The sequence below is a fragment of the Flavobacterium sp. LC2016-12 genome, from assembly GCF_015351595.1.
GTDB lineage: Bacteria > Bacteroidota > Bacteroidia > Flavobacteriales > Flavobacteriaceae > Flavobacterium.
Genome location: NZ_JADKPT010000014.1, coordinates 1 through 57,671, shown reverse-complemented (window position 1 = coordinate 57,671; position 57,671 = coordinate 1). Strand labels below are relative to the sequence as shown.

Sequence of the window (57,671 nt, the reverse complement as noted above, 5' to 3'; positions counted from 1 at the left end):
CATTGTTCCATTTTATTTTGGGGATATGATATAAAGTAATGGCAGGTAAGCAAACGTAAATGACAATTTTATTAATGCTTTTATAGATATGAGTTGGAAATCGCTTTACATTTTGCAAAAGCAATCCTAAAAACAAAAAGAAGAATATCTGAATAAAGTTGTTCATATCACTGAGTAGTGACAAAAATAGACATTTATAAGTTGATCTATAAAACAAATTATAGTACTTCAAAAAGTTTTTTGTTACTTTTAATATGTAATTTAAAAAAATCAATGCAGTTAATTAGAGACAATTTTGAGCGAATGGTAAATCTTTCTGATGATGACTGGAATACTTTTTCGTCAAAGCTCATACGTCAGGAATTTTCAAAGAAAACGCCAATACTTGAAACAGGTCAGATCGAAAACTATCTTTCTTTTGTAGAGAAAGGATTAGTTCGATATTACATTCCGGATGAAGATAGCGACCTTACTTTTACATTTGTATTTGATGGAGAATTTGCAAGTGGCTATGATTCCTTTATTACTAGATTACCGGCAAATTACATTATTGAAACTCTTGCGGATACGGTACTTTGGCGCATATCTTATAGTGATCTTCAATATATTTATGCCGAAACAAAAATTGGCAATACTATTGGACGTCTTGCTAGTGAAGACTTGTTTCTAAAAAAAACCAAACGAGAACTTTCGCTACTTAACGATTCTGCTGAGCAACGGTATCGCAATCTCTTTATAGAACAGCCACAATTGATTCAAAAGATTCCTCAAAAATACCTCGCTTCTTATATTGGTATTACTCCACAAGCTTTGAGCAGAATAAGAAAACGTATTTATTAAGGACCAACGCTAAATATTGCGGAAAACATAAAATAATATTCACTAACTATTTTTTACCGAAGGGAACGCAAAGATTTTTATCTAAGAATGTCTTAGAAAGCACAGGGTTCGCAAAGCTTATTCAATGCAAAGCTTTACGAACTTTGCCTTTTATAAAAGCTAAGAGTAAAAAAATTAGCGTTCTCTGCGGTAGTTTTTTTCTCCATAGGAATTTATTAACCCAGGTTCATTGTTTTAAGTTTCTTTAGGATGCAACTTTGCATAAAAAAACATATGGAAACCTTAATTATTTTATTCGGAGTTTTTGCAAGTGCATTGCTTATTGTAAGACTAATAACTAAAAGATTTGAATTTTCACAGGCTGGCAGAATTGCTATGGCAGCCATGCTTGTCTTTACGGCGATTGCGCATTTTGCATATGCCAAAGGAATGGCAATGATGATCTCTTTTTTGCCTTGGACTACTGAAATTGTATACATTACCGGAATTATGGAACTGGCTGCCGCGGCAGGGCTCTTGATACCAAAAATGACATTGCTCACAGGCAAGCTGCTTATCGTATTTTTTATAGTGCTGCTTCCCGCTAATATCTATGCCGCATGTAACAATATAAATTTGCAAACTGCCGATTATAGCGGTAAAGGCATCTCGTATTTATGGTTTAGAATACCGCTACAACTTCTTTTTATACTTTGGGTTTATTACGCTACGATCAGGAATCAATCAAAAATCAAATAGCACTTCAAGGAAATGCACACTATTCAAACAAACGATATGCACAACTTACCGTTTTTATCTTAGCTTCTATTTAAATTAAATTTTAGTTAAAACATTTTTTTATTTGACAAAACGCATTACATTTGTAATATATTTTATTACAGTATGATTTCAGGTAAATTTGCCATAACGATTCACATTCTTACTTTGCTCACCAAATATCCAAATGATTATTTATCATCTGAATATATTGCGGGAAGTATTAACCTAAATCCTGTTTTGGTACGAAAAGAAATTGCCAATTTGAAAGCACATCATATTGTAGAAAGTAAGGAAGGGAAAAATGGCGGAACAAAATTAGCCGTAGATCCTACAAATCTTACTTTGAAAGAAATATTTGAAATGACTTTTGAAACCATTAATTTAGGGTATGCTAAAAATCAACCCAATCCGGATTGTCCGGTTGGAAAAAAAATCAATCAAAATTTAGCCGCTTTATATGCGGATATGAATCAGAAAGTTAGTTTACAATTAGAAGGAATTTCTTTAGAAGATTTTTCGAATCAGTTCTAAACTATTTTTTTACACAAAACTGTAATGTTTTTTATTACTAATTAAAATTATATATTATGAAAATCGCACTTATTGGAGCAACGGGATTTGTAGGCTCAGCCATTTTAAACGAATTGACAAGCAGAAATCATGATGTTACTGCTATTGCAAGAACACCAAAAGAAACTACAAATGTGAATTGGGTAGCCGCTGATATTTTTAACTCAGATGAATTAGCAGCAATTCTGAAAGGAAATGATTTAGTGATCAGCGCTTACAATTCAGGATGGAGTAACCCAAATATATATGACGATTTTATTGCGGGTTCAAAATCGGTTCAGGAAGCGGTAAAAAAATCAGGAGTAAAACGTTTCATTGTAATTGGAGGCGGCGGAAGTTTGTTTGTTGCACCAGGCTTACAAGCTGTAGATACACCAGATTTTCCAAAAGAATATTATGTTGCCGCAACTGCTGCACGTGATTACCTCAACATTATTAAGGAAGAAAAAGAACTGGATTGGGCATTTTTTAGTCCGGCTTTCGAAATGCACGCGGGAATTACAACAGGAAGAACCGGAAAATACCGCTTAGGATTAGAAAACCCAGTATTCAATGACGAGCAAAGAAGCATTTTATCTGTAGAAGATTTGGCTGTTGTAATTGCTGACGAAGCCGAAAACGCAAAACACCACCAAGTAAGATTTACTGCAGCTTATTAAACACGAATTTCACTAATTAGCACTAATTAATTTGTGGAATTCGTGAAATTCGTGTTGTACCTAAGAACAGTTTCAAGAATCCTTTTTTGAAACTGTTTTTGTTTTCTGTACTTTTACAATACCAAAAAATGTATTTTGTCAAGTCCAAAAAAACAATCTAGCAGTTTACAAGAAAAAGCAGGTATTTCACCTCCTGAAATTATCAATGTATCGGCTATCAGTCAAATTCAGAAAAACAGGCGAAAACAACCTTCTTCAGAAGAATTAATTGCCGGAATTCTGGATGGAAACAGAACTGCCTTAAGTCGTGCCATAACTTTGGCAGAAAGTACCAATCCAGAACATGCTGATAAAGCAAATGAAGTTATTAAAGGATGTTTACCTTATGCCAATAAATCCATCAGAATTGGAATTACAGGCGTTCCTGGCGTTGGAAAAAGTACTTTTATTGAAGCTTTCGGAACATTTCTTACACAGCTTGGCAAAAAAGTAGCCGTGTTGGCCGTTGACCCGAGTAGTTCGCTTTCGCATGGAAGTATTTTAGGAGATAAAACCCGTATGGAAGAATTGGTAAAAGATGAAAATGCTTTTATCAGACCAAGTGCTTCCGGAGATACTTTAGGTGGCGTGGCGAGAAAAACACGTGAATCGATTATTTTGTGCGAAGCTGCAGGTTATGACACTATCATTATCGAAACTGTTGGTGTCGGACAAAGTGAAACTGCTGTTCATAGTATGGTGGATTTTTTCTTATTACTAAAAATTTCCGGTGCCGGCGATGAACTTCAGGGCATTAAACGTGGTATCATGGAAATGGCAGATGCGATTGTCATCAACAAAGCCGATGGCGATAATATTAAAAAAGCGAATCAGGCGAAATTGGAATTCAACAGAGCTTTGCATTTATTTCCGCCCAAAAAATCAAACTGGCAGCCAAAAGTAACGACTTGCAGTGCCATTACCAAAGAAGGTATTCTGGACATTTGGAACACTATTTCGAGTTACATTGAAATGACCAATGAAACGGGTTTCTTCCAGGAAAAAAGAAAAGAACAAAACAATTTCTGGATGATGGAAACCATCAACGAACAATTGAAACTAAACTTCTATAATCAACCCGAAATTATTTCACAATTAGAACAAAACAAAAAAGCAGTGCAAAACGGTGAAATTTCACCTTTTGCAGCTGCTCAGAATTTGTTAAAACTTTATTTTAACAAAGGTTCAAAGTAGCAAAGGTTCAAAGCGACAAAGGTTTTTACACGCTGTCTCTTTGAACCTTTGTTCCTTTGTAACTATGATCCTATTTAGTTCCTCTCAACTTATATTTGTTTTCCTTGTACAAATTTCCTGCTGTAATTACATGTGCCAAAGCATCTTTAGCCAATTCTTCATTTAATTTAACTGGAATTAAAGTTGTATCATTTTTGATTTCAAACTGTAATGGTTTCAAATTAGGCTGCATAATCACAACTTGATTTTCGACTCTGAAGGCATTGATATCATTAAACTGCATAATTGATCTCCCTTGTGTTTTGGCATCTAACTTATTTAAGTTTCTACCCACCATTGGCGTTTCAAAAGGAATTCCCAAATAGCCTAACAAGGTTGGTGGAATATCAATCTGACTTGCCAAATTACTATAAACGGTACCTTTCTTCACTCCTGGCCCCATTATTAAAGCCGGAATATGGAATTTGTTAATTGGCACTAAGTTTTTACCGTATGTTCTTGTATTATGATCCGCAATAACGATGAAAATCGTATTTTTAAAATACGCTTCTTTTTTAGCCATTTCGAAGAATTTCCCAATGGAGAAATCGGCATATTTCATGGCATTATTAACCGTTGCAGGTTTCTTATCAAAAGGTTTAATTCTTCCTGCCGGATATTCGAAAGGTTCGTGATTTGAAGTCGAAAACATTAAAGAGAAGAAAGGTTTATCTCCTTTAGCTTTAAAGTAACTATTTGCTTTGGTAACCAAATCTTCATCTGAATAACCCCAGGTTCCTTTAAAAGCATATTTTTTTCCATCAGCATCAAAATCTTCCTGATCAACAATATCCTGAAAACCATTTCCGTTAAAAAACGAAGCCATATTATCAAAATTCGCCATTCCACCATAAATAAAACTAGTGTCATAGCCTTTTTGTTTCAAGGCATCCGCAAGCGTAAAAAATCCTTGCTGTGAGTTTCCTAATTTCACTACACTTTCTGAAGGTGAAGGTAAAAACCCGGTTACAACTGCTTCAATTCCACGAACGCTTCTTGTTCCTGTGCAATATAGATTGGTAAACAGTAAACCTTCTTTTGACAGTTTATCAAATTCTGGTGTTAATGGTTTGCCTCCTAAAATTCCAACATATTCTGCACCTAAGCTTTCTTGTAAAAAGATAACCAAATTATAAGGTTTCTTATTAATAGAATCTGGTTGTTGCACATGCAGAAACGGAATTTCAGCATCTGTAAAATCATTTGGACCGGCAATCATGTATTTTTTTACACGTGCAATAGCTTCGGCTTCATCCATTTTACCATACATCTTGGTGTTTCCTTCATTTTTGATAGAATATGCAGCAAAAGCAACGGTATAAAATGAATTCAATCCTAAAGTATTTGTCAATTGATCTGTAGAAAAAACAGCATTACTGGCATTGATTGGACGCTTTGAAACCAAACTTGAACGCGCTCCAAAAAACAATAAAAAAGCAACTAACGGAAAAACCATTAATTTGAATTTATAATCAGCAAGTGACGTATAGAAATATTTTTTTCCTTTTTTGAAAGCAAAATAGATTACAACTCCCAAAATCAGGAAAGTAACAATAATAGAAGTCAGGTAACTTTTTAAAAGCATCCCGACAACTTCCTTAGGGTAAATTAGATAATCTAAGAAAATTTTATTCGGACGAGTATCATATTGTTTTACAAAATCCGGTGTAGCTAATTCTACAAACAGAATAAGAAACAGGAACAGGAAACTATAAATTACCAGAAATTTATTAGTAAACTTCAACCACTTATTCGGTAAAAAAGTAATTAAAACAGCAGGCAGAAAAGATAAATAACACAGTAATATCAAATCCATTCGAAGACCGATTGGAAAAATATACCAGAAATTTGGTGTTTCGACAACCCTGTCTTTAAAAATAAAAAATAAAAATATTCGGCTTAAAGTACTAATTAGCAATCCGATTGCTATAAAATTGAAAATGGGTTTTAAAAAACTTAATTTTTTCATTAGAAAGATTTAGAACGTAAAAAATGACTTGAAAAATTAAGTAAAGACGCACTGCAGTGTGTCTCTACTCTTCGTAACGATTTATTTCTCTGTCGTAAAAATCATTTGCTTTTTCAATTAAGCCTTCCATTTCTGCATTTAATTCGGCTTCATCAAGATCTTCTGCTTCCTCTAAAAACTCGACCTCATCATCTTTTAAGTTAATTATAAATCTAGGATAATCAAGGTGAATGATGAAAATATCATCTGGAAAATCAGTATTATCTCCGAGTAAAAATTTAGGTAATTCCATTTTATTATTGTTTTATATGCTTCAAATTTAACTATTTGAAACTGAATTATTGATTAATTTTTTTGTTAAGTAATGGAAGCGAATGTATAAAAATATAGCCGCTGAAGTTAATCCTGCCAAAAGTCCAATCCAAACGCCGCTGGCTTTCCATGGCGTATATTCTGCCAAATAATAAGAAATCGGGAAACCAATAACCCAATAAGCAACAAAAGTAATATACATTGGCACTTTTACATCCTGCAGGCCGCGAAGTGCTCCAAGAACCACCACTTGTATTCCGTCAGAAATTTGAAAAATAGCCGCTATCAAAAGTAGTTTTGAAGCAATACTTATCACTTCATTATTATCCAGTAATTGTCCTCCATTTTCCATATTTAAAAACAGATACGGCAAATAATTATGGAAGGCAACGAATAGTATAGCAAAAAGGGTTTCGAGTATAATGGCTAATAAAAAAATAGAACGGGCAACAACTACCAATTTTTTAAAATCCTGCAAACCTCTCTGGTTGCTAACTCTAATCATCGAAGTCACACTTAATCCCATCGCAAACATAAAAGTCATCGATGCCAGACTCAGTGCAATTTGGTTGGCTGCCTGACTGGTTTTTCCAATATTTCCGCAAAGCCAGATGGAAGCTGTAAACAGCACCACTTCGAAAAGCATTTGCATGGCTGATGGAAAACCAATGCTTATTATTTTTTTTATAGTTTCTTTTTTAATTTCCTGAAAACTGAAATCCTGAAAAAAGCGTTTTAAATCGTTTCTTCTCGAAAGCATAATGTGCATGAACATTACCAAAAATATTCTTGAAATAACAGTACCAAGCGCTGCACCGATAATTCCCATTTTAGGAAAAATCCAAATACCATAAATCAAAACATAGTTTATCCCTACGTGTAGCACATTTGCCATGATCATAGCGTACATCGAATATTTTGTCATCGACATTCCGTCAGCAAATTGCTTGTATCCCTGGTATATAATTAGCGGAATTAATGAAAAAGCAACCCAATCCAAATAAGGTTTTGCAAGTTTAATAACATCAGCGGGTTGATGCAGTAATTCCATTAATGGCTTTGCCAGAACAATTACACCAAAAAGCATTAATCCTAAAATAGTACATAAAAACAAGCCATGATGAAAAGCAGAACGAACTTTAGTATCATTCTTCTCGGCATCACCTTCGGCCACAATTGGCGTAATGGCTGTTGAGAAACCTATCCCTAAAGACATGGCAATAAAAACCATACTGTTTCCAAGCGAAACTGCGGCAAGTTCAGTACTTCCCAACTTCCCTACCATTATATTATCGACAATACCTATTAAAGTATGGCCCACCATTCCTAAAATTACGGGATAAGCCAACTTAAAATTATACGAAAACTCTTTTGTATACTGTGCTAAGTTCAATTCTATTGTTTTTAAGTCGGCAAAGATAATCAGAAGCTTTGAATTCTGCAGTATTATTAAAAAGATAAGCTAATATTAAAAATTCCAAAAAAAATAATTCCAAGTTCCGAAAACTTAAAAGGAGAAAAGAAGGCCCGTTTAAAAATTATATAACAATTTCAGAAAATTATATAACGACTAAAAACGACCTCACTGCTACTTTTACATTATTAATAATTCAAAAAAAAAATGTCTTTATGATCTCAAGAAATCTGAAATTTATCTGCCTAGCTGCTATAGCTTTTTTATCTGCCAACACAACTTTCGCTCAAGACTCTGCAACTGCAAATACGGAAAGTGAAATTAAAAATTACGATCAGGGTTTTAGATTGGGATTTGGTTTAAACGGAGGTTTACCAACTGACAATGCTTACGATTGGTCTCTTGGGGGAGATGTTCGTTTACAATATGATTTGTCTAAAAGAACATCGTTGACATTGACCACAGGTTTTACAAACCTATTTATGGGAAAAGACGACAATGGAATTGATCAAAAAGATCTTGGATTTATTCCCGCAAAAGCTGGTTTTAAAGCCTTCATTTGGGAAGATCAATTCTATGTTTTAGGTGAAGTGGGTGCTGGTTTTGCCGTTACAAACGGATATGACGACACTACTTTTTTATGGGCGCCAGGAATTGGATACGCTAACAAATATATTGATATCAGTGTCCGCTACGAGGACTATAACAAATTCAAAACCAATCAGGTGGCTTTACGTCTTGCCTACGGATTTGATTTATAAAAATACGTTCATTTATTCTTTTGTTTTTGGTATGAACCCGACAGATCCTCATAGTCTGTCGGGTTTTGTAGTTTTAGAACAAATCGAATTTTTACAAAATAATAAACCCGACAAGTTTCAATAACCTGTCGGGTTTATTAGGTAAAAAAAGTATCTAATTTTCTAATTGACACATTTTCTAATTAGCTAATTAGCCTCCCAATTCCTTTTTATACATTTCGATATTAGCCTTAACCTTATCGTCTAATTCCGGTTCTTTAATATCAGTATGTTTTTGCATTTCTTCCCAGATAATTTTGGCAACAATATAACGTGCCATTTCTTTATCATCGGCAGGAACAATATACCAGGGCGCATAATCTTTCGAAGTTTTATTGATCGCTTCTTCATAATATTCCTGATATTCTTTCCAGTGTTCTCTTTCCTTCAAATCTCCGGGCGAAAATTTCCAATGGTGTTTTTCTTCTTCCAAACGGCGTAACAAACGTTCTCTTTGCTCCTCTTTGCTCAAGTGCAAATAAAACTTCATTACAATAGTTCCGTTTTGCGAAATATGCTTTTCAAAATTATTGATTTGCTCAATTCTGTTTTTCCAGAATTTCGGCGTAATATCTTTAACCGAATTTATACCCGGTAAATTCTCTGCCAAAATATATTCGGGATGCACACGTGTTACCAAAACATTCTCATAATGCGTACGGTTAAAAATCGCAAACTTTCCCTTTTCTGGCAAAGCAATATAATGTCGCCATAAATAATCATGCTCTAATTCGGTCGAATTTGGCGTTTTAAAACTGTGCACCACAACCCCACGCGGATTAAATTCCTTAAAAACCTCCCTGATCAAACTATCTTTACCGGAGGTATCCATTCCCTGCAGGCAAATCAAAACACCGTATTTATTATGCGAGTACATAACATCCTGCAAATCGCTCAGTTTCGCCTGAACTTTATCGAGTTTTTTTTCTTTGGTCTCTTCATCTGCATCAATATCGAGCAAAGTCGAAATCTTGGATAACTTTATTTTTTTTACAACTTTAAAATCATTTGGATCTATAGACTTCATATTTTTCGATTTTTATATCATAAATATACTAATTTTACGAATCCCCATAGCTATCGGGACTGCTCATTGCAATACTTTTTCAATAAGTTATTTTTTTTACAAGCCATACCAAAAGCTTATCCCGATCCTTCGGGAGTCGCTTTGTTCTGTCAGTAAAAAATACAATTTCTTTTCAAAGTATTTTCTCCCGAAGTTTCGGGACTATCAGGATTGGGCATTGGTTTTCAAAAGAACATTCATTTTTCATAATTTTAACCTGTAATGAAAAAAATATTTTTAGTACTTTTTCTCTTTAGTCTAAATCAAACTTTTTGTCAGGATATAAGTGACGAAAATTCAAAAAAAGCTTACAGTGAAGTTTATGGAAAAATATTTAAAGATTTAAAACCAATTGAAGGAACAAAAGATATACTTCCACCAAAAAAAAATGTTTCATTTTGTTCATTATATCAGTGTGTATCACGAATTGAATATACAGAAGGCAACAAAAATATTCAGGAAGCAATTTTTAAAAGGGCTATTGAAATAACAAATCTTCTTTACAAACAAGGAACTCCTATATATTTATTAAGCGGAATGGATAGTTCTGGTACGGAAATAGTAGAAAACAAAAACTTAACTGACGATAACAAGTTAGTCTATATTGCTATTGCCGAATGCCTCACTTCACAATCATTAGAAAAAATTAAAGATATTGTGAACGAACAAACAATGAAATTAATCAATAAAAAATAAGCCAAAACCTCTCAGTCTTTCAAAACAACATTCATGGAAAAATTCACATTAGAAATATTATTTCAAATCATCGGAATCGGATCAGCATCAGGATTATTCTTCAATAATAATTCACTTTATATCATTGGCGATAACAGCGGATTTTTATACGAATACAATATGCAGGATCAGCAATTGAGTCATCATCCCTTAATTGACAATCCGACGCAAAACATTCCAAAAAACATAAAACCCGATTTCGAATCGGTAACACATCATAATGATACTTTATATGTTTTTGGTTCGGGTTCTACAGACAAACGAAACAAAATGATTGCCTTCGATCTTAAGTCCAAAACCATTTTACAAAAAAATGATTTAGTTGATTTATATGCCTTAATGCAAAGTTTCGGCGAAATAAAACCAGAAGACTTCAATTTAGAAGGTGCTATTTTCGATGGCGAAAATTGGTATTTATTCAATCGTGGCAACGGAATATCCAACAAAAATACCATATTCACGATTCACGCAAAAAGTCTGGGCGAAGAATTTGCTTTGGTGGCAACCAATTATAAACTGCCAAAAATAAAAGGAGTTCGTTCCAGTTTTACAGATGCTATTTTGGTTGAAGATAAAATCTATTTCTTATCAACTGCTGAAGACACAAAATCAACTTACGACGATGGTGAAATTTTAGGAAGCTTCATTGGAAGAATAGATCTTAAAACCATGAAAATCGATTTTACTCAAAAAATAACATCAACTAATAAATTTGAAGGATTAACTTTCTACAAAAAATCAAGTGATAAAATTGAGTTTTTGCTTTGCGAGGATAATGATACGGAGTTATTGGAAACTAAGATTTTTAAGTTGAGTTTGCCGGTTAAATAAATAACACATTCACTTTGCGCAATTTTGCGTGCTCTTTGCGAATCTCTGTGTAATAGTTCTACCACAGAGATTCACAAAGGATTCGCAGAGAAACGCAAAGATTTAGAAGCAAACTAATTTAATTCTGCTCCTGGCAATTACAAGGTCGGTTTACATTAATAAATTTTAAACTATAAATGCACCAAAATTTGAATGTCATAAAAAAACCAGTCCTAATAATAGGCGTTTTAATTTCAATACTTTTTCTCTTTTTAGCGCTTTACTCAGGGCTTTTACTTAAATCGGCAATTCCAAACAAAGAGATATTATTTTTAATATCAAGATTCAGTATCTGGTTGGTTCTTGCTTTATTATTTTTTTATGTCTCTAAAGTTGAGAAATCACCATTCTTAATCTGGAAAGAAACGGAGTATTCACTAAAATTTTCAGCTCCCGCCCTTTTAAAAACAATGCTAAAATTGTTTTTAGTAGTTTATCTGGTCGGAATATTGTCTTTGCTTTTTCATCTAAAAACAAAAAGTGCACACTTAACCGAAACGCTTACTCTATTTCATAAAAACTTTTTTCTCTTGTTTTTCACCTGTGTTACTGCAGGAGTTACAGAAGAATTAATTTTTAGAGGTTACCTTTTGCCAAGGTTTGAAATTCTACTAAAAAACACAAAATTAGCAATAGGACTTTCCAGTATACTTTTTGGAATACTGCATTATGGTTATGGTACTTTAATTCATGTTATTGGACCTGTGCTTATGGGAATTGTATTTGCAATGCAATATCAAAAATATAGAAATATCAAAATTGTCATAATAGCGCATTTCCTGTGGGATTTAATTGTATTAGTACTAAACACATGACACTTAACACTCTGTACTCCAATAAAATTGTACATTTATAATATTTAAAAAAATAAAAGCGCTTTTCTAAACTTTTTTTCATCGCCTTCCCAACCTTTTTATCTTTTAAGCTCTCTTTAGTATAAAGACAACAATTGTGATAAACGAAACCATTATTTCCAACTGCAAAAAAATGCACCGTGATGCACAGCGTCAGGTGTATGAGCATATGGCTCCAAAATTGTATCGCGTTTGCAAACGATACTTAAAAAAGGAAGAAGAAATCGAGGAAGCTATGGCCGACGCTTTCTATACTATTTTCACGAAACTGGATCAGTTAAAAGAAATTTTGGCTTTTGAGGCCTGGGCGCGAAAAATAACCGTCAATCACTGTTTGGCAACTATCAAGAAGAACACCAATTTCAATATGTATCTTGATGATGTCAAATTGCTGTCACAACCTTTTACAGAAGAAATCAATTCTCTGGAAGAAGAAGATTTACTCAATTTACTAAACCATATTCCGGACGGCTGTAAGACTGTTTTTAACCTTTTTGTTATTGAAGGTTTTGGGCACAAAGAAATTGCAGCAATGCTGAACATTTCTGAAGGTACCTCAAAATCACAGTTGAATGCAGCTAAAACCAAGCTGAAGGAATTAGTAAACAAATTGTATTATCAAAAAGCAAAGTAGTCATGGACAATCAAGATAAAATATTCGATAAATTTAAAGAAGCCGCCCAAAACTCGGAACAAAAAGACTTTCCGGGAATGGATAAAGTCTGGGCGCGCGTTGAAGAGAAACTGGACAAAAAAGAAGATAAAAAAGCGATCTCATTATGGAAAAAAATTGCCATTGCTGCTTCTCTTTTATTATTAATTTCTTTAGGGACACAATTTTTTAAATCAGATCAAAACACTACGATTCCAGCTTCAGAAGTGGTAGTAAATGAAACAGAAAAAGAAGTAATTCAGAATTCAGAAATTAAAAAGGATGGGGTTGCTGTCGAGGATTCAAAACTAGTTCCGAAAGCGGAAGCGGTCAAAATTTTAGACAAACAAATAAAAGAACAGCAAACTACAGTAGCCAACAACGAGGCTATTATAGTGGCAGAAGCTGTTGGTACAGGAACTGTTTCTGCACCAGTTTACGAAGAAGCAAACGCACCAATTTCGGAATCTGTGTCTTCTTCAGGTTTTATTAATGATGAAGAAGATTCAGTTGCAAAAGAAAAAGTTGCTGATTTTGGCTACTCAAAAAAAGTAGAAAGAGAAGCTTTTGCAGCAAAAGCTGCCGGGCAACAAGCTGAACGAGCAAAAAAAACCACTCCTTTGGTTATCTTAAATGGTAAAGCAATGTCTCATAGCAATGATGCAAAAAGAGATGAAATGATGCAGGCTGAATTACCAAACCTACAACCTGAAAACGTAGAGTCTTTAGTTGTATTAGACGAACCTTTATACATTATCGATGGTGTTTATTATTCAGAAAATGATTTATTCGGAAATAATCCTACGAGTCCATACGCTCCATTAAACAAACAGGAAATCAAAACTATAACGATTCTACAAGATACAGAAGCCATTGCGAAATATGGTGAAAAAGGAAAAAAAGGAGTTGTTATTATTACAACCAAAAACGGAAAACCTGCTCCTAAAAATTAATTTAAAAAAATCTAATTGACTCCTAAAATCTTTGTCAAAGTTTAAAACTTTGACAAAGATAAATCTCAACATTTATCTACAAAATCACTTTCATGAAAAACGTAAAACTTCTTTCATTAGGCATTGCTATGTTTGTATCTTTTGCCAGTAGAGCACAAGAAAAATCAATTCCTGAAAGCAATTCATTACAAACAGAAATAAAGGCTAATTCTTTTACCAAATCAAAAGATACAATTGCTGATGTAAAAGTTTCATCGAATTTTCTTCAGCCTGCAACTTCTCCAACCCGACTCGTAATATGTGCGCCGTCACGATCACTTCTCAATGAACCTTTATATATTTTGGATGGAGATGTAATAAATGCTAAGCAATTTTCTAAAGTCAATCCAAATGACATTCAGAAAATAAATATTCTAAAAGATGCTGCTGCAGTGGCTCTTTATGGAAGTAAAGCCAAAAACGGGGTTATTATTATTACATTAAAAGAAGAAGATTGACATCATACAAAATTTCAAATTCATTTAGCGTGTTGTTTCACTAACAAAATCATTAAAATTCAAATTCACAAAATTTAAAATTATGAAAAAACTACTTTTTACACTTCTCGTCCTCATCACAATTAGCTCTTTCTCTCAAAATAAAAATTTATTAGATAGACCTTATATTGAAGTTTCAGGTCAAGCAGATACATTAGTGTTGCCAAATAAAATTTGGATTAATGTTCTATTAATGGAAAAAGATACCCGAGGAAAAAAAACTATTGAAGATTTGGAAGAAGAAATGATTAAAAAATTGCAGGAAGTTGGTATTGATATTCAAAAAAATCTTACTGTAAGAGATATGTCAAGTAATTATAAATATTATCTTTTAAAACAAAATGACATTTTCAAATCAAAATCATACACTGTAATAGTTTCGGATGCCGTAGCTGCTTCAAAAGTTTTTATCGGATTAGAGAACATTGGCATTTCAAATGTTCGAATCGAAAAAGTTGAAAACGATCAACAAAAAAAGATTAAACTTTCAATAAATGCAAAAGCCATTCTCAATGCAAAACAAACTGCAGAAAGTTTAACAAAGCCTTTAAATCAAAAAATTGGAAATGCTATTCAAATAAGTAACTTTGATCACATTTCTAATCAATTCTCAGGAAATCTTGAAGAAATAGTTATAACAGGATATGCTAAGAAGAGATATAGTGCTGAAAGCAAAAACGAAGAACCTGGTATTGAATTTGAAAAAATAAAAATATCAAGCAATGTTCAAGCTCGATTTTCTTTAGAATAAATTAAATATGATCATTCATTGGCATAATTCTAAAAGCATCAAAAAGTTGTTAAACTTAGATTAAGAAAACATTTAAAGCATTATTTTAGGAAGCAAAAACTGTATTTTTGTGTTACTAAAATGATGCTTTCTGCATTTCTAAAAATACTACCATGACAGACTTAAAGAATAAAAATGCCCTAATTACAGGAGCCGGAAAAGGAATTGGAAAAGCTATTGCACTTGCTTTGGCTAAAGAAGGCGTAAATGTAATTTTAGTTTCAAGAACCCAAACCGACATCGATCAATTGGCAGACGAAGCATCTAATTTAGGAGTAAAATCATTGGCTTTAGCAGCAGACGTTTCAGATATAAATTCTATAAACAGTGCAGTTGAAAAAGCATTATCAAAATTTAAAACGATAGATATTTTAATAAACAGTGCCGGAATTGCTTCTTTTGGAAAATTTATGGAATTGGAGCCCGCAGCCTGGGAAAAAATCATTCAGGTGAATTTGATGGGAACCTATTACACAACCCGCGCCGTTATTCCAAATATGATCGAAAGACAGACTGGAGATATTATTAATATTTCATCAACTGCAGGACTTGCAGGAAATGCATTAACGAGTGCTTATAGCGCCTCAAAATTTGCAGTTTTAGGTTTGACAGATTCTTTAATGCAGGAAATGAGAAAACACAATATTCGTGTTTCAGCCTTAACTCCAAGTACAGTAGCTACTGACATGGCAAAAGATTTAAACTTAACAGACGGTAATCCTGAAAAAGTAATGCAGTCTGAAGATATTGCAGAATTACTAATCGCTCAACTTAAATTAAACCGAAGAGTTTTTATCAAAAACAGTAGTATTTGGTCTACAAATCCGTAACTTACTTTAATCTTTTACAAAGATCTAAACGCCTAATTTAAAACATCAAATGGAACAATATTTAAGACAATTAATTGCAATAGAATTCACAGATAAAAAGGAAATTTTTACTGGATTCCTTATTGATTATTCTGATGATTGGATTCTTTTGAGAAACAATCCCGTTGATTATATACTTGACGGTTTTGTAATTCTGAAAAACAAAAACATAGAAGCCATCCACAGAGATCAGGATCTTGCCTTTACGGAAAAAGTGATCCGTTTAAAAGGTTTAAAAACAAGTGCCGAAGATATTATCCCGATTAGAGATTTAGCTACGATTGTAAATTTCTTAACCAATAAATATGGCATTTTTCAGATTGCAAAAAAATCTGCCAAATCGGCCTATTTAGGCAAATTACTTGAATTGAATGATGAGGAATTAACTATTGATTTCCTGGATACAAGAGGTCAGTTTGGAGGAGAATTAAGTTTTAATCCGGAAAAAATAAGAGTTATTGAATTTGATACAGATTATATTAATTCTTTGAAATTAGTACTGGAGCAAGAAATAAAGTAAGCATGAATAAAATTATCTGTTTTACGATTGTTTCTTTTCTAGCATTTTCCTGTAATACAAAAAACAATAATGAAATCGCGACATCGTCTACTGTAAAAATTGATACTGCAAAAAGCGAAACAAAATCTATACAACCGGAAAAAACGAACCGAATTTTAATTGGCCATAAAATAGAAGGCGATTTTGATGGGAATGGTAAAGATGAATTCGCAATTATTACTCAGACAAAACAAGGTGAAGGAAATCCTGTTGAAGATGGAACTCCTGATGAATACACAATCTCTTTTAGTAATAAAAAATTAAAGCCAATCATTATTGGATGTTGTGAAGCTCAATTAATAAACGAAGGCGATTTAAATCAGGATGGCAAAGATGATTTTTCAGTTTATCAGGCTCCAATGAATGGGACTGTTTATGAAATGACAACCTATTCACTTCAAAATTCAAATTGGAAACAAATCGTAGAAACCTTTTTGATACCAACTGCACATAAAGAATTGAATAATGAAGAGCTACAAAAGAGAGTCTTTCTTGAAAACAATACATTGTATATCTTTAAAGAAGATCCCAATGATGAAAATTATAAATTGATTAAGAAAAAGATTGAATTAAATTAAAAACAGCAAAGCCCTTTAAAAAGGGCTTTGCTGTTTTTATAAACTTTAGAAATATAAACCATTTTACATTTCAAAAATATCATTTTACACTTCTGCTAATTTGTTTACAAACTCTAAACGGACACTTCCGTCTTCATCGATTTTTGTCAAATTAATATCTTGCAGCGTATTAATCAATTCAGGATTCCATGGTGTTTTTACTTTTACGTAGTTTTCAGTAAAACCATGAATATATCCTTCTTTATTTTCACTTTCAAAAAGAACCGTTCTGTTGGTTCCTAATTGGCTTTCGTAAAAAGCACGGCGCTTTTTAACAGATAAACCACGAAGCATTTTACTTCGTTTTGCACGCACATTTGCAGGAACTACTCCTGGCATATTAGCAGCTTCAGTATTATCTCGTTCAGAATACGTAAATACGTGTAAATACGAAATGTCCATTTCATTTAAGAAATGATACGTTTCTAAAAAGTGCTCATCTGTTTCTCCTGGAAAACCAACAATAACATCAACACCTATACAAGCATGCGGCATTACTTCGCGAATCTTGTTTACACGTTCTGTATAAACTTCACGCAAATAACGACGCTTCATCAGCTTCAAAATATCATTGCTTCCGGATTGTAACGGAATATGAAAATGCGGTACAAAAGTGCGGCTTTTAGAAACGAATTCAATTGTTTCGTTTTTCAATAAATTAGGTTCGATTGACGAAATTCGCAAACGCTCAATTCCTTCAACTTTATCCAGAGCCTGAACTAAATCAAGAAAAGTATGTTCGTGTTTTTTATTCCCGAATTCTCCTTTTCCGTAATCTCCTATATTTACTCCAGTCAAAACAATTTCTTTAATGTTTTGAGCTGAGATTTCTTTAGCATTTTGCAAAACATTTTCAAGAGCATCACTTCGTGAAATTCCTCTTGCTAACGGAATTGTACAATAAGTACATTTATAGTCACAACCATCCTGAACTTTTAGGAATGCACGGGTTCTGTCTCCAATAGAATAACTCCCAACATAAAAATCAGCTTCGGCAATTTCGCAGGAGTGCACTTCACCCATATCGTTTTTGCTTAAGTCATGAATGTAATCGGTAATTTTAAATTTCTCTGTAGCTCCCAAAACCAAATCAACACCATCAACAGCCGCTAACTCTTCTGGTTTTAATTGCGCATAACAACCAACAGCTGCTACAAAAGCCTTTTCATTAAGCTTCATTGCTTTTTTTACAACCTGCTTAAATTGCTTATCTGCATTCTCTGTAACCGAACAGGTATTGATAACATAAATGTCTGCAACTTCTTCAAAATCGACACGATCAAAACCTTCATCATTGAAGTTTCTGGCGATTGTAGAAGTCTCTGAAAAGTTCAGTTTGCAACCAAGCGTATAAAAAGCAACTTTTTTTCTGTTTTCCATAGGAATAGACTACGTTTTAAGTAGTAAGATATTATATTTACATCTCTTTTGAAGAGTTTGCAAATTTACGTACAATATTCTTTAAAATAAAATCAATAATACACTATATATCAACATTTTGCACAGAACCTGTATTTTGAATAGACCTGAAAAACAGTTGTCCAGATAAAGTTTATTTTAAAAAGAAGATAATTTCACAAGTACAAAAAAAAAATTTAGATAAGAATAAGTTGACAAAATATCGATTAAATGCATATATTATCGATTAAATGCATTTTTTTAAGATTTAAATTGAAATTTTCTTACATTTAATTTTGTTTAGATTTTTTTTAGAAGTATTTTCACTTCGCCAAAAACAACTAAATTATTTTATAAACAAATTACGCATAACAATTTTGTTTTTTACTCGTTATGTTGTTGTTTTGTTATAATAAAAAATGGGCAGGCCGAAAACCAGAAAGAGTAGGCAACAATTATAAATTAAATTCTATATGAAAGCATTTTTACCCACAATCTGCTTGATGTTCTTAACCATTTTTAGTTCGCAAGCGCAAACTAATGCTACGGCTGCTGCTAATCCATTTCCATCGATTAGTACTTTAACAAATTGGGCGAGTTTAAACTCACAATCACAATTTGATATTGCTATTCGTGCAGTTGGTTTTAAATTCGAAGTAAAAGAGCCCGGTGCAGAATCTACATCTTATACTTATATTCGTAAAGTGACTGTAAATGAAGTAAATTATACTGATAGAATTGTTTATAGAATTACAAACAATAATTCAGCAAGTATTATTTCGTTGGTTACTGCTTCAACAGATTTAGTAAGTTTATACACCCCACAATTAGCAACTTTCAAAAACAACAACTGTAAAACAGAAATGTCTAAAGACAAAAACACAACTTGCAGCTGTTATGAAAGTGTAAATTTTGCAATCGATCTTTGTGACGAGCGTGTAAAATTAACTATGGGTGATGGAAATAAATATTTTGTTTCTGTAGCTAAAAAATAATACCAAATAAACAGAGAATAAAAATTACGAGTTGTTTTCCAAATCTTTGCAAACCTTTATGAGGCAAGTTTACAAAGATTTGGGACGCATTTCTCTGGTTTAAACCAAATTCGGATTCTTTAATTCATACCAAACTTCGGATTCTCCTTCATATTCAAAAGAATTGATGTATTTCAGACCAAGTTTTTCGAGAATTTTTCTTGAATTCTCATTTCCTGCATCTGCGTAAGCATAAACTGCCGCAACTTTCATTTCATTAAAAGCATAATCTATAAAAGCTTTTCCTGCTTCCGTAGCATATCCTTTTCCCCAATGCTTTTCTATAAAACGATATCCAATTTCATAAAAATCTTTATGATTATTGATTTCATTAGTAATGAATTTTATTCCAGACCATCCTAAAAATTCATCAGTCTCTTTTAGAATGACAGCCCAACGGCCTGTTCCAAAATCTTTGTATTGTTGTTGAACATTTTCAATATAACCAATACTTTCCTCAATACTTTTTACTGGCTTCTTACCAACAAAGAGGTGCACATTTGGATTAGAATCCAATTCAAACATACCATCAACATCTGTTATTTGTAATTCCCTTAGAAGCAAACGTTCTGTTTCAATTGACTTCTTCATAAACATAATTATTTAAGATATATCGCTGAACAACTTCGGCAACTCCATTATCATTATTTGATGCTACAATCACATTAGCCCTGTCACGCAATTCAGGTGTCACATTATCCACCCACACTCCTAAACCGGCATATTCGATCATGGTTAAATCGTTTCCTGCGTTTCCGACAGCAATAATTTCACTTTGATGAATATTGAGTTTCTCTGCTAAGATTTTTATACTTGCTGCTTTATCGATTCCGTTTTGAGCGGCTTCAAGGAAAAATGGCTTTGACATTGCAATACTTAAATGAGGCATTGCCAATTTCAAATCTTGCTCTAGTCCTTTTAGATAAGAAGGTTCTGCCAATAAAATACATTTTACAGCAGGTTTAGAAACGGCATCTTTAAAGCTTGGAACTTTAATATGAGCCAGTCCCGTTATTTCTTTTTCGATTTCAATGTACTCAGAATCTGTTTCACTGATAATTTCATCATCCAGATACGTTATAATATGTGTTTTCATTTTCACACTATAATCGTATAATTCATGGATTTGTTCTACTGTTAATTTCTGTTCGAATAAAACAAGATCGTCTTTTACTGTACTAATTATAGCACCGTTAAAGGAAATGATATAAGAATCATTCAAATCTAATTCGAGTTCTTTAGCATAGGCTGTCATGGCAGATGTTGGACGACCAGAAGCCAAAACCACATATACACCTTTTGCCTGAGCTTCAAGAAGTACTTTTTTATTTAATTCCGAAATTTTATGATCGTCTGTCAACAAGGTATCATCCATGTCGAGCACTAACATTTTATATTGCATATTTTTTGAGTTTTCAATTTACAATCAAATTACACTTAGATTGTAAACTGTGAATGAAGATTTATTTAAATACTCATTCTGAATTCTTCAATCACCGGATTCGCCTTTGCAAAATCAGTTTCCTGAATAAAAACTTCAACAGCCAAATCTGTTCCGCCAAAACCTCCCAAACGAGCTGATTGAATATTATCTTTTTTTACGGTTTCTACTCCCGCTTCTTCTAATCTTTCCTGTAAAGCAATTGCTAAAACTTCACTTCCTGAAAACACCTTCATTAATCCCATGACATTTTATTTTTTATAATTATTTATTCTAATATTATTCTTAACTGATTCTGGAAATCACTATTCTCATTCATACCAATATGACCTTGGTCATTTAAAGGATAAAAATGTGCGTTTGATTTTATTATTTTACTCAATCTAACTGAATTTTCATAAGGAATTAATTGATCTTCTTTTCCATGAAATATATAAATTGGAGCTTTAATTTTAGGAAGATATTCATAAGTTTCCAATTGAAATTTCTTCATAAAATCAGGAAAAAACGGAACTCTGCCAGCAGATAATTCTGTAAAACTATAATAGGGTGACTGCAGTATCAATGCTTTTGGTTTATTTTCAGAAGCCAAAATTGCAGCAAATCCCGAACCAATCGAATAACCCGCAATTATGATTTTATTCTCCGAATATCGTTTAGTAAATGTTTCATAAACTATAGAAATATCCTTATTTAGTTGCTCTTCATTTTCAATTTCACCGTCGCTTTTTCCAAAACTTCTGTAATCTAAAATAAAAATATCATAACCCAAATTAGTATATGTCTTTGCTATTTTACCCCAGGTTTCCAATGTTCCTGCATTTCCATGCAGATAAAAAATGAGTCCTTTTGATTTATCAGCTTTAAACAAAAGTCCGTTTAGGTTTGCTCCTCAAAAGATTTAATATTGAACTCTTCAAACTTAGACTGATAATCAAATTTATATTCTTTTGGAAGAGACGCACTTTGAAAAACCATCCCAACCTGATTGAAATACACATAAGAAACAACCACCAAATAAATAACAACAAAAAATGCTAAAAGTATAATAGTTAAAAATTTAAGTGTTTTGATTATTTCCATAAAAAATTTAATCAGTCTTATTCCTCCTCTTCAATTCCGTCCTCTTCTTCGTCCAATTCTTCTTCTCCTTCTTCATCCATATCAAAGAAATAAGGTTCTAACAGGAATTTATCTGCCAGAATTTCGATTCGTTCTGTCAATATTTCAGCAAAGATGATACGTTGTGTTTTGGCAATACTGTTCGAAATACGCATGATTTTAGTTTCATTACGCAATCTCAAAATTGGATCTGCATCATCTAAAATCAGCATTTTTAAGCGGTTTACGTTATAACCAGCGGTAGTAAACATATCACTCAGTTTGTTTGGCGTTCCAATTAAAACATCAATTCCTGTTGAAATATAGTTTTTATCGTAGTCCATATCGCCTTTGTCATGAACTCCGTAAACTTCAAGATTGGTATATTTCCCGTATTTCTCAAAAAGCGCTTCCATTGCCAAAACCTTTTCCTTGTCTTCCACAATAATCAAAGCACGAGGAGATTCCTCGGTATGTCCCGCCAACTGCTGAATCACATTCAACACAATCGTCGTCGATTTCCCTGTTCCTTTTGGAGAAATAATCATACAATCTGCACCACTTTTAATAGTAGAAAAAGTTTCCATCTGCAAGATATTTGCTTCCGTTAAACCATTTTCAATTAAGGCATCTTGTAACTTCTCGTTTATTTTTTTTAGTTTCATGTTTTTGAATGCATTAGGCTTTAGGCTGTAAGCCATAAGCTAAAATTTATTTGTATTCTTTAAAAAGCTTAAAGCCTAAAGCTTATAGCCTATTGCGCGAAGCTTATTTGCTTGCAAACATTTTTACATCAGTTTCAGAAATTTCTGTTCCTCCTAAAATAATCAATCTTTCGACTACATTTCGAAGTTCACGGATATTTCCTGTCCAATCGTATTCCTGTAATAATTTTATGGCTGGCTGCGAAAATACTTTTACTACATTCCCTTGCTCCGAAGCAATTTTCTCAGCAAAGTGTCTTATCAAAGCTGGAATATCATCACGTCTTTCATTTAATGGCGGAACTTTAATCAAAATTACAGCCAAACGATGGTACAAATCTTCACGGAAACGACCTTCTGCAATTTCTGTTTTTAAATCTTTATTGGTCGCTGCAACTACACGAACGTCAACTTTAATATCTTTTTCAGCACCTACTCTTGTAATCATACTTTCCTGTAAAGCACGTAACACTTTCGCTTGCGCCGAAAGACTCATATCTCCAATTTCATCTAAGAAAATAGTTCCTTTATCTGCTGCTTCAAACTTTCCGGCGCGATCTTTCACCGCCGATGTAAAAGCACCTTTTACGTGACCAAACAATTCGCTTTCGATCAATTCACTCGGAATCGCAGCACAATTCACTTCGATTAACGGAAAATTAGCACGCTCGCTTTTTTCATGTAATTGATGTGCTACTAATTCTTTTCCTGTTCCGTTTGGACCCGTTATCAAAACTCTGGCTTCTGTTTGCGCTACTTTATCAATCATTAATTTAATATGACTGATGGCTTCGCTCTCCCCTACCATTTCGTAGTTTTTGCTGACTTTTTTCTTTAAGATTTTATTTTCAACTACCAGTTGTTTTTTATCTAAAGCATTGCGAACCGTATTTAATAAACGATTTAAATCTGGCGGTTTTGAAATATAATCAAAAGCCCCCAAACGCATCGTATGAATCGCAGTTTCCATGTCGCCATGACCCGAAATCATGACCATCGGAATTTCCGGTTTTATCTTTTTTACTTCTTCTAAAACCTCAACACCGTCCATCTTTGGCATTTTGATATCACACAAAACCAAATCGTAATCGCTGTTCTTTATTTTGTCAAGTCCCACAGCACCATCTTCCGCCTCATCAACCTGATACGTATCATTTTCTTCTGATAAAATCTTTACCAAAACGCGTCTGATCGCTGCTTCGTCTTCAATAATTAGTATTTTACTCATTTTTTTTGAGGTTCAAAGTTGCAAAGGTTCAGAGGTACAAAGGTCAAAATCTTTGTCATTCTATACTCTTGAAACTACGTTATTTATTATTTTTTGAGGTTCAAAGTTGCAAAGGTTCAAAGGCACAAAGTTTAAATCTTTGTCGCTATATACTTTTAAAACTACGTCTCTTTATTAGTTTATGCTAAATTTTTTGTTCTAAAATACGAAAGTGAGTGTTCAAAAAAACCTTTGTACCTTTGAACCTCTGAAACTTTGTACCTATACAAACTAATACTTCAGCCATCTGTACAATTCCTTCCAAGTTGGCTTTTTACCATACATTAAAATACCAACTCGGTAAATTTTTGCAGCAAACCATACTACAAGGAAAAACGTAGCAAACAATAATGATACCGAAATCGCAATTTGCCACCACGGCACGCCAAACGGAATACGCATTAACATGACAATTGGCGATGTTAACGGAATCATTGAAAATACTACCGCAACGGTTCCGTGTGGATCATTTACGACTGTAAAGAATCCTATGTAAACGCTTAAAATAAGCGGCATAATAATAGGCAATAGAAATTGTTGCGAATCAGTTTGATTGTCGACTGCTGCTCCAATGGCAGCATAGAATGAACTGTACAAAAAGTAACCGCCGATGAAATAAACCACAAAACCAATTATAATACTGGCAATTGGCAAATTCCATAATTCGCTAATATACATTTGTGCTTTTCCTCCCATTTCGTGTTGTGCCGTTTGCATTAATTCAGGAGAAATTCTGGCTGTTGGCCCCACATTCACTCCAAAAAATGCCGACGCTGCAAACATTAATCCAAGTCCAATGATCGCCCAAATCATAAATTGTAATATTCCCGCAAGCGAAGTTCCAACAATTTTACCAATCATTAATTGAAATGGTTTTACTGATGAAATTATGATTTCGATAATTCGGTTTGTCTTTTCTTCGATTACACTTCGCATCACCATATTTCCATAAATGATAATAAACATCATAATCAAATATCCAAATGCACCACCAATACCAATTTTAATTTCATTTAAACCTTTCAAACTTTCTTCTCCGGAAGCTTTTGCTAAATGAATATTGACTTCAGCCTGAGCTTTCTGAATTGCAAGCGTATCTAATTTGGCTTTTTCCAGATTTAATTTTGTAATCTTTCCGGCAATAATATCCTGTGTATTTTCAATAAAAGCAATACTCGGGCTGTTATTCGAAATAAATTCTATTTTACTTTCCAGATCTTTTAAATTGTTTGTTTTAGGAATCACAATCAGACCACTAAAATCTTCTTTAGCAATACTGTCTTTCAAAGATTCTGTATCAATTTCAGACAGATTCAGATATTTGTATTCTGCCTCTTTTTTATTCTGTTTTACAAAATCATCTGCAAATAAACCCGTTTCGTCGTGAATAGCAATCCGTTTCGTATCTGCTTTCATCGAACTCAAATACCCAATAAAAACAGCAATTGCTACAAACAAAAGCGGACTCAAAAAAGTCATGACAACAAAAGACTTATTGCGGACTTTTGCAATAAATTCTCTTTTTATAATTAATGAAATTATACTCATTCTTTAATTTTAGATTTTAGATTGTTGACTTTAGATTTTTAGATTCCAGGTTTTCACTCTAAAATCTAAAATCTGAACTCTAAACTTTGTTTTCAGTTACTGTTTGAATAAAAATATCGTTTACACTTGGAATTTTTTCTACAAAATGTGTTACTTGTCCGCGTTGCGTTAAAATATGCAATAACTCATTTGGCGCAGCATCTCCAATTTGGATATTTAATTTTAAATCATCATTTAATGATTTAAAATTTGCCGGCGAAACGGTAAACTTCTGTGTGATGTCATACATTAAACCTTCAACATTGCTTGTCAGGATTCCAACTTCAAAACTATTGGTCTTAAACTGACGTTTTACATCACTTAATTTCCCTTCAATTAATTTATTCGATTTATGAATTAAAGCAATATGATCGCAAAGTTCTTCAACACTTTCCATTCGGTGAGTCGAAAAAATAATCGTTGCTCCCTGTTCTTTTAATGCCAAAATTTCATCTTTAATGATATTTGCATTAACAGGGTCAAAACCAGAAAAGGGTTCATCAAAAATCAGCAATTTCGGTTTATGTAAAACACAAACCACAAACTGAATTTTCTGCGCCATTCCTTTTGAAAGTTCCTGAATCTTTTTGTTCCACCAACCCTGAATTCCTAAACGATCGAACCAATATTCCAGTTGCACTTTTGCCTCCGCTTTAGAAAGTCCTTTCATCTGCGCCAGATACAAACATTGTTCCCCTACTTTCATAGAAGTGTACAAACCTCTTTCTTCAGGCAAATAACCAATAGTCTGCACGTGTTTTGGCTGCAATTTTTCTCCATCTAAAATTATTTCTCCACTATCTGGCAAAGTAATTTGATTGATGATTCGGATAAGGGAAGTTTTTCCAGCTCCATTCGGACCTAATAATCCGTAAATACTGCCTTTTGGCACATTTAATGAAACTTCGTTAAGCGCTACATAATCACCGTATTGTTTTACGACTTTATGTACTTCGAGTAAGTTGCTCATGCGATTTTTAAGATTTTCTTCGGTCAATTTGACCATTGTGGCTTTGCGCCTGTAAAAGTAAATAATTCGCAGCGAATCTGAGTACTAATACGCAAAAAACCCATCCTAAATTTATGTTAGAATGGGTTTTATATTTATTTAAACATTTCTAAAAAAGTTTAGCTTATGAAAACATATCTTTTACTTTTTCAAAAAATGATTTTTCTGATTTTTCAGGACTCGGAACAAAGTGTTCGTCGTTTAAAGCATTTTCAAAAAATTGTTTTTGCTCTTTATTCAACGTTTTTGGCGTCCAAACGTTTACGTGAACTAATAAATCACCACTTCCGTAACCGTTGATACTTGGAATACCTTTTCCTTTTAATCTTAATATTTTTCCTGATTGAATTCCTTCTTCCAGTTTAATACGAACTTTTCCGTTAATTGCTTCGATATCTTTAGAAACACCTAAAACAGCCTCTGGAAAACTAATATATAAATCAAAGTGAATATTTTCACCTTCACGTTTCAAAAATTCGTGTTCTAGTTCTTCAATTGCAACAATCAAATCACCTGGCACACTATTTCCTGGAGCATCATTTCCTTTATTAGAAACTTTCAATTGCATTCCGTCAACAACTCCGGCTGGAATTTTGATAGAAACAGTTTCATCTTCCAGAATCATTCCTTGTGCATCTGCTTCAGAAGGTCTTTTATCCAAAATTTGTCCGGAACCACCACAAGTAGGACAAGTTGATGCAGATTGCATTCTTCCTAAAATAGTGTTGGTTACACGCATTACCTGTCCTTGACCATTACAAGTCGAACACGTTTTGTACGTAACACCTTTTGCCTGAACTTTACGTTTTACTTTTACTTTTTTCTCAACTCCATTTGCAATTTCTTCTAAAGTTAATTTAACTTTAATTCGAAGATTACTTCCTTTAGCGCGACGAGGTCCGCCTCCGCCTCCTCCGAAACCACCAAATCCTCCACCAAAAATGTCACCAAACTGGCTGAAAATGTCATCCATATTCATACCACCGTGGCCACCACCAAATCCGCCAGAACCATCAAATGCCTGATGTCCGTATTGATCGTATTTCGCTTTTTTGCTCGGATCACTTAAAACTTCATAAGCTTCTGCCGCAAGTTTAAAGTTTTCTTCTGCCTCTTTGTCGCCTGGATTTTTATCCGGGTGATATTTTAGGGCACTTTTTCGGTAAGCTTTTTTTATTTCAGCAGCGTCAGCATTTTTTGAAATGCCTAGTATTTCGTAAAAATCTTTTTTCATAATTAGGTTTAAATTCCAAACTACAAATTCCAAATTCCAATACTTAAGAAATTGGCATTTAGAATTTTATTTGCATTTTTTAGTTTCCAATAACCACTTTAGGGAAACGAATAATTTTGTCTCCTAATTTGTATCCTTTTTCAATAACATCAACAATTTTACCTTTCAATTTGTCAGAAGGTGCAGGAATTTGAGTAATTGCTTCAGCAAAGTCAGCATTAAAAGCATCACCAGCTCTAACTTCAACTTGCTCTAAACCTTTAGCTACCAAAGTGCTTTTTAGTTTCTCGTGAATCAACTCAACTCCTTTTTTCAAATTTTCATCGTCAGATTTGTTGATCTCTACAGTTGCTCTGTCAAAATCGTCCAAAACAGGAAGCATTGCTAACAAAACTTCTTGATTTGCTGTTTTAAACAGATCCATTCGCTCTTTTGAAGTTCTTTTTTTGTAATTTTCAAATTCGGCAAATAATCTCAAAAACTTATCTTTTTCTTTTGCCAAGTCTTGAGCCAATTGCTCTTCAACACTTAATTCTTCAACAATCAATTGCTCTCCGTTGGCATTGTTCTCTAACGTTACTTCATCTAATTCCTGATCGAATTCTGTATTTTCCGTAGTCATATTACTTTTATTTTTAAAAATATTCTTAAACTTCATTTTTTATTCTTTCTGTTGGATTGCAAAAGTACTGCCAAATCTCTTAAAATGTCAAATTGTCACTTTATTAAAAATGAGAACTTTAAAAAACTAAAACCGCAGTTTAAAATTTAGTATAATTTTAAGACTATTACGTTATAGTTTATACTATATTTGATATCCAAAATGAAAAACTAAATTATTACCTATCAAAATTGAATTTAAGGGTTGGCTTAGGCCTCATAAATAATTATTAATTCAAGTTTACCTTATATTAAAAAAAAGCTTCGCCTTATGAGACGAAGCTTTTTTTATGCTTTTTCAGTCTTTGCCAGATCAATATTAAAAACCTGAAGAACGAAAAAATTAACCGCAAAGAACGCAAAGTTATTTTTTACTCTTAAGCTTTATAAAAAAAGAAAAGTTCGCAAAGCTCTGTATTGATATAGCTTTGCGAACTTTATGTTTTTTGAAAGACTCTTAGAAAAAATTCTTTGCGCTCTTTGCGGTAAAAAATTGCACGGGCGGAGGGATTCGAACCCCCATCAACGGTTTTGGAGACCGCTATTCTACCCTTGAACTACGCCCGTAACTTAAGGTTGGCAAATTAAAAGTTTTTTTTCTTCTCCAGCAACTATTTCAAGAAGATATTTAAGAAGAAATCCCTTTAAATCTAGGCAATCTACTACAAAATATTACATTTCAAACAGTTAACCTAACAAAGCATTTTTCAATCCTTCGAAATCAACTGAAACCTGTTCTCCTGTCACTAAATTTTTAAGTGAATATGAATTTGAAGCAATCTCCTGTTCCCCAGCAATTACTGCAAACGGGATCAATCTTTTATCAGCATACTGAAACTGTTTCCCAACTTTTACATTATCTGGATACAATTCCACTTTTATATTTTCTTTTCTCAATTTCTGAATCGCCTGCGAAGCGTACAAAGCCTCAGCATCTCCATAATTTACAAACAATGCTTTTGATGTTGCCGCTACTGTTTCAGGAAATAATTGTAATTCTTCCAGAACTAAATAAATTCTATCTAAACCAAAAGAAATTCCAACACCGCTCATATTTTTCAAACCAAAAATACCCGTCAAATCGTCATATCTTCCACCACCACCAATAGACCCCATCGAAACGGTTTTTGGTGCTCCTACTTCAAAAATAGCTCCGGTATAATAATTCAATCCACGCGCTAATGTCACATCAAGATCTAATGTCGCAGTCGATAATCCTAAAGTAGCCACATTGTCACAAATAAATTTCAGTTCCTGCACTCCTTTCATTCCTTCTTCTGATGAAGTTAATAAATCTGAAAGCTGGTTTATTTTATCTGAAAAAGTTCCCGTAAAACTAAAAAGCGGCTGTACTTTAACCAATGCTTCTTCAGAAATTCCTTTTTCAATCATTTCTTTTTTAACTCCGTCTTCACCAATTTTATCCAGTTTATCAAGAGCAACAGTAAAATCAATCAATTTGTCTGAAGCACCAATTACTTCAGCAATTCCAGATAATATTTTTCTGTTATTGATTTTAATGGTAACACCTTCTAAACCTAAAGAGGTAAAAACAGTATCATACAACTGAACCAATTCTACTTCCTGCCACAATGATTTTGAACCTACAACATCGGCATCACATTGATAAAATTCTCTGTAACGCCCTCTCTGTGGTCTGTCAGCTCGCCAAACCGGTTGAATTTGATATCTCTTAAACGGAAATTCAATTTCGTTCTGGTGCTGCACAACGTATCTTGCAAACGGAACAGTTAAATCGTAACGTAATGCTTTCTCTGAAATTTTACCAGTGAACTTATTCAGTTCAATTCTTTGATTCAAATCAATTGTTTCTGCCGAATTAACTTGCAATGATTCAATAGATTCTGGCAGTTCAATTTTATTTTTATTGAAAAAGAAATTACCTGAGTTTAATATTTTAAAAATCAAACGATCACCTTCTTCCCCATATTTTCCCATTAAGGTATCTGAATTTTCAAACGAAGGCGTTTCAATCGGTTGAAAACCAAATTTTTCAAAATTATTTTTTATCGTCTGAATAATATATTGACGTTTTGACACCTCTGCAGGCGAAAAATCCCTTGTTCCTTGTGGTATGCTTGGTTTTGAAGCCATCTTTTTTATTTTAGATTTTAGATCTTAGATTTTAGATTCCTTTTGGAACTCCAAAACTTAAGCTCTTTAATATTAATTTCATTAAATTTAGATTTCTCAAAATCTTAAATCGACTGCAAATATCTTATTTTTTAAAATAAATATTGGCAGTTAGAAAACAAACTTGTAACAAAAAACGTATTTTCGTGACAAATTGGTCATGATGCTAAAATTATTTAAAGAAAATATCCGAATTGCTTTTGGTTCCATCAAAACACAATTGCTGCGAACTATTCTTACCGTATTAATCATCGCGATTGGTATAACAGCACTTGTTGGAATCCTGACAGTTGTAACGGCTCTTGAAAATACCGTTTCTACCAATTTTGCTTCAATGGGAGCCAACACCTTCAACATCAACCAGTACGAAAACAACGTTAAAAATCGTGGCGGAAATGAACGCGAAATTATAAATCCAATTATTTCTTACCCTGAAGCCGTAGCTTTCAAAAACAAATACAAATATCCTTTTACCGAAACTTCTCTTTCTTTTACTGCAACGTCAACTGCAGAAGTAAAATATTTGGACCAAAAAACAGATCCGGAAATTAAAGTTTTAGGCGTCGACGAACATTTCATTGGCAATTCAGGTTTAGAAATAAGTTCAGGTCGTTCTTTCAATCAATTTGACATAGACAATAATACCTATTCCTGCGTTGTAGGTTCTGATTTCGAAAAAGGTTTACTAAAAGATGTTAATCCAATTGATAAAATAATTTCGATTCGTGGTGCCCGTTTTAAAGTAATTGGAGTGTTAAAAGAAAAAGGATCAACGTTTGGAAACAGTCAGGATTTACGTGTTTTGATTCCAATTCAGGTAGCGCGTTCTTTATTTACTGCACCAAACATTAATTACACAATGAGTGTAATGGTTTCAAAAAAAGAACTTCTAGACGAAGCTGTTGACAACGCCACAAGCACCATGCGAAGAGTGCGCAAATTGAGCCCGGTTCGTGACAATAATTTTGGCATTGGCCGAAGCGACGATTTAATCAACCGAATTCTCGGAATCACTAAATATTTAGGCTGGGCCTCCTGGATTATAAGCATAATCACAATTCTGGGATCCTCTATCGCATTAATGAACATTATGATTGTATCGGTTACAGAACGTACCCGCGAAATTGGTGTTCGTAAAGCTTTAGGTGCTACAAAAGTCACCATTTCTGTTCAGTTTTTTATCGAAACTTTATTGATTGGACAAATTGGAGGGATGGTTGGTATCGTATTAGGAATCTTAATTGGTTTTGCTTTTGCGGCTGCAATGAGCTTTGCATTTGTCATTCCGTGGATGGCCATTTTTGCCGCTTTTGCCACTAGTTTTATGGTTGCCATTGTTTCGGGATTATATCCGGCTATAAAAGCTTCGCAGCTAGATCCTATTGAGGCTTTGCGTTATGAGTAGATCTTAGTTTTCAGTCGCAGTTTTCAGTTATTGCACTGTAAAAATCTGATGAGTTTTTAGAAGCAGATTTATTGTTTTCAAAAGGCCACCTGTCCCGCTATCCCTTTCAATCTTTTGCACCGAACCCCGGCACAAAAGGATTTTCAGTTCTATCGGGGCTAGATTAGAAGTATCAAACTTTCAAGAACCCTTTGCAAGCTTTCAAAAGTTAATCAATTTAAATAAATTAAGGAGATAAATTAAAGCCCTGTGGGACTTAATATAAATCGACACTGAGACTGAAAACTAAATATTTCCTTTCATCATACGATCATTATCGTAAATGTCTTTTTTCAATTCGATCTTTTTAAAATCCATTCTTTCCAACAAATCCGTCATTTCTTTTCCTAAATACTGATTGATTTCAAAAAACAACTGACCGTTTTCTAAAAGACTATTTTTCGCCAAAGCAGCTATTTTTCTGTAAAAAATCAAAGCATCGTTATCATCTACAAAAAGAGCCAAATGTGGTTCATAATCGAGAACATTTTTTTTGATTTCTTGTTTTTCTAAATTTCGAACATAAGGGGGATTTGAAACAATAATATCAAAATGGCATGTCAGCACATCTGTTTCTAAGATATCTAAAAAGACAAAAGTCACGTCAACATTATTATTTATCGCATTTCTTTTAGCTGTTTCTATAGCTTTTTTTGAAACATCAATTCCAAAGACTTCAGCATTCGGTAGATTTTTTGCCAAAGAAATAGCAATGCAACCACTTCCTGTTCCGATATCTAAAATCCTTATTTTTTTAGTTTTATCCGTTATTGAGTTTTCATTTATAATCCATTCGACCAATTCTTCTGTCTCCGGTCTCGGAATCAAAACATTCTCATTCACTTCAAAATCTAAACCATAAAAACTTGTTTTCCCTAGTAAATACTGAATAGGGACTTCTTTCTTTAATTGACCCAACAATGAATTCCAAACCACAAAATCACTTTCTGAAAAATTCAATTCATGATTTAAGGCCAGGTCAATTTGCCTTAATTTATGCTTGTCTTCTAAAATTAAATAGAAAAAACTTTCCGCTTCATACGCATCGTAAAAAGGCGATAGTTCTTTTATAAATTGAGTGCGATATTGTTTAATTTTCATTTCGGGTCTTTGAGTATTATCTTTCGGCGAAAACCAATTTTCTTTAAAATAAGTATTGTAAAACCTAATTTGTTACAATTGAGTTTATAAATCTTTCAACATCCAAACTGGACAAGAACTATGCCCGGTACATCCCATCGGTGCGTCTAAATATTCAAAACCTGATTTTTTATATAATTTTTGAGCTGCATGCATAAATGGCATTGTCTCAATATAACATTTTTCAAAACCAAAAACTTTAGCCTGCTCCAAACATTTCTCCATCATTTCACTTCCAATTCCTAAACCACGTGTTTCAGGCAAAAAATACATTTTTTGCAGTTCACAAATCAAAGGATCTCCATTTTCTAAAGGCGCAATTCCGCAACATCCTACTATTTCACCTTCTTTTTCAACCACAAAATAAACAGATTGAGGCTTATTATACTCTTCAAACATCAAATCTAAATATGGATCTGCATAAGCTGTACCCACTTTTGGGATTTCCATTTCATCAAAAACAGATCTTATTAATTTTGCAACTGACTGATTATCTTCTTTTTTAATCTCTCTAATAAACCAATTTTCCATATTTCTTTTAATCTTGTAATATCTACAAAAGTAAAAATACTTTTTCGATAGTTTCTTAACTATATGTAAACTATCGGGATTAAACTCAAAAATAATTACTTTTGTGTCGTGAATACACATGAGAAATACATAAAACGCTGTATCGAACTTGCTAAAAATGGTTTTGGAACAACTTACCCAAACCCAATGGTAGGAAGCGTAATCGTTTACAACGACCAAATTATAGGTGAAGGCTGGCATAAAAAAGCCGGAGAACCACATGCAGAAGTCAATGCAGTTCGATCTGTAAAAGACAAATCGCTACTAAAAAAGGCTACTATTTATGTAAGTTTAGAACCTTGCAGTCATTTTGGAAAAACGCCGCCTTGTTGTGATTTGATTATTGCCAATGAAATTCCAAACGTTGTTGTTGGAACCGTAGATCCGAACGAAAAAGTGGCCGGAAACGGAATCAAAAAGCTAATTGAAGCCGGTGCAAATGTTACTGTAGGCATTTTAGAAGAAGAATGTTATGAGCTTAACAAACGCTTTTTCACCTATCATAATATGAAGAGACCTTATATTATATTAAAATGGGCCGAGAGTCAGGATGGTTTTCTGGCACCTGAAAAACAAATTGATCAGGAACGAAAACCAGTTTGGATTACCAATACATATTCAAGACAATTGGTTCATAAATGGCGAAGTGAAGAACAGGCTATTTTAGTTGGAACCCAAACTGTAATTGATGATAATCCGAAATTAAATGTTAGAGACTGGTCAGGAAATAATCCGGTAAGAGTTGTCTTAGATCAAAATAATCGCATTTCAAAAGAGAGTTTTATTTTTGATGATAGTGTAAAAACGATCATATTTACGAAATCTGAAATTAACTTTTCAGCAGAAAACACTACCTTTGAAGTAATCGATTTTAATCAAAATATAATACCGCAGATTTTAGCTGTTTTGCATCAAAACCAAATTCAGTCTATTATTATTGAAGGCGGTCTCAAAACACTACAAGCTTTTATCGATCAGAACATTTGGGATGAAGCTCGTATTTTTATTGGGAAAACCTTTTTTGACAAAGGAACAAAAGCTCCAATTATCCAAAAGAAAACCATAGCCAAAACCTACATTCAAAACGACGAATTAATACACGTTAGAAATCATGATTGATACTATAATTTTTGACTTTGGAGATATTTTTATCAATTTAGACAAACAGGCAACTATTTCAGGATTGCAAAAATTAGGCATGACCGAATGGAATTCTGAATTGGATCGCTTGAATCTTTTGTTTGAAACCGGAGATATTTCTCATGATGATTTTCTGGCAGGTTTTCAAAAACAACTTCCAAATGCTTCAGTCGAAGAAATCCTGGAAGCATGGAATGCAATTTTAGCAGACTTTCCATTATATCGATTAGAATTTCTTCAAATGCTTTCAAAAAAATACCGTTTGTTTTTATTGAGCAATACCGATTCGATTCATATTGAAACTTTCGAAACCAAAAGTGGTATTTCATTTTATAGTGATTTCTACCAATGTTTTGAAAAAGTATATTTTTCTTTTGAAATTGGAAAACGAAAACCCAATCCTGATGCATATCAATACATCATTAACAAACACGAGCTATCGCCAAAACGCACTTTATTTATAGATGATAAAAAAGAAAATACAGATGCTGCCGCTGCTTTAGGCCTTCATGTTTGGAATTTACAAGTGGGCCAGGAAGATGTTGTGGATTTATTTGAAAAAAAAATACTTTAGCCGCTTAACCGCAAAGTTCGCAATCCCGAAGTCTCGTGATACACAAAGGTCGCTACAACTAGCTTTGCGAACTTAATAAAGCCAATTAGAAACACACCAAAAAAATATACTTTGCGCACTTTGCGGTAAAATTTAACTCTGTAGCTAAAAAATCAACAATAATTTAGAAATTTACTTTTGGAATATAACGATACGTATCAAACCATTGCTTTTGAATCAGAAGAAGTGCTTTTTAAAGAAAAAGGAAGTAAATTCTTTGGTTATGCATTTCCTATTATAAGTGAAGAAGAAGTAAAACCTATTATTGAGAACTTAAAAAAACAGCATCCTCACGCGGTTCATTACTGTTATGCTTATCAATTGGGTACTGCTCCAAAAATATCTTATCGTGCCAATGACGATGGAGAACCAAGTAATACAGCAGGTGCACCAATTTACGGACAAATTCAGTCTTTTGGATTAACAAATGTTTTGGTTGTTGTAGTTAGAATTTTTGGCGGAGTTAAATTAGGTGTTGGCGGATTAATCGCAGCTTACAAAACAACTGCACAAATGACACTTGAAATTTGTGAAATTGTCGAAAAAACGATCGACGTTCATTTTTTAATCTCTTTTGATTATAAAAATATGAATAAAGTAATGCGTGTGATTAAAGAAAAAAAACTGGAAATTACTTCTCAGGAAATGGAAATTGATGAAGATTCAGGACTTCCTATTGGCAAAATAATCACAAAAACACGCAAAAAAAATGCCGAATCTGTATTCGACATTTTTGATTTAATGTTTGAAATCGATATCAAAATTATATAAATTAATATAAAAACCTACCTCGTTTTAACAATTATACAAGTGTTTTAAACAATTCTAAAATATAATTCGGAGGGGCAGTTGGACGACCTGATTTTAACGAAATAAATACTAAAATAAACACCGCAGTTGTTAATAACTCATTCGCTTCGTTAAAGATCGCACAGTCAAATTCAATCTTAACAGAAGATTGACTTTTGAAAGTAGTATGAATCGTAAGAAGCTCATCATAACGCGCCGATTTTTTATAATTTATTTGCATGGAAACGATTGGCAATCCGATTCCGCTTTCTTCCATGCTTTTATACGAAATCCCTTTGTCTCTAAGCCATTCCACACGTCCGATCTCAAAATATGGCACATAATTTCCGTGATAAACGACCCCCATTTGGTCTGTTTCAGAGTAACGAACACGCACTTGCGTTTGATGATTTTTCATTTGTTATTGATTAAAAAAAATTAACTTCCTAAAGTTCACTTACAACATTTTTTTATAAAATTAGACCCCAAAATATTTTTTTTTACAGAAATTTGTTCACATATTTGTTATCCTGAAATACGGAAAAATTTTGCTCCTTTTTTATTAGGAGAATCTTTATCAATAATAAAAAAATTTATCTGAATCTATGACTAAAACTGCTCAATCGGTATGGGAAAACTGTTTGTCTTTTATAAAGGACAATATTCAAGATCAAGCATATAAAACTTGGTTCGAACCAATCAAATCAGTTGAGCTAACCGACAACGCATTATATATTCAGGTACCAAGTAAATTTTTCTACGAATGGCTCGAAGAGCATTACGTTAAATTATTGAAAGTTGCGCTTACCAAAGAACTAGGAAAAAACGCGAAGTTACTCTATAAAATTAAAATGGAGAACACTTATGGCAATAAACAACCGTTTACCGAACAGTTGCCAAGTGCTAACAGAGTTCCAATGAAACCGCAAGAGGTTGACGCTCCGTTTAAAAACTTAAATCCTGAACTTAAAAATCCTTTCGTAATTCCTGGAATTAGAAATTTAAAAATTGAGTCGCAATTAAATGCAAACTACAGTTTTGATAATTTCTTAGAAGGAGATTCTAACCGTCTGGCTCGTTCTGCTGGTATGGCAGTTGCCAACAAACCTGGAGGGACGTCATTTAATCCATTATTGATTTTTGGTGGAGTTGGTTTAGGAAAAACACACTTAGCACATGCTATTGGTGTTGAAGTAAAAGATAAATATCCTGAAAAAACGGTTTTATATATTTCTGCCGAAATTTTCACACAACAATATATTGACTCGGTAAAAAAGAATAATCGTAATGATTTCATTCACTTTTACCAATTAATTGACGTTTTAATTATTGATGACGTTCAGTTTTTATCTGGGAAATCAGGAACTCAGGACGTATTTTTCCATATTTTCAATTACCTGCACCAAAACGGAAAACAGGTTATTTTAACTTCGGACAAAGCTCCTGTTGATATGCAGGATATCGAACAACGTTTATTATCTCGTTTCAAATGGGGATTATCTGCTGAATTACATCAGCCAGATTACGAAACTCGTATTTCAATCTTAAAAAACATTTTATACCGCGATGGTGTTGAAATGCCTGAAGATATTATTGAATATGTTGCCCGTAATATAAAAACTAATGTTCGTGAACTTGAAGGTGCCATTATTTCATTAATTGCTCAATCTTCTTTTAACAAAAAGGAAGTTACAATTGACTTAGCTAAAAGTGTAGTAGAGAAATTTGTTAAAAACGTGAAGAGAGAAATCTCTATCGATTATATTCAAAAAATTGTATCTGATTATTTCCAGTTGGATATTGAAACACTTCAATCGAAGACCAGAAAAAGGCACGTTGTTCAGGCGAGACAATTAGCAATGTTTTTCGCAAAGAAATTCACTAAAGCTTCCTTGGCAAACATTGGTTCACAAATTGGAGATCGTGATCACGCTACCGTATTACACGCTTGTAAAACAGTTGACAATTTAGTTTCTACTGACAAACAATTCAAAAAATTTGTCGAAGATATCAACAAAAAACTAACGCTATAAACGCGAATCATGCCAGTAAAAATTTTAATGGTTTGTTTGGGAAATATTTGCAGATCACCTTTAGCAGAAGGAATTCTGGCTTCTAAATTACCAAAAGATAATTTCATAGTTGATTCCGCTGGAACAGGATCCTGGCATATAGGGCATGCACCTGACAAACGTTCGATTGCAGTTGCCCAAAAAAACGGTCTATGTATTGACAATCAAAAAGGAAGACAATTTAAAACTTCAGATTTTGAAGAATTCGATTATATCTACGTTATGGACAATTCGAATTATCGCGACATCATTCATCTTGCCAAAACAACAGAACATAAAGACAAAGTTCGCCTTATTTTAAACGAATTATTTCCCGGCGAAAATGTAGATGTTCCAGACCCTTATTTTGGAGCTGTAAATGGTTTTGACAACGTTTACCAAATGTTAGACGAAGTAGCTGACATAATTTCTAAAAAACTCATCGAAAAACATTCTTAACTTATCTATTTTCAATTATTTAATTACTAAATAATTGAAAATTATCATTTTATAATCTATAAAATAAATCACATGAAACTTCCAGGAAAACTATATTTAATTCCAACAACAATGGGCGAAAGCGATCCGATGGATGTTTTGCCACAAACGGTAAAGAGAAGTATCGATTTTATAGATCATTATATTGTTGAAAACGAAAAAACGGCCCGAAAATCGATAAAAGCAGTTTCTCCAGAAAAAAAACAATCAGAATTAATTCTTTTCACGCTTAACAAACGTACAGAACCAAGTGAACATTTAGAATTCATCAAACCTTTATTAGAAGGGAAAAATGTTGGATTAATGAGTGAAGCTGGCTGCCCTGGTGTAGCTGATCCAGGTGCCGTAATTGTAAAATTAGCACATGAAAAAGGAATTCAGGTTGTACCATTGGTTGGACCTTCTTCTATTTTATTAGCCATGATGGCTTCAGGAATGAACGGACAAAGTTTTACTTTCAATGGCTATTTACCAATTGACAAAGACGAGAAAAAATCTGCATTAAAACATTTTGAGAAATTATCGCAGGATAAAAATCAATCTCAAATTTTTATTGAAACACCATACAGAAACAACAAATTAGTCGAAGATCTTTTGCAAATTCTAAATCCTTCAACTCATCTTTGTATTGCTACAGATATTACGTTGCCAACAGAATTCATTAAAACAATGCGAGTTTCTGATTGGAAAAAATTGAAAGTTGATTTACACAATCGACCTACGATTTTTATTATTCATAAAATGTAGTTGTATAAATTACGTTATATTGTACTCACAAGTTTTTCTTAATCAAACTTTTCCATGAGTAAACTCCCAAACATAACCACAAGCATCTTTACGGTAATGTCTAAAATGGCAGCCGAACACAATGCTATTAATCTTTCTCAAGGATTTCCAAATTTCCCTGTTGATGAAAGATTAACCGATATTCTGGCAAAATTATCTAAAGAGAATGTGCACCAATATACACCAATGGCAGGTTATCCGCCTTTGATGAATCAGATTGCTAAATTAATTCAGAGTTCATATAACAGAACTATTAATCCTGATTTAGAACTTTTGGTTACAGCCGGCGCAACGCAGGGAATTTTCACCACAATCTTAGCTTTAGTTAAAACTGGTGATGAAGTTGTTATTTTGGATCCGAGTTATGATTCTTATGAATCTCCCGTTTTACTTTGTAATGCAAATCCCGTTCGTGTAGCTTTAAATGACGACTATACGCCAAATTGGACTACCATTGAAAAAGCATGTTCGTCTAAAACCAAAATGATAATCATTAATAATCCGCATAATCCGACGGGTAAGATTTTAACGGAAAATGATTTTTTAGAACTTGAAAAATTACTTTCAAAATTCCCGGAGATTATAGTCTTATCTGACGAAGTTTATGAATATATCACTTTTGAAGAAAAACATATTTCCGCACATACTAAAGATTTTCTTCTAAATCGATGTGTCATGGTTTCTTCGTTCGGAAAATCTTTTCACATTACAGGCTGGAAAATTGGTTATACCGTCGCACCGGAATATTTGATGAAAGAAATCAAAAAAGTACATCAATTTTTGGTTTTCAGTGTAAACAGTATTTCACAATTTGCCATTAGCGAATATTTAGATGTTGTAGATGTCAATTTACTTGGGAAATTTTATCAGGAAAAACGCGATTATTTTCAAAAACTTCTGCAAAACAGCCGATTCGATTTAAAACCGTGTGAAGGAACTTATTTTCAAGTGGCCTCCTATGCTAATATTTCAGACGAAGACGATGTGACTTTTTGTAAAAAACTAATCACAGATCATGGCGTTGCTGCAATTCCAATTTCAACTTTCTATTCAGATCATAAAGATCAAAAATTAATACGTTTTTGCTTTGCCAAAGACAACTTCACTCTTGAATCAGCAGCAAAAAAATTGTGCGATATATAAAATTTATCAAAATTTTATAACATTATTATGCATGCATCCTATTATTTTAATTAATATTGTAAAAAAAGAAAAGTATGAGCTATACAGATAAAATGTTACGTGACGATGCTTTAAAAGGCAAAGTCATAGTAGTTACAGGTGGTGGAAGTGGTTTAGGAAAAGCGATGACTAAATATTTCTTAGAATTAGGTGCTCAGGTAGCAATTACTTCAAGAGATTTAGAAAAGCTAAAAAATACTGCAACAGAACTTGAAACTGAAACTGGTGGAAAATGTTTACCACTTCAATGTGACGTTCGTCATTATGAAGAAGTAGAAAATATGCTTCAGGCAGTTTTAAAAGAATTCGGAAAAGTCGATGTTCTTTTGAACAATGCTGCCGGAAACTTCATTTCCCCAACAGAACGTTTGTCTGCAAATGCATTTGATACTGTAATTGATATTGTACTGAAAGGTTCTAAAAACTGTACACTTGCCTTTGGAAAACACTGGATTGACAGCAAACAAACATCCGCAACAATTTTAAATATTGTTACGACTTATGCCTGGACAGGTTCTGCTTATGTGGTACCAAGCGCTACTGCGAAAGCGGGAGTTTTAGCCATGACAAGAAGTTTGGCTGTAGAGTGGGCAAAATACGGAATTCGTTCTAATGCCATCGCGCCGGGACCATTCCCTACAAAAGGTGCTTGGGACAGATTATTGCCTGGAGATCTTGCAGAAAAGTTTGATATGGCTAAAAAAGTGCCATTGAAACGTGTTGGTGATCACCAGGAATTAGCCAATTTAGCGGCTTATCTAGTTTCTGATTTTTCAGCGTACATAAATGGAGATGTTATTACAATTGACGGTGGTGAATGGTTAAAAGGAGCCGGACAGTTCAATTTACTGGAAGCAATTCCGGAAGAACTTTGGGATCAGCTTGAAATGATGATAAAAGCAAAAAAGAATAAATAATTTTACGTGCTTACTAAATTCAGAATATTTTATTAAAACTATACTGATTGCACTAAATCCCGATAGCTTGCTGTCGGGATTTTTTTTATTGTTTTTACGATATAACTGATATAAATTCAGTTAAATAATAATTTGTTTAAACATCTGTTTGCTTAAATTTACTTACATTACTTATATGGTTTAAATAAATAATATGCCTAGACAATTCACTTAAATTATTATTTTTGCCAAACAAATATATAATATCAAATTTATGCTCATTATTGGACTTGCAGGAGGAACAGGAAGTGGAAAAACAACAGTAGTACACCAGATCATGACTGAATTACCCGACACTGAAGTTGGTGTGATTTCACAGGATTCGTACTATAAAGAAACAACCAATTTGTCATTTGACGAAAGAGCATTAATTAATTTTGATCACCCAAGATCTATTGACTTTGAACTACTGGTAAAGCATCTTAAAGCTTTAAAAGCAGGCGAAACAATTGATCAGCCGGTTTATTCTTTTATACAGCATAACAGAACTGACGATACCGTATCGACACATCCTAGAAAAGTAATGATTGTTGAAGGGATTTTAATCTTAACCAATCCGGAATTACGTGAACTTTTTGATATTAAAATTTTCGTTCATGCAGATTCTGACGAAAGATTAGTTCGTCGTTTAAAAAGAGATATTTCAGAACGCGGACGTGATATCGACGAGGTTTTAAACCGTTATCAAAACACTTTAAAACCTATGCACGAGCAATTTATCGAGCCATCAAAAGCTTTTGCTGATATCATTATTCCAAATGACAAATACAACACAGTAGCAATTGATGTGGTTCGTGCCGTAATTAATCAGCGAATTTTATAATTTTTATTGTAAATTTAGTCCATAATAATTAGGAGCTGTTTCCCGCTCTCGCCTTTATCTTTTTATGGCAGAAAAAACCATAAAAAGGATATCGGCTCCATCGGGGCTAGAAAGACGGCTCAAATCTCTAAGATACAATCGATTAATTAAAAATGAAAATAAAGAATCCATATAAAGACAAATCATGGTTTAAATTCCTGGGCAATAAATATGTTTGGGTATTGCTCTTTTTTGTTATCTGGATGTTATTTTTAGACAATTACTCCTATTTTGATCATCGTTTCTTAGATGGACAAATCAATGAATTACAAGACAATAAAAAATACTATCAAGAAGAAATAAAGAAAGATCAGGAACAGATCAAACAACTCAAAAATCCTGAACAAATAGAAAAATATGCTCGTGAAAAGTACTTTATGAAAAAAGACAGCGAAGATATTTACATCATCCAATTTGAAGGAGATACCATTCAAGACAAAGAATAATTACAAAAAACACCCAATGGCCACTACCCTGTTCGACGATTTTAATCCGATTTCATCCAAACAATGGAAACAAAAAATTCAGTTTGAATTAGATGGAGCCGAATACAATCAAACCGTAATTTGGAATTCTCCGGAAGATATTCAGGTAAAGCCTTTTTATCACAGAGATGAATTTTCAAAAGCAGCAGCCGTAAAAACGGAGGCTTCCAATTTTAAAATCTGTCAAAATATTTTTGTTTACGACATCGAGAAATCGATTCAAAGAGCTATTAATACGATTGAAAGAGGTGCTGAAAGTTTGCGTTTTACAATTGAAAACGAAAAAATAGACATTGAAAAATTATTGGAATCACTTCCTTTAGAAAACAGAATCGTTTACTTTAATTTGAATTTTATTTCAATCGATTTCGTAAAAAAATTAGACGCTGTTTCTTTACAAAAAAAAGCTTTTTTTTATTGCAACATTGATCCAATCGGTCATTTTGCAAGAGAAGGGAATTGGTTTCCAACATCAGATAAAAATAATTTTGAAACGATTGAAAATATTGCAAAAGCAACGACAAACCTTTCTTTACTAAGTATTGATCTGGGTTTATATCAAAATGCTGGAGCCAACATTACACAGCAAATAGCTTACAGTTTGGCACACGCAAACGAATATTTAAATCGTTTGCCCAATATTACCAAGCCATTTGTATTTCAGGTTTCTGTTGGAACTAATTATTTTTTTGAAATTGCAAAACTTCGTGCCTTGCGAATGCTTTTTAAATTAATTGCCGAAGAATATAATCCTGACATCGAATGTCATTTATTGGTGACGCCAACCAAACGAAATAAAACGATTTATGATTACAATGTCAACATGCTTCGTACTACAACCGAATGTATGTCGGCTATTTTAGGCGGCGCTGATGCTGTTGCTAATTTACCTTATGATGCTTTATATCATAAAGACAATGAATTCGGAGACCGAATTGCCAGAAATCAATTGTTGGTTTTAAAACATGAAAGTTACTTTGACAAAGTAGATAATCCTGCCGATGGAAGTTATTATATTGAAAGTTTAACTACGCAATTGGCAGAAAAAATTTTGAAATTATTTAAAGAGATTGAAGCTGATGGCGGGTTTCTTAAATTATTAAATGACGGCACTATCAAAAAGAAAATTCAGGAAAGTGCAGCTAAAGAACAAGAGTTATTCGATTCAAAAAAAGAAGTTTTACTAGGAACGAATAAATATCCAAACAAAGAAGACAAAATGAAACACGATCTAGAATTGTTTCCTTTTGTAAAAATAAAACCACGAAAAACATTAATTACACCCATAATAGAAAAAAGATTAGCTGAGAAACTGGAACAAGAACGATTAGAACTTGAATAAATCTTTTTCAAAGTAATTAACAACCCAACAAAACGAAGTGTCTCCATGATAAGAAAAGACCTTAAACATATTAGTCTGGACAGTCAAAAGTTAAAAGTCGAAAGTCAAAAGTCCGACATTTTAGCTGGCAACTTTTTTACTGCTGAAGGTATTGAACTTAAAAAAACATACTCTGAAAAAGATCTTGAAAATTTAGAATTTCTTGATTTTGGGGCTGGTTTTGCTCCAAATTTACGCGGACCATATGCAACTATGTATGTAAGACGCCCGTGGACTATTCGTCAGTATGCCGGATTTTCAACAGCTGAAGAAAGTAATGCTTTTTACAGAAGAAATTTAGCTGCCGGACAAAAAGGACTTTCAATTGCATTCGATTTACCAACACATCGTGGTTACGATTCAGATCATGAAAGAGTCGTTGGTGATGTTGGAAAAGCAGGTGTTGCCATAGATTCTGTTGAAGACATGAAGGTATTGTTTGATCAGATTCCATTAGATGAAATGTCGGTTTCAATGACAATGAACGGAGCTGTTTTGCCAATTATGGCTTTTTATATTATTGCCGCAGAAGAACAAGGTGTAGCCATTGGTAAATTATCCGGAACCATTCAGAATGATATTTTGAAAGAGTTCATGGTGCGTAATACTTATATTTATCCACCAACCCCTTCAATGAAAATTATTGCTGATATTTTTGAATTTACGAGTAAAAAAATGCCGAAATTCAATTCTATCTCAATATCAGGATATCATATGCAGGAAGCAGGTGCAACTGCTGATATTGAATTAGCTTATACCTTAGCAGATGGTTTAGAATATATTCGAACCGGGCTTTCAACCGGAATGACAATTGATGAGTTTGCTCCTCGCCTTTCTTTCTTTTGGGCCATTGGAATGAATCATTTTATGGAAATTGCGAAGATGAGAGCGGGCCGAATGATTTGGGCAAAATTAATTCAGCAATTTAATCCAAAAAGCGACAAATCATTAGCATTAAGAACCCATTGCCAGACAAGCGGATGGAGTTTAACAGAACAAGATCCTTTTAATAATGTCGCCAGAACTTGTATTGAAGCGACCGCTGCTGCTTTTGGAGGAACACAATCTTTACATACCAACGCGCTTGATGAAGCAATTGCCTTGCCAACAGACTTTTCGGCAAGAATCGCTCGTAATACACAGATCTTTCTGCAGGAGGAAACTAAGATTACCAAAACTGTTGATCCATGGGCTGGAAGTTATTATGTCGAAAGCTTAACAAATGAACTTCTAGAAAGTACCTGGAAACTTATTGAAGAAGTTGAAGAATTAGGCGGAATGACAAAAGCGATTGAAGCCGGAATTCCGAAACTGAGAATTGAAGAAGCTGCAGCAAGAAAACAAGCACGAATTGATAGCGGGCAAGATATTATTGTGGGTGTAAATCAATTTAGATTAGAAAAAGAAGATCCGTTGCATATTTTGGATGTTGACAACCAAATGGTTCGCAAACAACAAATTGAACGTCTTGAAGAAATAAAAGCAAAAAGAAATACGGATAAAGTAAATCAATCACTGGAAAAATTAATTCATTGTGCCAAAACTGGCGAAGGAAACTTACTGGAAATTGCAACCGAAGCGGCTCGGGAAAGAGCAACTTTAGGCGAAATCAGCGATGCCCTGGAAAGTGTTTTCGGAAGATACAAAGCACAAATTAAATCCTTTAGCGGTGTGTATAGTGCAGCAATAAAAAATGACGAAAATTTTGAAAAGGCAAAACAGTTAGCAGACGCCTTTGCCAAACAAGAAGGAAGACGTCCCAGAATTATGATTGCCAAAATGGGACAAGACGGCCATGATAGGGGTGCAAAAGTAGTGGCAACCGGTTATGCTGATGTAGGTTTTGATGTTGATATTGGTCCTCTTTTCCAAACTCCGGCTGAAGCTGCTAAACAAGCTGTTGAAAATGATGTCCATATATTAGGAGTATCTTCTTTAGCCGCCGGACATAAAACATTAGTTCCGCAAGTTATAGAAGAACTTAAAAAACATGGTCGTGAAGATATTATGGTAATTGTGGGCGGAGTTATACCGGCACAAGACTACCAATATCTATTTGATGCAGGTGCAGTTGCCGTCTTTGGACCAGGTACAAAGATTAGTGAAGCAGCAATTAAAATTTTAGAAATATTACTTGATTAATATATTCCATAAAAAATCCCGATTAAATCGGGATTTTTAATTTTTACTTTTTAGTCGTTTATTGTAGCGTTACTATCAGCTTCAATATAAGAGAGATCATAACCGCCAAAAGCTTTCATATAGCTTCTTAATGAAGTTCCATAGGCATCTCTAAAAAACCTGTTTCCTTTATTTTTAAAGAAGTTTTTTACTGATCCTGCTCCACCAAGATGAGCTGCGGCCAAAATTCCGGATTCAGTAATGGCAACACCATTAACGATTTTTCCTTCATACCTTTCAATTTCATTACGTAAAATCCATTTATTTTTGGATAATAGCGCAACAAATGCTTTTTCTTGCAATGCAGGATCTTTCAAAAAGGCTTTTCCACTACGAACACCAATCGATCTCAATGCCTGAGGGCCAAACTGGTATTTCCCCATGTAACCTAGTGAATTTACCAAACGGTATTTTCCCTGAGATTCTTTGAATGCAACTGCTTCTTTAAAACCGATTAGATGATTTCCCGTGTATGGGACGTTTAATTTGTTTGATTCAGGATAATCATCCTTACTTAGCGATGGAAATAAGTATTCTGATCCATCTGTTTTTTCTATTAAAAACCAAGGTTTGGTTTCTAGATTAAAGGGTTTAAAACCCAAAGTTAAAAATGTAATAATAACGACTAAACTCGCATAAAAATACCATTTCTTTATCATAAATTGTTTTTCTTCAAAACGCTGTCACCCTTTTGAAATTTCTACGGTGCAAAGATAACCAAAACAAAATAATACTGATAATCAAACAATTAAGTGTTTTTAAGAATTATAAAATTGAGCTTCATCCCTTTAATGATGCCCTTTTCGAGCATAAATGAAAGACTTCAAATTCGCATTAAAAGCACTAAAAAATAAATTTCAAAAACATCATTTTTATCAAATTTTTAGCAATATTGTTAAAATAATACTACTTAACTTACAATATTTACGATTTATTTACAGATAAATAAATCACGTTTAACCTTAATTTTGCTTTTTTTAAATTTAAAAAGACGTCATATTTCACTTTTTAGTTTTTAGAAATTCAAAAATTGATTCGAATAAAAATCTACGAATGATCACTTTTTTTTAAAATAATGAAACCTCAAAAATAAAAAAACCGAAGCTTTTACGCTTCGGTTATATTTTATTGAGTAATCAAAAAACTATCTTGTTACACCTTGACTAGCGATCCAGTCAGAATATTTTTTTGCATTTATATTGTGCTCTGCTAAAGTTGAAGCAAATTCGTGATATCCAAAACGCTCAACACTAGCACAAAAATAGATATAATCGTTTTTCTCCGGATTCAAAACAGCTTCAAGAGCCGTAATATCAGGCATTGCAATTGGCCCAGGAGGCAATCCGATATTTACATAAGTATTATAAGGAGATTTCATAAGCAAGTCATTATAGAAAACTCTTTTTATAACCTGATCGAAATTATTATCTCTTAATTTTAATGCATAAATTACTGTTGGATCTGCTTGCAACGGCATTGCCAAACGCAAACGGTTTAAATACACTCCTGCAATTCTAGGTCTTTCGTCTTTTTTAACGGATTCCTTATGAACAATTGACGCTAAAATAGTAGCCTGAACAGGTGTTAAACCTTGTTCTTTTGCTTCTGCAATTCTTTTATCTGTCCAAAAATTGTGATATTCTTTGATCATTTTATCACGGAATTTCTCTGCAGAAGTATTCCAATACACTTCATAAGTATTAGGAATAAACATGGCAAAAACATTATCTTCATTAAAACCATTAGCAGCCATAAAAGTCGAATCTTTAATTGCTTTCATTAAAGATAAACTGTCAGCCTCGATTTCAGAACCAACTCTTCCGGCAAAATTCTCCAAACGTTCCTGATTGTTAAAAGCTAATTTAACCGGAACATTAGAACGCATTGCACGAACCAAATCGATATTATTCATGTCTTTTTTAAGCAAAAAACGACCTGATTTTACGTTTTCAGGATAGCTTCTTTTATTGGCTACCATTTCGAAGTTTTCGAAATTCTTAATATAAGGTTCTAATATTTTTTTAACATCGGTATAATTTGCACCCGTTGGAACATAAACATAAAGTTCTTTTTCCTCGAATTTTGTGTTGGCGCTAAAAATTCTGCTGATCAAAATAAATCCGTAAATCATTAAACCTGAAATTACGGCTACAGCAGTTATCGTGATAATTTTTTTTAAGCTCAAAGTCTAAATTTTAAATTTGTTTGTTAATTAACTGGTACATTGCTTCGTCTTGATAGTGGTTATTCAGCAATATCCAATCTTTTTTAATTCCTATTTTCTTAAAACCAAATTTAGTAAAAAGAGCTATACTTGCTACATTTTCGACACTAATATTTGCATAGAGCTGATGTAAATTTAAATTGTAAAACGCATATTTAATTAAAAGCTCTAATGATTCAGAACCAATATTTTGCCTTTTATTTTCATTCTTTTGAATAACGATTCCAACCCCTGCTTTATTATTCTTCGGGTCAAATTCAAATAAATCAATTAATCCGATAGCCGGAAAATCTTCATCCTGACAAATAGCCAAACGTAATTGTTTCGCCTCATAAATATCCTGATGTGCATTTTCAAGATATTGACGAACCAGAAAGCGACTGTATGGCGTGTAAGTATTGCTAACTTCCCAAATGCTCTGATCATTTTCCATCGCATACACAAACTCTAAATCATTAGGTTCTAATGCACGCAGATAGATATTTTCGCCTTTGAGTGTGATCATTTAATTTTAGATTTTAGATTTTAGATTGCATATTTTAGATTTCAATACTGCCTTTAAAAACAAATTTTGCCGGGCCGTTTAAGAAAACATTGGTAAAATGATCTCCCATTTTATCAAAAGAAACATTTAGCTTTCCTCCTTCAACATTTAAATTGATAGATGTTTTATCCGTTTCTCCAGTCGCATTCATTGCAATTGCAACCGCAGTTACTCCTGTCCCACAGGCCAGAGTTTCATCTTCAACACCTCTTTCATAAGTACGGACTGAAAAAGTATCCTCATCAATTTTCTTTACAAAATTAACATTGCTTCCTTTTTCTCCATATAGTTCACCGTAACGAATCGATGCTCCGCTATCTTTTACATTATAATTTTTCAAATCTTCAACAATCTGCACGTGATGTGGTGAACCAGTATTCAAAAAAGTATAAGAATCTTTCTTTTGTATTTCATCAACATCAATCATTTGCAAAGAAACAATACCATCATCTCCAACAGAAGCGTGATGCAAACCATCGGTTGCCATAAAAATTGCCTGACTGTTGATTACGCCTAATTGATTAGCAAAAGCTACTAAACAACGACCACCATTACCGCACATCGAACTTTCGTTCCCGTCAGAATTGTAATAAACCATTCTGAAATCAGTATCCGAATCATTTTCTAATAAAATAAGTCCGTCAGCGCCAATTCCAAATCTTCTGTCGCACAATTGCTCAATCAGTTGAATATCTTCTTTTGGGAAAAAATTAGTACGATTGTCAATCATCACAAAATCATTGCCCGTACCTTGATATTTATAAAATTCTATTTGCATTTTTAGTCTATTAATAAGTACAAAAGTACGAACTATTAATTAATGAAATGTTAATCAATGTTAAAGAGCGTTAAAGCATTTTTTGAAATAATTTTTTCCTTTAATTTTACGTTAGTAACTTAAACATAAATCCTAATTATGAAAAGATTTTCAAGCTTATTTTTAGTGTCATTACTAAGTGGTGCTACTACACTTGGTGCTTACAAATTATTATTTGATGGCAACAATTCTTTTTTTGGAAGAGAAAATTCTGTTGTTACTTTAGCCCCAAATTCATTTGGCAGAAATGTTGCATTATCAGCTGAAACGGTTGATTTTACTGCTGCTGCAGATAAGACAATTCATACTGTTGTTCACGTAAAAAATGTTTCGAGAAGAACAGTCAGCAATCCGATGATGGAATTTTTCTATGGATACGGTGGTCAACAACAACAGGAACAAGTAGGAACTGGTTCTGGTGTTATTATTTCTGAAGATGGATATATCGTGACGAACAATCACGTGATTAAAGATGCTTCTGAAATTGAAATTACCTTAAACAACAAGAAATCATATACCGCAAAATTGATCGGCACCGATTCAAAAATGGACATTGCTCTATTGAAAATCAATGCCGATGAAAAACTACCCTATACTGCTTTTGCTAATTCTGATAATGTAAAAATTGGCGAATGGGTTTTGGCAGTTGGTAATCCTTACAACTTAACTTCAACCGTAACTGCCGGAATTGTTTCGGCGAAAGCCAGAAACTTAGATACTAGCGGAATTCAGTCTTTTATTCAGACTGATGCAGCTGTAAACCCAGGAAATAGCGGTGGAGCGTTAGTAAATACACGAGGAGAATTAATTGGAATCAATACGATGATTTCATCAATGACAGGCTCTTATGTTGGGTATTCATTTGCGGTTCCATCTAATATTGCGAGAAAAATTATCGAAGATATTATGGAATTCGGAAATGTTCAACGAGGAATTCTAGGTGTTGAAGGTGGCGAATTAAACAGCACTGCTTCAAAAGAATTAGGCGTAACTCAAACACAAGGATTTTATATCAGTAAAGTTTCTAAAAATTCCGGAGCTGAAAAAGCTGGGCTTTCAAAAGGTGACATTATCGTAAAACTAGATGATCAAAACATTGCAACTTATGCTGATCTTTCAGGTTATATTAATACAAAACGACCAAACGATGTTGTCAAAGTTACTTATATGAAAGATGGACAAACGAAAACTGTTCCGGTAACTTTAAGTAAAAATGAATTCTTTAGCACTGAGTTTAAAGGAATAGAATTAGAAAATATCGATGCCGCTGACAAAAAGAAATTCAGAATTGATTATGGTGTAAAAATTAAAAACATAACCAATGATCATTTAATGCAATATCAAAATGAATTGCAAGGCAATATTATTTTAAGTATCGATAATGTTAAAGCTACAAATGTTGAAACCGTTTCGAAACTGTTAAGTAAAAAAGACGAAGGACAAAGTGTCCGCATCGAAATGATAAATAGAAATGGAGAAATCTTCAGAATAATTATTTAGTCACACTTATTAGTCACAGTTTTCAGCTAAAAAAATAAAAACTGTAGCTAAGACTGAAAATCCTTAAAGCCATCTTAAGAAATTAAGGTGGCTTTTTTATTTTCAAAAATAAATCATAAAATAGTTTACGAAATCGATTGAAATGGATACTTTTGCGCAAAATTTTAAAATAGTGAGCATTTTATTTTTTCAATTTAATCAATTATGAGTAAAAAAAGTTTGTACCAAAAAGAGGTATCGTTACAAGTCGACCGAAGAAGAGCTGGTGTCGAATTAATAAAAGTCATAAGTGATTTATGGTACGACAAATCCATCGAAATGGTTTTATTTAAAAACCAATTATTGGATAAAAATGTCAGTGACATAATCAATTTACATCAATACGCAGGCGAATTCGTCGGTAAACCTATCAGTGTTTTTGATTCTGTTGAAATTGCAAAAGTAATTTTGTCCTTAGATTTTCCACCTGCCAAATTAGATTTAGGAAAACTTACCTACGAATATCTTTTAGAAGAAGAAAAATATCCGGACGCAAGATATTTTGTAATGGAAAAACTAAAAAAAGCTAAATCAACCAAAGAAATTCAGCCAAAAGATGTTGTCTTATACGGCTTTGGAAGAATTGGACGTTTGTTAGCCAGAGAATTAATGTCAAAAACCGGTAAAGGAAACCAATTGCGTTTGAGAGCAATTGTAACCCGTGATAAAAGTGATGCTGCAACTTTAGAGAAACGAGCTTCTCTATTGCGTTATGATTCAATTCATGGCGATTTTCAGGGATCTGTTACTGCAGATTCAAAGAATAATGCTTTAATCATTAACGGAACCACCGTTCACATTATAAACGCTAATACTCCGGAAGAAATAGATTACACACAATACGGAATCAATGATGCCTTAGTTATTGATAATACTGGTGCCTTTACAACAGAGGAGACTCTAAAAAGGCATTTAACTTCAAATGGAGTTAGCAAAGTTTTATTGACGGCACCTGGAAAAGGAGTTCCAAATATCGTTCATGGGGTTAATCATAACGAATACAACCCGGACGAAATAAATATTTTTTCTGCAGCATCCTGCACTACAAACGCTATAACGCCAATTTTAAAAGTTATTGAAGACACTTTAGGAGTTGCAAAAGGTCACTTAGAAACCATTCATGCTTATACAAACGATCAGAATCTGGTTGACAATATGCATAAAAAATACCGTCGCGGAAGAGCTGCTGCATTAAATATGGTAATTACCGAAACTGGTGCCGGAACTGCAGTTTCAAAAGCAATTCCATCCCTTGAAGGAAAATTAACTTCAAATGCTATTAGAGTTCCAGTTCCAAACGGATCGTTGGTGGTACTAAACTTAGAAGTTAAAAAAGCAACCTCTATACCAGCCATCAATAAAATCATGAAAAAATACGCTTTAGAAGGTGAACTTGTAGAACAAATTAAATATTCCTTAAATAATGAATTGGTTTCTTCTGATATAGTAGGAACTTCTGCTCCATCAATTTATGATAGCAATGCAACAATTGTTTCTAAGGATGGAAAAAACATCGTGCTTTATATTTGGTACGATAACGAATATGGCTACAGTCATCAAGTAATCCGTTTAGCAAAGTATATTGCTAAAGTGAGACGTTTTACTTATTATTAATATAAAACCAAACCAACCATTCTTAAGACCATCAAGTTTTCTTGATGGCTTTTTGTTGTTTTAAATTGGAAGAACTGTCGTGCTTTTTACCTCTGAAATCACAAAAACAGTGTTGATTAAAGATACTTCAGGTAAAACAGATAATTTTTTCTGATGAAAATGATGATAGCTTTCCATATCAGGAATAATGATTTTAAGCATATAATCAAAATTACCAGAAACGTAATTACATTCAACAACTTCCGGTAAATTAAGTATGGATTGATTAAACCCTTCAGAAGTATCATAAGTCTGTTTTGTTAAAGTAACCTGACAATAAACAGTAAGATTATTTCCGAGTTTTTTCTTGTTTAAAATCGAAACATACTTCTCTATAACTCCCTCTTTTTCAAGGCGTTTAACCCTATCATGAACAGGTGTAAGGGACAAATTTATTTTATTTGCGATGTCCTTTAAAGTATAATGGGCATTTTCCTGTAAAAGTCGTAGGATTTTTTTGTCAATTTCATCTAAAGCCATAACGAAAACGTTTTCTTTAATTAGTAAAATTTAGTCTTTTTTTCTTTTTTGAGAAGTCCAAACCTATGCAAAAAGAATATTTTTCTGTAAAAGTATAAAATAAAATAATATTTTCTTATTTATAAGTCTAATATCAATAATATATTCTCTATCAGTAGCTTTGTAAAACAAATTCAAGAAAAAAAACAAAAAAATATAACAAGATGATAATAGGTGTTCCAAAAGAAATAAAAAATAACGAAAATCGTGTAGCATTAACTCCAGCTGGTGTTTCTGAGATGAAAAAACATGGACATACAGTTTATGTTCAAGCAACTGCAGGTATAGGAAGTGGATTTAGTGATGATGAATATGCAACTGCAGGAGCAGTAGTTTTAGGAACTATTGAAGAAGTTTATGCTATCGCAGAGATGATCATTAAAGTAAAAGAACCAATTGCTTCTGAATATCCTTTAATCAAAAAAGATCAATTGCTTTTCACATACTTTCACTTTGCTTCATCTGAGCCATTAACACATGCAATGCTTGAAAAAGGTGCCGTTTGTTTAGCTTATGAGACAGTTGAAAAAGCAGATCGTAGTTTACCGTTATTAGTTCCAATGTCTGAAGTTGCAGGTCGTATGGCAATTCAACAAGGAGCAAAATACCTTGAAAAACCATTAAAAGGAAGAGGAATTCTTTTAGGTGGTGTTCCAGGTGTACCGCCAGCTAAAGTATTAGTTTTAGGTGGAGGAATCGTTGGAACGCAAGCTGCAAAAATGGCTGCTGGTTTAGGAGCACAAGTAACTATTATGGATTTAAGTTTGCCACGTTTACGTCAGCTTGACGATATTATGCCAGCAAACGTAAATACAGAAATGTCAAACCATTATAATATCACGAGAGCAATTAAAGACGCAGATTTAATTGTTGGAGCTGTTTTAATTCCAGGAGCAAAAGCACCTCACTTAATCACTCGTGACATGCTTAAATTAATGCGTCCAGGAACTGTTGTTGTTGATGTTGCTGTGGATCAAGGAGGATGTATCGAAACTTGTACTCCTACAACACACGAAAATCCAACTTTCATTATTGATGATATCGTTCACTACTGTGTAGCTAATATGCCTGGAGCTGTTCCTTATACATCAACTTTAGCTTTAACAAATGCTACTTTACCATATGCTGTACAACTAGCAAACAAAGGATGGGAAAAAGCTTGTAACGAAAATGAAGAATTGAAAAAAGGATTAAACATTGCTAATGGAAAAATTCTTTACAAAGGAGTTGCAGAGGCTTGGAATCTTCCTTTTAACGAAGAATTAGTGTTAGCAAACGCATAGTGCTAACATTATAATAAGTGCTTACTAAAAACACTACTCAAAAAGGCTTTTCTTAAATGAAAAGCCTTTTTTTTGGTGCATAAAAAAACCTGCCATAAAATATGACAGGTTTTACTTTATAGGAATAGAAAATTATTTTTTCTCGCTTACCTCGATTTTCTCATCTAAAACTTCTTGCAACACTTTTGCTTCTGTTCCATTCGGAAAACTAACTTTAATTTTTTGAGCAATTGTTGGAGCAATTTCAGTAATTGCTTTTTTATCATATGATTCACCCTTTTTAATGTGCCAACCATAAAAAATAGCAGGTACATGAGTATCATAACTATACGGAGTTCCGTGAGAAGTTCCAGTAACCGAATATTCCATATCTCCAGGTTTATTGATGATAACCATATCCCCATCCTGAGTAACATCATACCCTTTTGCCACAAAATTTAGATAGTAATCATTTCCGGAATTAGCTAAAATTTCTTCTTCTGTATAGACTTTCTTAATCTGTGGTAGTGAAATCATGTAGTCTTTAAAAGCTTGTTTTACTTTTACTAAATCCAAACCTTTATCTTTAATTATTTGTTTATTAAAGAAGATATTAAAGTTAGAATAGTTTAAAAGTAAATCAACGCCAAAAGTTTTTACTGAAAAATCCTGTAGATTTTTTCTGAAGTCTTTTGACGGATAATTATCGACATTGTATTTACGATCTTTTAAGTAAATAACATTTTCAGCACCTGCATGATCCGCTGTCAAGAAAAGTAAATAGTTACCTTTTCCAACCCTTTTATCTAAATAAGCTAAGAAGTCGGCAATCGTTTGGTCCAATCTTAAATAAGTATCTTGAAGTTCCATCGAACGTGGCCCTAATAAATGCCCAACGTAGTCTGTTGATGAAAAACTAACCGTTAAAAAATCAGTGATATTATCCCTTCCTAATTCTTCTTTTTCGATAGCTTTTTTAGCAAACTCAGCTAATAAATCATTACCAAAAGGAGTAGCTCTTATTACACCTGCATCATTTTTTTCATACATTGTTTTCAAATCATATGGAAAAACTGGCGCGGCACTACCATATAGCTTACCTTCATAAGGATTATTGTCAGGTAAACTTTCATTATAAGTCGAAGCTGGTTTGTATAAATCCCAACCTTTCTTTATATAGGGCATATAATGTTTCTCATTATTAAACTGAGTCACCCATTCCGGCAGTTTTTCACCATAAAAAGTGCTAGAAATAAAAGAGCCAGTTTTACTATACCAAAAAGCCCAGTTAGCAAAATGACCTGCTGGCAAAATTGCACCACGGTCTTTAAGACTCATTCCAATAACTTTACCTTCAAAATTGGTAGCCATTCTTACTTCATCCGTAATAGTGGTACTTTGAAGATTTTTTGGAGACATTGCTCCTTCTTCAACTGTTCCATCTCCAACTGTTTTCACACTAGCATCATCTGTGCAATACATTTCTTTGCCAAGAGTTCTACTAAACCACTCATTTCCTACAATTCCATGTGTTGCGGGTGTTGTACCAGTATAAATTGAAGCATGTCCCGGAGCTGTGTAAGTTGGCATATAGTTATAATGCATATTCTGAAAAGTATACCCATTATTCATTAATTTCTTAAAACCATTCGGTGAAAAATCATCTGAAAACCGATATAAATATTCCATTTTCATTTGATCAACTACAATACCTACAACCAACTTAGGGCGTTGTTGAGCACTTAAATTTGAGATAACAAACAATGTCAACAATACAATACTTTTTTTCATACTTAAATTATAATATTTAGACAAAAATACTGATTCACATTTAAAATGGCTAACCGAGGCTAAATTAAAACCCAAAATTGATTTTTATTTAACAGAAACAATATGATATATTATTGAAAGAACACACATGGTTATGGCGTTTCCCGCGGCGGGCCGGGCTGTCCGCTATATCTTTTGTGGAAAGAAGACTTATGGTAAAGTGAGGTTTAGTATTCACACAAAAGGATGCCGCTCCCATCCCTAACGCGGTTTACAATGATCAAGAAGTCCGGTTTTCAGAAGAAATTCCAACTTTTAAATCCCAAATTCCAATCCGGAGTACTGCATACTTTTATTTTCAGAAGAAATTTGACTCAGCAACTGTCATTTAACCGCAAAGAACACAAAGGGATTACGCAAAGTTCGCCACAATAAGCTTTGCGACCTTAACATGACAGCAGTAAACAGACAGCTAAAAAAACCTTAGCGCCCTTTGCGGTAAAATTTTAGCGCACTTTGCGGTTAAAAAACACAAAGTATTGTAAAACAAAAAACCCCGTTCGTTAGAACAGGGTTTTTA

General features: G+C 33.3%; 60 protein-coding genes and 1 tRNA gene (1 of these 61 running past the window's edge). 33 read left to right on the top strand and 28 right to left on the bottom strand.

Annotated features, from left to right (window positions below):
- A protein-coding gene (locus tag IRZ99_RS18570) for an AEC family transporter (RefSeq protein WP_305069336.1) crosses the window boundary here: on the bottom strand, nt 1–184 show its start. Its footprint begins 746 nt before the window's first position; the window shows 184 of its 930 coding nt (coding positions 1–184); its start codon is at nt 182–184; its stop codon lies off the left edge, out of view.
- An 89-nt stretch (nt 185–273) separates the two neighbouring features.
- Here IRZ99_RS18570 and IRZ99_RS18565 point away from each other — a divergent pair, with 89 nt between their 5' ends.
- From IRZ99_RS18565 to meaB, 5 genes are all read left to right on the top strand, one after another.
- Nucleotides 274–840: a Crp/Fnr family transcriptional regulator gene (locus IRZ99_RS18565; protein WP_194658707.1), complete on the top strand. Its 567-nt coding sequence runs from the start codon at nt 274–276 to the stop codon at nt 838–840.
- A 273-nt stretch (nt 841–1,113) separates the two neighbouring features.
- Nucleotides 1,114–1,578 carry a hypothetical protein gene (locus tag IRZ99_RS18560; RefSeq protein ID WP_194658705.1) on the top strand — a complete coding sequence of 155 codons (465 nt, stop codon included), beginning with the start codon at nt 1,114–1,116 and terminating at the stop codon, nt 1,576–1,578.
- Between the two features lie 144 nt (nt 1,579–1,722).
- Entirely contained in the window at nt 1,723–2,130 is a 408-nt protein-coding gene (locus tag IRZ99_RS18555; RefSeq protein WP_072973170.1) for an Rrf2 family transcriptional regulator, read from the top strand.
- 56 nt (nt 2,131–2,186) lie between these two features.
- Complete coding sequence (locus IRZ99_RS18550) at nt 2,187–2,828, top strand: NAD(P)-dependent oxidoreductase (RefSeq protein ID WP_194658703.1); 642 nt, start codon at nt 2,187–2,189, stop codon at nt 2,826–2,828.
- Nucleotides 2,829–2,963: 135 nt separating this feature from the next.
- Nucleotides 2,964–4,061, top strand: a complete 1,098-nt coding sequence (gene meaB, locus IRZ99_RS18545; protein ID WP_194658701.1) for a methylmalonyl Co-A mutase-associated GTPase MeaB — start codon at nt 2,964–2,966, stop codon at nt 4,059–4,061.
- Between the two features lie 70 nt (nt 4,062–4,131).
- On the opposite strand, the gene IRZ99_RS18540 is transcribed toward meaB, so the two are convergent.
- The 3 genes from IRZ99_RS18540 to IRZ99_RS18530 form a co-directional block, all read right to left on the bottom strand.
- Nucleotides 4,132–6,069: an LTA synthase family protein gene (locus IRZ99_RS18540; RefSeq protein WP_194658699.1), complete on the bottom strand. Its 1,938-nt coding sequence runs from the start codon at nt 6,067–6,069 to the stop codon at nt 4,132–4,134.
- A 64-nt stretch (nt 6,070–6,133) separates the two neighbouring features.
- Nucleotides 6,134–6,361: a hypothetical protein gene (locus tag IRZ99_RS18535; protein WP_026984926.1), complete on the bottom strand. Its 228-nt coding sequence runs from the start codon at nt 6,359–6,361 to the stop codon at nt 6,134–6,136.
- A gap of 27 nt (nt 6,362–6,388) precedes the next feature.
- A complete protein-coding gene (locus IRZ99_RS18530) occupies nt 6,389–7,774 on the bottom strand; it encodes an MATE family efflux transporter (protein WP_194658698.1) in 1,386 nt (461 codons plus the stop codon).
- 236 nt (nt 7,775–8,010) lie between these two features.
- Between IRZ99_RS18530 and IRZ99_RS18525 the strand changes: the two genes are divergently transcribed.
- Nucleotides 8,011–8,556 carry a hypothetical protein gene (locus tag IRZ99_RS18525; protein WP_194658696.1) on the top strand — a complete coding sequence of 182 codons (546 nt, stop codon included), beginning with the start codon at nt 8,011–8,013 and terminating at the stop codon, nt 8,554–8,556.
- Between the two features lie 190 nt (nt 8,557–8,746).
- On the opposite strand, the gene IRZ99_RS18520 is transcribed toward IRZ99_RS18525, so the two are convergent.
- Nucleotides 8,747–9,622 carry a PPK2 family polyphosphate kinase gene (locus IRZ99_RS18520; RefSeq protein WP_194658695.1) on the bottom strand — a complete coding sequence of 292 codons (876 nt, stop codon included), beginning with the start codon at nt 9,620–9,622 and terminating at the stop codon, nt 8,747–8,749.
- A 261-nt stretch (nt 9,623–9,883) separates the two neighbouring features.
- Here IRZ99_RS18520 and IRZ99_RS18515 point away from each other — a divergent pair, with 261 nt between their 5' ends.
- The 10 genes from IRZ99_RS18515 (at nt 9,884) to IRZ99_RS18470 (ending at nt 17,057) form a co-directional block, all read left to right on the top strand.
- Nucleotides 9,884–10,357, top strand: coding sequence for a hypothetical protein (locus tag IRZ99_RS18515; RefSeq protein WP_194658694.1), 474 nt, complete (start codon nt 9,884–9,886; stop codon nt 10,355–10,357).
- 33 nt (nt 10,358–10,390) lie between these two features.
- Nucleotides 10,391–11,227 carry a hypothetical protein gene (locus tag IRZ99_RS18510; protein WP_194658692.1) on the top strand — a complete coding sequence of 279 codons (837 nt, stop codon included), beginning with the start codon at nt 10,391–10,393 and terminating at the stop codon, nt 11,225–11,227.
- Nucleotides 11,228–11,676: 449 nt separating this feature from the next.
- Entirely contained in the window at nt 11,677–12,081 is a 405-nt protein-coding gene (locus tag IRZ99_RS18505; protein WP_194658691.1) for a CPBP family intramembrane glutamic endopeptidase, read from the top strand.
- A 172-nt stretch (nt 12,082–12,253) separates the two neighbouring features.
- Entirely contained in the window at nt 12,254–12,754 is a 501-nt protein-coding gene (locus tag IRZ99_RS18500; protein WP_194658782.1) for an RNA polymerase sigma factor, read from the top strand.
- Between the two features lie 2 nt (nt 12,755–12,756).
- The gene (locus IRZ99_RS18495; protein ID WP_194658689.1) at nt 12,757–13,725 is read left to right on the top strand and encodes a hypothetical protein; all 969 of its coding nucleotides are present in this window, start codon (nt 12,757–12,759) and stop codon (nt 13,723–13,725) included.
- Between the two features lie 92 nt (nt 13,726–13,817).
- Complete coding sequence (locus IRZ99_RS18490) at nt 13,818–14,222, top strand: TonB-dependent receptor plug domain-containing protein (RefSeq protein ID WP_194658687.1); 405 nt, start codon at nt 13,818–13,820, stop codon at nt 14,220–14,222.
- Nucleotides 14,223–14,304: 82 nt separating this feature from the next.
- Nucleotides 14,305–15,012 carry an SIMPL domain-containing protein gene (locus tag IRZ99_RS18485; RefSeq protein WP_194658684.1) on the top strand — a complete coding sequence of 236 codons (708 nt, stop codon included), beginning with the start codon at nt 14,305–14,307 and terminating at the stop codon, nt 15,010–15,012.
- Between the two features lie 152 nt (nt 15,013–15,164).
- Nucleotides 15,165–15,881, top strand: a complete 717-nt coding sequence (locus IRZ99_RS18480; RefSeq protein ID WP_194658682.1) for a 3-ketoacyl-ACP reductase — start codon at nt 15,165–15,167, stop codon at nt 15,879–15,881.
- Nucleotides 15,882–15,930: 49 nt separating this feature from the next.
- On the top strand, nt 15,931–16,440 hold the full coding sequence (locus tag IRZ99_RS18475) for a hypothetical protein (protein ID WP_194658680.1): 510 nt from the start codon (nt 15,931–15,933) through the stop codon (nt 16,438–16,440).
- A 2-nt stretch (nt 16,441–16,442) separates the two neighbouring features.
- The gene (locus tag IRZ99_RS18470; protein ID WP_194658678.1) at nt 16,443–17,057 is read left to right on the top strand and encodes a hypothetical protein; all 615 of its coding nucleotides are present in this window, start codon (nt 16,443–16,445) and stop codon (nt 17,055–17,057) included.
- 84 nt (nt 17,058–17,141) lie between these two features.
- On the opposite strand, the gene mtaB is transcribed toward IRZ99_RS18470, so the two are convergent.
- Nucleotides 17,142–18,476: a tRNA (N(6)-L-threonylcarbamoyladenosine(37)-C(2))-methylthiotransferase MtaB gene (gene mtaB, locus IRZ99_RS18465; protein ID WP_194658676.1), complete on the bottom strand. Its 1,335-nt coding sequence runs from the start codon at nt 18,474–18,476 to the stop codon at nt 17,142–17,144.
- Between the two features lie 491 nt (nt 18,477–18,967).
- On the opposite strand from mtaB, the gene IRZ99_RS18460 reads away from it, so the two are divergent.
- Nucleotides 18,968–19,489, top strand: a complete 522-nt coding sequence (locus IRZ99_RS18460; protein WP_026984938.1) for a hypothetical protein — start codon at nt 18,968–18,970, stop codon at nt 19,487–19,489.
- A gap of 99 nt (nt 19,490–19,588) precedes the next feature.
- Here the strand turns inward: IRZ99_RS18460 and IRZ99_RS18455 are convergent, their stop codons facing one another.
- From IRZ99_RS18455 to hisS, 13 genes are all read right to left on the bottom strand, one after another.
- Nucleotides 19,589–20,119, bottom strand: a complete 531-nt coding sequence (locus tag IRZ99_RS18455) for a GNAT family N-acetyltransferase (RefSeq protein WP_194658674.1) — start codon at nt 20,117–20,119, stop codon at nt 19,589–19,591.
- A complete protein-coding gene (locus IRZ99_RS18450) occupies nt 20,103–20,918 on the bottom strand; it encodes a Cof-type HAD-IIB family hydrolase (protein ID WP_228519126.1) in 816 nt (271 codons plus the stop codon). The genes IRZ99_RS18455 and IRZ99_RS18450 overlap by 17 nt, the downstream gene beginning before the upstream one ends.
- Nucleotides 20,919–20,995: 77 nt before the next feature.
- Nucleotides 20,996–21,214, bottom strand: a complete 219-nt coding sequence (locus IRZ99_RS18445; protein WP_053474039.1) for a putative signal transducing protein — start codon at nt 21,212–21,214, stop codon at nt 20,996–20,998.
- 23 nt (nt 21,215–21,237) lie between these two features.
- Entirely contained in the window at nt 21,238–21,840 is a 603-nt protein-coding gene (locus tag IRZ99_RS18440) for an alpha/beta hydrolase (RefSeq protein WP_228519125.1), read from the bottom strand.
- A gap of 8 nt (nt 21,841–21,848) precedes the next feature.
- Nucleotides 21,849–22,052 (bottom strand): hypothetical protein, encoded by a 204-nt coding sequence (locus tag IRZ99_RS21240; protein WP_228519124.1) that lies wholly within the window; start codon nt 22,050–22,052, stop codon nt 21,849–21,851.
- Between the two features lie 17 nt (nt 22,053–22,069).
- A complete protein-coding gene (locus IRZ99_RS18435) occupies nt 22,070–22,735 on the bottom strand; it encodes a DEAD/DEAH box helicase (RefSeq protein ID WP_194658670.1) in 666 nt (221 codons plus the stop codon).
- A 103-nt stretch (nt 22,736–22,838) separates the two neighbouring features.
- Nucleotides 22,839–24,002, bottom strand: a complete 1,164-nt coding sequence (locus IRZ99_RS18430) for a sigma-54 dependent transcriptional regulator (protein WP_194658668.1) — start codon at nt 24,000–24,002, stop codon at nt 22,839–22,841.
- Between the two features lie 270 nt (nt 24,003–24,272).
- The gene (locus IRZ99_RS18425) at nt 24,273–25,589 is read right to left on the bottom strand and encodes an ABC transporter permease (RefSeq protein WP_194658666.1); all 1,317 of its coding nucleotides are present in this window, start codon (nt 25,587–25,589) and stop codon (nt 24,273–24,275) included.
- Between the two features lie 79 nt (nt 25,590–25,668).
- Complete coding sequence (locus tag IRZ99_RS18420) at nt 25,669–26,598, bottom strand: ABC transporter ATP-binding protein (protein WP_194658663.1); 930 nt, start codon at nt 26,596–26,598, stop codon at nt 25,669–25,671.
- 163 nt (nt 26,599–26,761) lie between these two features.
- Nucleotides 26,762–27,871, bottom strand: a complete 1,110-nt coding sequence (gene dnaJ / locus IRZ99_RS18415; RefSeq protein ID WP_072973206.1) for a molecular chaperone DnaJ — start codon at nt 27,869–27,871, stop codon at nt 26,762–26,764.
- Between the two features lie 79 nt (nt 27,872–27,950).
- Nucleotides 27,951–28,529, bottom strand: coding sequence for a nucleotide exchange factor GrpE (locus IRZ99_RS18410; RefSeq protein ID WP_194658654.1), 579 nt, complete (start codon nt 28,527–28,529; stop codon nt 27,951–27,953).
- Nucleotides 28,530–29,027: 498 nt separating this feature from the next.
- A tRNA-Trp gene (locus IRZ99_RS18405) sits at nt 29,028–29,098 on the bottom strand.
- 120 nt (nt 29,099–29,218) lie between these two features.
- On the bottom strand, nt 29,219–30,646 hold the full coding sequence (hisS, locus tag IRZ99_RS18400) for a histidine--tRNA ligase (protein ID WP_194658652.1): 1,428 nt from the start codon (nt 30,644–30,646) through the stop codon (nt 29,219–29,221).
- Nucleotides 30,647–30,845: 199 nt separating this feature from the next.
- On the opposite strand from hisS, the gene IRZ99_RS18395 reads away from it, so the two are divergent.
- Entirely contained in the window at nt 30,846–32,090 is a 1,245-nt protein-coding gene (locus tag IRZ99_RS18395; RefSeq protein WP_194658650.1) for an ABC transporter permease, read from the top strand.
- A 285-nt stretch (nt 32,091–32,375) separates the two neighbouring features.
- Here the strand turns inward: IRZ99_RS18395 and prmC are convergent, their stop codons facing one another.
- Together prmC and IRZ99_RS18385 are read right to left on the bottom strand one after the other, a co-directional pair.
- Nucleotides 32,376–33,230 (bottom strand): peptide chain release factor N(5)-glutamine methyltransferase, encoded by an 855-nt coding sequence (gene prmC / locus IRZ99_RS18390; RefSeq protein WP_194658648.1) that lies wholly within the window; start codon nt 33,228–33,230, stop codon nt 32,376–32,378.
- Nucleotides 33,231–33,314: 84 nt separating this feature from the next.
- Entirely contained in the window at nt 33,315–33,800 is a 486-nt protein-coding gene (locus IRZ99_RS18385) for a GNAT family N-acetyltransferase (protein WP_194658647.1), read from the bottom strand.
- 108 nt (nt 33,801–33,908) lie between these two features.
- On the opposite strand from IRZ99_RS18385, the gene ribD reads away from it, so the two are divergent.
- From ribD to IRZ99_RS18370, 3 genes are all read left to right on the top strand, one after another.
- Nucleotides 33,909–34,958: a bifunctional diaminohydroxyphosphoribosylaminopyrimidine deaminase/5-amino-6-(5-phosphoribosylamino)uracil reductase RibD gene (ribD, locus tag IRZ99_RS18380; protein ID WP_194658645.1), complete on the top strand. Its 1,050-nt coding sequence runs from the start codon at nt 33,909–33,911 to the stop codon at nt 34,956–34,958.
- The gene (locus tag IRZ99_RS18375) at nt 34,951–35,553 is read left to right on the top strand and encodes an HAD family phosphatase (RefSeq protein WP_194658643.1); all 603 of its coding nucleotides are present in this window, start codon (nt 34,951–34,953) and stop codon (nt 35,551–35,553) included. The genes ribD and IRZ99_RS18375 overlap by 8 nt, the downstream gene beginning before the upstream one ends.
- Before the next feature lie 177 nt (nt 35,554–35,730).
- Entirely contained in the window at nt 35,731–36,363 is a 633-nt protein-coding gene (locus tag IRZ99_RS18370) for a YigZ family protein (RefSeq protein WP_194658641.1), read from the top strand.
- A gap of 31 nt (nt 36,364–36,394) precedes the next feature.
- Here IRZ99_RS18370 and IRZ99_RS18365 read toward each other — a convergent pair whose 3' ends face one another.
- On the bottom strand, nt 36,395–36,799 hold the full coding sequence (locus IRZ99_RS18365; RefSeq protein ID WP_194658640.1) for a thioesterase family protein: 405 nt from the start codon (nt 36,797–36,799) through the stop codon (nt 36,395–36,397).
- A 187-nt stretch (nt 36,800–36,986) separates the two neighbouring features.
- Between IRZ99_RS18365 and dnaA the strand changes: the two genes are divergently transcribed.
- The 9 genes from dnaA (at nt 36,987) to scpA (ending at nt 46,724) form a co-directional block, all read left to right on the top strand.
- Nucleotides 36,987–38,414 carry a chromosomal replication initiator protein DnaA gene (dnaA, locus tag IRZ99_RS18360; RefSeq protein ID WP_194658638.1) on the top strand — a complete coding sequence of 476 codons (1,428 nt, stop codon included), beginning with the start codon at nt 36,987–36,989 and terminating at the stop codon, nt 38,412–38,414.
- A gap of 9 nt (nt 38,415–38,423) precedes the next feature.
- Nucleotides 38,424–38,891 (top strand): low molecular weight protein-tyrosine-phosphatase, encoded by a 468-nt coding sequence (locus IRZ99_RS18355; RefSeq protein ID WP_194658637.1) that lies wholly within the window; start codon nt 38,424–38,426, stop codon nt 38,889–38,891.
- Nucleotides 38,892–38,963: 72 nt separating this feature from the next.
- Nucleotides 38,964–39,677 carry an SAM-dependent methyltransferase gene (locus tag IRZ99_RS18350; protein ID WP_194658635.1) on the top strand — a complete coding sequence of 238 codons (714 nt, stop codon included), beginning with the start codon at nt 38,964–38,966 and terminating at the stop codon, nt 39,675–39,677.
- Between the two features lie 54 nt (nt 39,678–39,731).
- Nucleotides 39,732–40,859 (top strand): methionine aminotransferase, encoded by a 1,128-nt coding sequence (locus tag IRZ99_RS18345; protein ID WP_194658634.1) that lies wholly within the window; start codon nt 39,732–39,734, stop codon nt 40,857–40,859.
- Between the two features lie 74 nt (nt 40,860–40,933).
- On the top strand, nt 40,934–41,815 hold the full coding sequence (locus IRZ99_RS18340) for an SDR family oxidoreductase (RefSeq protein ID WP_194658632.1): 882 nt from the start codon (nt 40,934–40,936) through the stop codon (nt 41,813–41,815).
- 253 nt (nt 41,816–42,068) lie between these two features.
- Nucleotides 42,069–42,677: a uridine kinase gene (udk, locus tag IRZ99_RS18335; protein WP_072973231.1), complete on the top strand. Its 609-nt coding sequence runs from the start codon at nt 42,069–42,071 to the stop codon at nt 42,675–42,677.
- 152 nt (nt 42,678–42,829) lie between these two features.
- Complete coding sequence (locus IRZ99_RS18330) at nt 42,830–43,162, top strand: septum formation initiator family protein (RefSeq protein ID WP_194658630.1); 333 nt, start codon at nt 42,830–42,832, stop codon at nt 43,160–43,162.
- Between the two features lie 16 nt (nt 43,163–43,178).
- On the top strand, nt 43,179–44,543 hold the full coding sequence (locus tag IRZ99_RS18325; RefSeq protein WP_194658628.1) for a methylmalonyl-CoA mutase subunit beta: 1,365 nt from the start codon (nt 43,179–43,181) through the stop codon (nt 44,541–44,543).
- 45 nt (nt 44,544–44,588) lie between these two features.
- Nucleotides 44,589–46,724: a methylmalonyl-CoA mutase gene (gene scpA, locus IRZ99_RS18320; protein WP_194658626.1), complete on the top strand. Its 2,136-nt coding sequence runs from the start codon at nt 44,589–44,591 to the stop codon at nt 46,722–46,724.
- 50 nt (nt 46,725–46,774) lie between these two features.
- Here scpA and IRZ99_RS18315 read toward each other — a convergent pair whose 3' ends face one another.
- The 4 genes from IRZ99_RS18315 to dapF form a co-directional block, all read right to left on the bottom strand.
- On the bottom strand, nt 46,775–47,422 hold the full coding sequence (locus IRZ99_RS18315) for a peptidoglycan-binding protein LysM (RefSeq protein WP_194658625.1): 648 nt from the start codon (nt 47,420–47,422) through the stop codon (nt 46,775–46,777).
- A 485-nt stretch (nt 47,423–47,907) separates the two neighbouring features.
- Nucleotides 47,908–48,948: an endolytic transglycosylase MltG gene (mltG, locus tag IRZ99_RS18310; RefSeq protein ID WP_194658623.1), complete on the bottom strand. Its 1,041-nt coding sequence runs from the start codon at nt 48,946–48,948 to the stop codon at nt 47,908–47,910.
- Between the two features lie 10 nt (nt 48,949–48,958).
- Nucleotides 48,959–49,492 carry a GNAT family N-acetyltransferase gene (locus tag IRZ99_RS18305; protein ID WP_194658621.1) on the bottom strand — a complete coding sequence of 178 codons (534 nt, stop codon included), beginning with the start codon at nt 49,490–49,492 and terminating at the stop codon, nt 48,959–48,961.
- A gap of 34 nt (nt 49,493–49,526) precedes the next feature.
- Nucleotides 49,527–50,309 carry a diaminopimelate epimerase gene (gene dapF / locus IRZ99_RS18300; protein ID WP_194658619.1) on the bottom strand — a complete coding sequence of 261 codons (783 nt, stop codon included), beginning with the start codon at nt 50,307–50,309 and terminating at the stop codon, nt 49,527–49,529.
- A gap of 138 nt (nt 50,310–50,447) precedes the next feature.
- Here dapF and IRZ99_RS18295 point away from each other — a divergent pair, with 138 nt between their 5' ends.
- Together IRZ99_RS18295 and IRZ99_RS18290 are read left to right on the top strand one after the other, a co-directional pair.
- Nucleotides 50,448–51,848, top strand: a complete 1,401-nt coding sequence (locus IRZ99_RS18295; protein ID WP_194658618.1) for a trypsin-like peptidase domain-containing protein — start codon at nt 50,448–50,450, stop codon at nt 51,846–51,848.
- Between the two features lie 204 nt (nt 51,849–52,052).
- Nucleotides 52,053–53,501 carry a glyceraldehyde-3-phosphate dehydrogenase gene (locus IRZ99_RS18290; protein ID WP_194658616.1) on the top strand — a complete coding sequence of 483 codons (1,449 nt, stop codon included), beginning with the start codon at nt 52,053–52,055 and terminating at the stop codon, nt 53,499–53,501.
- Nucleotides 53,502–53,561: 60 nt separating this feature from the next.
- Here IRZ99_RS18290 and IRZ99_RS18285 read toward each other — a convergent pair whose 3' ends face one another.
- Nucleotides 53,562–54,020 (bottom strand): Lrp/AsnC family transcriptional regulator, encoded by a 459-nt coding sequence (locus tag IRZ99_RS18285; protein ID WP_068844397.1) that lies wholly within the window; start codon nt 54,018–54,020, stop codon nt 53,562–53,564.
- 203 nt (nt 54,021–54,223) lie between these two features.
- Here IRZ99_RS18285 and ald point away from each other — a divergent pair, with 203 nt between their 5' ends.
- Nucleotides 54,224–55,342, top strand: coding sequence for an alanine dehydrogenase (gene ald / locus IRZ99_RS18280; RefSeq protein WP_194658615.1), 1,119 nt, complete (start codon nt 54,224–54,226; stop codon nt 55,340–55,342).
- A gap of 132 nt (nt 55,343–55,474) precedes the next feature.
- Here the strand turns inward: ald and pafA are convergent, their stop codons facing one another.
- A complete protein-coding gene (gene pafA, locus IRZ99_RS18275; protein ID WP_194658613.1) occupies nt 55,475–57,112 on the bottom strand; it encodes an alkaline phosphatase PafA in 1,638 nt (545 codons plus the stop codon).
- Nucleotides 57,113–57,671: the final 559 nt, after the last annotated feature.

What these genes read in the sequence shown, in the direction of transcription:
- IRZ99_RS18565 (WP_194658707.1), top strand. Translation starts at nt 274, where the DNA reads ATGCAGTTAATTAGAGACAATTTTGAGCGAATGGTAAATCTTTCTGAT.
- IRZ99_RS18560 (WP_194658705.1), top strand. Translation starts at nt 1,114, where the DNA reads ATGGAAACCTTAATTATTTTATTCGGAGTTTTTGCAAGTGCATTGCTT.
- IRZ99_RS18555 (WP_072973170.1), top strand. Translation starts at nt 1,723, where the DNA reads ATGATTTCAGGTAAATTTGCCATAACGATTCACATTCTTACTTTGCTC.
- IRZ99_RS18550 (WP_194658703.1), top strand. Translation starts at nt 2,187, where the DNA reads ATGAAAATCGCACTTATTGGAGCAACGGGATTTGTAGGCTCAGCCATT.
- IRZ99_RS18540 (WP_194658699.1), bottom strand. Translation starts at nt 6,069, where the DNA reads ATGAAAAAATTAAGTTTTTTAAAACCCATTTTCAATTTTATAGCAATC.
- IRZ99_RS18535 (WP_026984926.1), bottom strand. Translation starts at nt 6,361, where the DNA reads ATGGAATTACCTAAATTTTTACTCGGAGATAATACTGATTTTCCAGAT.
- IRZ99_RS18525 (WP_194658696.1), top strand. Translation starts at nt 8,011, where the DNA reads ATGATCTCAAGAAATCTGAAATTTATCTGCCTAGCTGCTATAGCTTTT.
- IRZ99_RS18520 (WP_194658695.1), bottom strand. Translation starts at nt 9,622, where the DNA reads ATGAAGTCTATAGATCCAAATGATTTTAAAGTTGTAAAAAAAATAAAG.
- IRZ99_RS18515 (WP_194658694.1), top strand. Translation starts at nt 9,884, where the DNA reads ATGAAAAAAATATTTTTAGTACTTTTTCTCTTTAGTCTAAATCAAACT.
- IRZ99_RS18510 (WP_194658692.1), top strand. Translation starts at nt 10,391, where the DNA reads ATGGAAAAATTCACATTAGAAATATTATTTCAAATCATCGGAATCGGA.
- IRZ99_RS18505 (WP_194658691.1), top strand. Translation starts at nt 11,677, where the DNA reads ATGCTAAAATTGTTTTTAGTAGTTTATCTGGTCGGAATATTGTCTTTG.
- IRZ99_RS18500 (WP_194658782.1), top strand. Translation starts at nt 12,254, where the DNA reads ATGCACCGTGATGCACAGCGTCAGGTGTATGAGCATATGGCTCCAAAA.
- IRZ99_RS18495 (WP_194658689.1), top strand. Translation starts at nt 12,757, where the DNA reads ATGGACAATCAAGATAAAATATTCGATAAATTTAAAGAAGCCGCCCAA.
- IRZ99_RS18490 (WP_194658687.1), top strand. Translation starts at nt 13,818, where the DNA reads ATGAAAAACGTAAAACTTCTTTCATTAGGCATTGCTATGTTTGTATCT.
- IRZ99_RS18485 (WP_194658684.1), top strand. Translation starts at nt 14,305, where the DNA reads ATGAAAAAACTACTTTTTACACTTCTCGTCCTCATCACAATTAGCTCT.
- IRZ99_RS18480 (WP_194658682.1), top strand. Translation starts at nt 15,165, where the DNA reads ATGACAGACTTAAAGAATAAAAATGCCCTAATTACAGGAGCCGGAAAA.
- IRZ99_RS18475 (WP_194658680.1), top strand. Translation starts at nt 15,931, where the DNA reads ATGGAACAATATTTAAGACAATTAATTGCAATAGAATTCACAGATAAA.
- IRZ99_RS18470 (WP_194658678.1), top strand. Translation starts at nt 16,443, where the DNA reads ATGAATAAAATTATCTGTTTTACGATTGTTTCTTTTCTAGCATTTTCC.
- mtaB (WP_194658676.1), bottom strand. Translation starts at nt 18,476, where the DNA reads ATGGAAAACAGAAAAAAAGTTGCTTTTTATACGCTTGGTTGCAAACTG.
- IRZ99_RS18460 (WP_026984938.1), top strand. Translation starts at nt 18,968, where the DNA reads ATGAAAGCATTTTTACCCACAATCTGCTTGATGTTCTTAACCATTTTT.
- IRZ99_RS18455 (WP_194658674.1), bottom strand. Translation starts at nt 20,119, where the DNA reads ATGAAGAAGTCAATTGAAACAGAACGTTTGCTTCTAAGGGAATTACAA.
- IRZ99_RS18450 (WP_228519126.1), bottom strand. Translation starts at nt 20,918, where the DNA reads ATGTTAGTGCTCGACATGGATGATACCTTGTTGACAGACGATCATAAA.
- IRZ99_RS18445 (WP_053474039.1), bottom strand. Translation starts at nt 21,214, where the DNA reads ATGGGATTAATGAAGGTGTTTTCAGGAAGTGAAGTTTTAGCAATTGCT.
- IRZ99_RS21240 (WP_228519124.1), bottom strand. Translation starts at nt 22,052, where the DNA reads ATGGAAATAATCAAAACACTTAAATTTTTAACTATTATACTTTTAGCA.
- IRZ99_RS18435 (WP_194658670.1), bottom strand. Translation starts at nt 22,735, where the DNA reads ATGAAACTAAAAAAAATAAACGAGAAGTTACAAGATGCCTTAATTGAA.
- IRZ99_RS18430 (WP_194658668.1), bottom strand. Translation starts at nt 24,002, where the DNA reads ATGAGTAAAATACTAATTATTGAAGACGAAGCAGCGATCAGACGCGTT.
- IRZ99_RS18425 (WP_194658666.1), bottom strand. Translation starts at nt 25,589, where the DNA reads ATGAGTATAATTTCATTAATTATAAAAAGAGAATTTATTGCAAAAGTC.
- IRZ99_RS18420 (WP_194658663.1), bottom strand. Translation starts at nt 26,598, where the DNA reads ATGAGCAACTTACTCGAAGTACATAAAGTCGTAAAACAATACGGTGAT.
- dnaJ (WP_072973206.1), bottom strand. Translation starts at nt 27,871, where the DNA reads ATGAAAAAAGATTTTTACGAAATACTAGGCATTTCAAAAAATGCTGAC.
- IRZ99_RS18410 (WP_194658654.1), bottom strand. Translation starts at nt 28,529, where the DNA reads ATGAAGTTTAAGAATATTTTTAAAAATAAAAGTAATATGACTACGGAA.
- hisS (WP_194658652.1), bottom strand. Translation starts at nt 30,646, where the DNA reads ATGGCTTCAAAACCAAGCATACCACAAGGAACAAGGGATTTTTCGCCT.
- IRZ99_RS18395 (WP_194658650.1), top strand. Translation starts at nt 30,846, where the DNA reads ATGATGCTAAAATTATTTAAAGAAAATATCCGAATTGCTTTTGGTTCC.
- prmC (WP_194658648.1), bottom strand. Translation starts at nt 33,230, where the DNA reads ATGAAAATTAAACAATATCGCACTCAATTTATAAAAGAACTATCGCCT.
- IRZ99_RS18385 (WP_194658647.1), bottom strand. Translation starts at nt 33,800, where the DNA reads ATGGAAAATTGGTTTATTAGAGAGATTAAAAAAGAAGATAATCAGTCA.
- IRZ99_RS18375 (WP_194658643.1), top strand. Translation starts at nt 34,951, where the DNA reads ATGATTGATACTATAATTTTTGACTTTGGAGATATTTTTATCAATTTA.
- IRZ99_RS18365 (WP_194658640.1), bottom strand. Translation starts at nt 36,799, where the DNA reads ATGAAAAATCATCAAACGCAAGTGCGTGTTCGTTACTCTGAAACAGAC.
- dnaA (WP_194658638.1), top strand. Translation starts at nt 36,987, where the DNA reads ATGACTAAAACTGCTCAATCGGTATGGGAAAACTGTTTGTCTTTTATA.
- IRZ99_RS18355 (WP_194658637.1), top strand. Translation starts at nt 38,424, where the DNA reads ATGCCAGTAAAAATTTTAATGGTTTGTTTGGGAAATATTTGCAGATCA.
- IRZ99_RS18350 (WP_194658635.1), top strand. Translation starts at nt 38,964, where the DNA reads ATGAAACTTCCAGGAAAACTATATTTAATTCCAACAACAATGGGCGAA.
- IRZ99_RS18345 (WP_194658634.1), top strand. Translation starts at nt 39,732, where the DNA reads ATGAGTAAACTCCCAAACATAACCACAAGCATCTTTACGGTAATGTCT.
- IRZ99_RS18340 (WP_194658632.1), top strand. Translation starts at nt 40,934, where the DNA reads ATGAGCTATACAGATAAAATGTTACGTGACGATGCTTTAAAAGGCAAA.
- udk (WP_072973231.1), top strand. Translation starts at nt 42,069, where the DNA reads ATGCTCATTATTGGACTTGCAGGAGGAACAGGAAGTGGAAAAACAACA.
- IRZ99_RS18330 (WP_194658630.1), top strand. Translation starts at nt 42,830, where the DNA reads ATGAAAATAAAGAATCCATATAAAGACAAATCATGGTTTAAATTCCTG.
- IRZ99_RS18325 (WP_194658628.1), top strand. Translation starts at nt 43,179, where the DNA reads ATGGCCACTACCCTGTTCGACGATTTTAATCCGATTTCATCCAAACAA.
- scpA (WP_194658626.1), top strand. Translation starts at nt 44,589, where the DNA reads ATGATAAGAAAAGACCTTAAACATATTAGTCTGGACAGTCAAAAGTTA.
- IRZ99_RS18315 (WP_194658625.1), bottom strand. Translation starts at nt 47,422, where the DNA reads ATGATAAAGAAATGGTATTTTTATGCGAGTTTAGTCGTTATTATTACA.
- IRZ99_RS18305 (WP_194658621.1), bottom strand. Translation starts at nt 49,492, where the DNA reads ATGATCACACTCAAAGGCGAAAATATCTATCTGCGTGCATTAGAACCT.
- dapF (WP_194658619.1), bottom strand. Translation starts at nt 50,309, where the DNA reads ATGCAAATAGAATTTTATAAATATCAAGGTACGGGCAATGATTTTGTG.
- IRZ99_RS18295 (WP_194658618.1), top strand. Translation starts at nt 50,448, where the DNA reads ATGAAAAGATTTTCAAGCTTATTTTTAGTGTCATTACTAAGTGGTGCT.
- IRZ99_RS18290 (WP_194658616.1), top strand. Translation starts at nt 52,053, where the DNA reads ATGAGTAAAAAAAGTTTGTACCAAAAAGAGGTATCGTTACAAGTCGAC.
- IRZ99_RS18285 (WP_068844397.1), bottom strand. Translation starts at nt 54,020, where the DNA reads ATGGCTTTAGATGAAATTGACAAAAAAATCCTACGACTTTTACAGGAA.
- ald (WP_194658615.1), top strand. Translation starts at nt 54,224, where the DNA reads ATGATAATAGGTGTTCCAAAAGAAATAAAAAATAACGAAAATCGTGTA.
- pafA (WP_194658613.1), bottom strand. Translation starts at nt 57,112, where the DNA reads ATGAAAAAAAGTATTGTATTGTTGACATTGTTTGTTATCTCAAATTTA.